57 protein-coding genes and 1 tRNA gene (2 of these 58 running past the window's edge) are annotated in these 57,671 nt (G+C 54.2%); 25 read left to right on the top strand and 33 right to left on the bottom strand.

Features of this window, described 5'->3' with window-relative positions:
• On the top strand, positions 1-1,893 hold the 3' portion of the coding sequence (locus ACOSDR_RS04300) for a penicillin acylase family protein (protein ID WP_420730470.1). It extends 387 nt beyond the left edge of the window; 1,893 of the gene's 2,280 nt are visible here — the last part of the coding sequence; the start codon falls outside the window, past its left edge; it ends in the stop codon at positions 1,891-1,893.
• Positions 1,894-1,929: 36 nt separating this feature from the next.
• Positions 1,930-3,315, top strand: coding sequence for an L-serine ammonia-lyase (locus tag ACOSDR_RS04295; protein WP_420730469.1), 1,386 nt, complete (start codon positions 1,930-1,932; stop codon positions 3,313-3,315).
• 4 nt (positions 3,316-3,319) lie between these two features.
• Here the strand turns inward: ACOSDR_RS04295 and ACOSDR_RS04290 are convergent, their stop codons facing one another.
• Positions 3,320-3,823 carry a flavin reductase family protein gene (locus ACOSDR_RS04290; protein WP_420724120.1) on the bottom strand — a complete coding sequence of 168 codons (504 nt, stop codon included), beginning with the start codon at positions 3,821-3,823 and terminating at the stop codon, positions 3,320-3,322.
• Between the two features lie 77 nt (positions 3,824-3,900).
• Here ACOSDR_RS04290 and ACOSDR_RS04285 point away from each other — a divergent pair, with 77 nt between their 5' ends.
• The 12 genes from ACOSDR_RS04285 (at position 3,901) to ACOSDR_RS04230 (ending at position 17,491) form a co-directional block, all read left to right on the top strand.
• Positions 3,901-4,710 (top strand): hypothetical protein, encoded by an 810-nt coding sequence (locus ACOSDR_RS04285; RefSeq protein WP_420730467.1) that lies wholly within the window; start codon positions 3,901-3,903, stop codon positions 4,708-4,710.
• A 103-nt stretch (positions 4,711-4,813) separates the two neighbouring features.
• A complete protein-coding gene (motA, locus tag ACOSDR_RS04280; protein WP_420724122.1) occupies positions 4,814-5,680 on the top strand; it encodes a flagellar motor stator protein MotA in 867 nt (288 codons plus the stop codon).
• A gap of 95 nt (positions 5,681-5,775) precedes the next feature.
• On the top strand, positions 5,776-6,801 hold the full coding sequence (locus ACOSDR_RS04275) for a flagellar motor protein MotB (RefSeq protein ID WP_420730466.1): 1,026 nt from the start codon (positions 5,776-5,778) through the stop codon (positions 6,799-6,801).
• A 10-nt stretch (positions 6,802-6,811) separates the two neighbouring features.
• Positions 6,812-7,684 carry a flagellar motor protein MotB gene (locus ACOSDR_RS04270; RefSeq protein ID WP_420724124.1) on the top strand — a complete coding sequence of 291 codons (873 nt, stop codon included), beginning with the start codon at positions 6,812-6,814 and terminating at the stop codon, positions 7,682-7,684.
• Between the two features lie 86 nt (positions 7,685-7,770).
• Positions 7,771-8,265 (top strand): RDD family protein, encoded by a 495-nt coding sequence (locus tag ACOSDR_RS04265; RefSeq protein ID WP_420724125.1) that lies wholly within the window; start codon positions 7,771-7,773, stop codon positions 8,263-8,265.
• Positions 8,266-8,407: 142 nt separating this feature from the next.
• Positions 8,408-9,862, top strand: a complete 1,455-nt coding sequence (locus ACOSDR_RS04260) for a circularly permuted type 2 ATP-grasp protein (RefSeq protein ID WP_420724126.1) — start codon at positions 8,408-8,410, stop codon at positions 9,860-9,862.
• Between the two features lie 18 nt (positions 9,863-9,880).
• Positions 9,881-10,858, top strand: a complete 978-nt coding sequence (locus ACOSDR_RS04255; RefSeq protein ID WP_420724127.1) for an alpha-E domain-containing protein — start codon at positions 9,881-9,883, stop codon at positions 10,856-10,858.
• A gap of 76 nt (positions 10,859-10,934) precedes the next feature.
• Entirely contained in the window at positions 10,935-11,705 is a 771-nt protein-coding gene (locus tag ACOSDR_RS04250; protein ID WP_420724128.1) for an arginyltransferase, read from the top strand.
• A 197-nt stretch (positions 11,706-11,902) separates the two neighbouring features.
• Positions 11,903-13,003, top strand: a complete 1,101-nt coding sequence (locus ACOSDR_RS04245) for a TRAP transporter substrate-binding protein (RefSeq protein ID WP_420724129.1) — start codon at positions 11,903-11,905, stop codon at positions 13,001-13,003.
• 154 nt (positions 13,004-13,157) lie between these two features.
• On the top strand, positions 13,158-14,180 hold the full coding sequence (locus tag ACOSDR_RS04240; protein ID WP_420724130.1) for a TRAP transporter small permease subunit: 1,023 nt from the start codon (positions 13,158-13,160) through the stop codon (positions 14,178-14,180).
• A 102-nt stretch (positions 14,181-14,282) separates the two neighbouring features.
• Positions 14,283-16,910, top strand: a complete 2,628-nt coding sequence (locus tag ACOSDR_RS04235; RefSeq protein ID WP_420730465.1) for a TRAP transporter large permease subunit — start codon at positions 14,283-14,285, stop codon at positions 16,908-16,910.
• Between the two features lie 188 nt (positions 16,911-17,098).
• Positions 17,099-17,491 carry a hypothetical protein gene (locus tag ACOSDR_RS04230; protein ID WP_420724132.1) on the top strand — a complete coding sequence of 131 codons (393 nt, stop codon included), beginning with the start codon at positions 17,099-17,101 and terminating at the stop codon, positions 17,489-17,491.
• Between the two features lie 101 nt (positions 17,492-17,592).
• On the opposite strand, the gene ACOSDR_RS04225 is transcribed toward ACOSDR_RS04230, so the two are convergent.
• From ACOSDR_RS04225 to rpiB, 16 genes are all read right to left on the bottom strand, one after another.
• Positions 17,593-18,207 carry a biotin transporter BioY gene (locus tag ACOSDR_RS04225; protein WP_420730464.1) on the bottom strand — a complete coding sequence of 205 codons (615 nt, stop codon included), beginning with the start codon at positions 18,205-18,207 and terminating at the stop codon, positions 17,593-17,595.
• A gap of 100 nt (positions 18,208-18,307) precedes the next feature.
• On the bottom strand, positions 18,308-18,676 hold the full coding sequence (locus tag ACOSDR_RS04220; RefSeq protein ID WP_420724134.1) for a cupin domain-containing protein: 369 nt from the start codon (positions 18,674-18,676) through the stop codon (positions 18,308-18,310).
• Positions 18,677-18,706: 30 nt separating this feature from the next.
• Positions 18,707-20,938, bottom strand: coding sequence for a DNA topoisomerase IV subunit A (parC, locus tag ACOSDR_RS04215; RefSeq protein ID WP_420724135.1), 2,232 nt, complete (start codon positions 20,936-20,938; stop codon positions 18,707-18,709).
• Positions 20,939-21,008: 70 nt separating this feature from the next.
• On the bottom strand, positions 21,009-22,253 hold the full coding sequence (locus ACOSDR_RS04210) for an MFS transporter (RefSeq protein WP_420730463.1): 1,245 nt from the start codon (positions 22,251-22,253) through the stop codon (positions 21,009-21,011).
• Between the two features lie 3 nt (positions 22,254-22,256).
• A complete protein-coding gene (gene ggt, locus ACOSDR_RS04205; protein ID WP_420730462.1) occupies positions 22,257-23,801 on the bottom strand; it encodes a gamma-glutamyltransferase in 1,545 nt (514 codons plus the stop codon).
• A 165-nt stretch (positions 23,802-23,966) separates the two neighbouring features.
• Positions 23,967-24,407, bottom strand: a complete 441-nt coding sequence (locus ACOSDR_RS04200) for a flagellar basal body-associated FliL family protein (protein ID WP_420724138.1) — start codon at positions 24,405-24,407, stop codon at positions 23,967-23,969.
• A 59-nt stretch (positions 24,408-24,466) separates the two neighbouring features.
• Entirely contained in the window at positions 24,467-25,456 is a 990-nt protein-coding gene (gene thiL / locus ACOSDR_RS04195; protein WP_420730461.1) for a thiamine-phosphate kinase, read from the bottom strand.
• Positions 25,449-25,952: a transcription antitermination factor NusB gene (nusB, locus tag ACOSDR_RS04190; RefSeq protein ID WP_420730460.1), complete on the bottom strand. Its 504-nt coding sequence runs from the start codon at positions 25,950-25,952 to the stop codon at positions 25,449-25,451. Before nusB ends, thiL begins: the two co-directional genes overlap by 8 nt.
• A 15-nt stretch (positions 25,953-25,967) precedes the next feature.
• Positions 25,968-26,402, bottom strand: coding sequence for a 6,7-dimethyl-8-ribityllumazine synthase (gene ribH, locus ACOSDR_RS04185; RefSeq protein ID WP_420724141.1), 435 nt, complete (start codon positions 26,400-26,402; stop codon positions 25,968-25,970).
• 25 nt (positions 26,403-26,427) lie between these two features.
• Positions 26,428-27,588 (bottom strand): 3,4-dihydroxy-2-butanone-4-phosphate synthase, encoded by a 1,161-nt coding sequence (gene ribB / locus ACOSDR_RS04180; protein WP_420730459.1) that lies wholly within the window; start codon positions 27,586-27,588, stop codon positions 26,428-26,430.
• Positions 27,589-27,595: 7 nt separating this feature from the next.
• Positions 27,596-28,201, bottom strand: coding sequence for a riboflavin synthase (locus ACOSDR_RS04175; RefSeq protein WP_420730458.1), 606 nt, complete (start codon positions 28,199-28,201; stop codon positions 27,596-27,598).
• A gap of 69 nt (positions 28,202-28,270) precedes the next feature.
• Entirely contained in the window at positions 28,271-28,504 is a 234-nt protein-coding gene (locus tag ACOSDR_RS04170) for a YdcH family protein (RefSeq protein WP_420730457.1), read from the bottom strand.
• 148 nt (positions 28,505-28,652) lie between these two features.
• Positions 28,653-29,744, bottom strand: coding sequence for a bifunctional diaminohydroxyphosphoribosylaminopyrimidine deaminase/5-amino-6-(5-phosphoribosylamino)uracil reductase RibD (gene ribD / locus ACOSDR_RS04165; RefSeq protein WP_420730456.1), 1,092 nt, complete (start codon positions 29,742-29,744; stop codon positions 28,653-28,655).
• Positions 29,745-29,758: 14 nt separating this feature from the next.
• Positions 29,759-30,226: a transcriptional regulator NrdR gene (nrdR, locus tag ACOSDR_RS04160; RefSeq protein WP_420724146.1), complete on the bottom strand. Its 468-nt coding sequence runs from the start codon at positions 30,224-30,226 to the stop codon at positions 29,759-29,761.
• An 83-nt stretch (positions 30,227-30,309) separates the two neighbouring features.
• Entirely contained in the window at positions 30,310-31,620 is a 1,311-nt protein-coding gene (glyA, locus tag ACOSDR_RS04155) for a serine hydroxymethyltransferase (RefSeq protein ID WP_420730455.1), read from the bottom strand.
• Between the two features lie 98 nt (positions 31,621-31,718).
• Positions 31,719-32,192 (bottom strand): ribose 5-phosphate isomerase B, encoded by a 474-nt coding sequence (rpiB, locus tag ACOSDR_RS04150; protein WP_420730454.1) that lies wholly within the window; start codon positions 32,190-32,192, stop codon positions 31,719-31,721.
• Between the two features lie 461 nt (positions 32,193-32,653).
• Between rpiB and ACOSDR_RS04145 the strand changes: the two genes are divergently transcribed.
• Positions 32,654-33,121, top strand: a complete 468-nt coding sequence (locus tag ACOSDR_RS04145) for a MucR family transcriptional regulator (protein WP_420724149.1) — start codon at positions 32,654-32,656, stop codon at positions 33,119-33,121.
• 13 nt (positions 33,122-33,134) lie between these two features.
• Here ACOSDR_RS04145 and ACOSDR_RS04140 read toward each other — a convergent pair whose 3' ends face one another.
• Complete coding sequence (locus ACOSDR_RS04140; protein ID WP_420724150.1) at positions 33,135-33,431, bottom strand: DUF6898 family protein; 297 nt, start codon at positions 33,429-33,431, stop codon at positions 33,135-33,137.
• Positions 33,432-33,588: 157 nt separating this feature from the next.
• Between ACOSDR_RS04140 and ACOSDR_RS04135 the strand changes: the two genes are divergently transcribed.
• From ACOSDR_RS04135 to ACOSDR_RS04120, 4 genes are all read left to right on the top strand, one after another.
• Complete coding sequence (locus ACOSDR_RS04135) at positions 33,589-34,779, top strand: acyl-CoA dehydrogenase (RefSeq protein ID WP_420724151.1); 1,191 nt, start codon at positions 33,589-33,591, stop codon at positions 34,777-34,779.
• Positions 34,776-35,807, top strand: coding sequence for a DMT family transporter (locus tag ACOSDR_RS04130; protein WP_420730453.1), 1,032 nt, complete (start codon positions 34,776-34,778; stop codon positions 35,805-35,807). Before ACOSDR_RS04135 ends, ACOSDR_RS04130 begins: the two co-directional genes overlap by 4 nt.
• Positions 35,808-35,913: 106 nt before the next feature.
• Positions 35,914-36,528, top strand: a complete 615-nt coding sequence (locus ACOSDR_RS04125; protein WP_420730452.1) for an MlaC/ttg2D family ABC transporter substrate-binding protein — start codon at positions 35,914-35,916, stop codon at positions 36,526-36,528.
• Between the two features lie 97 nt (positions 36,529-36,625).
• Positions 36,626-37,453 carry a tetratricopeptide repeat protein gene (locus ACOSDR_RS04120; protein WP_420724154.1) on the top strand — a complete coding sequence of 276 codons (828 nt, stop codon included), beginning with the start codon at positions 36,626-36,628 and terminating at the stop codon, positions 37,451-37,453.
• Here ACOSDR_RS04120 and ACOSDR_RS04115 read toward each other — a convergent pair.
• Positions 37,447-38,568, bottom strand: coding sequence for an NAD(P)/FAD-dependent oxidoreductase (locus ACOSDR_RS04115; protein ID WP_420730450.1), 1,122 nt, complete (start codon positions 38,566-38,568; stop codon positions 37,447-37,449). The two genes, ACOSDR_RS04120 and ACOSDR_RS04115, sit on opposite strands and share 7 nt — an antisense overlap.
• 107 nt (positions 38,569-38,675) lie before the next feature.
• On the opposite strand from ACOSDR_RS04115, the gene metC reads away from it, so the two are divergent.
• From metC to ACOSDR_RS04085, 6 genes are all read left to right on the top strand, one after another.
• A complete protein-coding gene (gene metC / locus ACOSDR_RS04110; RefSeq protein ID WP_420730449.1) occupies positions 38,676-39,875 on the top strand; it encodes a cystathionine beta-lyase in 1,200 nt (399 codons plus the stop codon).
• Positions 39,876-39,899: 24 nt separating this feature from the next.
• Positions 39,900-40,643 (top strand): molybdate ABC transporter substrate-binding protein, encoded by a 744-nt coding sequence (modA, locus tag ACOSDR_RS04105; RefSeq protein ID WP_420724157.1) that lies wholly within the window; start codon positions 39,900-39,902, stop codon positions 40,641-40,643.
• Positions 40,644-40,651: 8 nt separating this feature from the next.
• Entirely contained in the window at positions 40,652-41,356 is a 705-nt protein-coding gene (gene modB / locus ACOSDR_RS04100) for a molybdate ABC transporter permease subunit (RefSeq protein WP_420724158.1), read from the top strand.
• Positions 41,353-42,453 carry a molybdenum ABC transporter ATP-binding protein gene (gene modC, locus ACOSDR_RS04095; protein ID WP_420730448.1) on the top strand — a complete coding sequence of 367 codons (1,101 nt, stop codon included), beginning with the start codon at positions 41,353-41,355 and terminating at the stop codon, positions 42,451-42,453. Before modB ends, modC begins: the two co-directional genes overlap by 4 nt.
• A gap of 193 nt (positions 42,454-42,646) precedes the next feature.
• Positions 42,647-43,534 carry an endonuclease/exonuclease/phosphatase family protein gene (locus tag ACOSDR_RS04090; protein WP_420730447.1) on the top strand — a complete coding sequence of 296 codons (888 nt, stop codon included), beginning with the start codon at positions 42,647-42,649 and terminating at the stop codon, positions 43,532-43,534.
• 101 nt (positions 43,535-43,635) lie between these two features.
• A complete protein-coding gene (locus ACOSDR_RS04085; protein ID WP_420730446.1) occupies positions 43,636-44,394 on the top strand; it encodes a substrate-binding periplasmic protein in 759 nt (252 codons plus the stop codon).
• Positions 44,395-44,397: 3 nt separating this feature from the next.
• Here the strand turns inward: ACOSDR_RS04085 and urtE are convergent, their stop codons facing one another.
• The 14 genes from urtE to ACOSDR_RS04015 form a co-directional block, all read right to left on the bottom strand.
• A complete protein-coding gene (urtE, locus tag ACOSDR_RS04080) occupies positions 44,398-45,093 on the bottom strand; it encodes an urea ABC transporter ATP-binding subunit UrtE (RefSeq protein ID WP_420730445.1) in 696 nt (231 codons plus the stop codon).
• Positions 45,094-45,097: 4 nt separating this feature from the next.
• Positions 45,098-45,844, bottom strand: a complete 747-nt coding sequence (urtD, locus tag ACOSDR_RS04075; protein ID WP_420730444.1) for an urea ABC transporter ATP-binding protein UrtD — start codon at positions 45,842-45,844, stop codon at positions 45,098-45,100.
• Complete coding sequence (urtC, locus tag ACOSDR_RS04070) at positions 45,845-47,005, bottom strand: urea ABC transporter permease subunit UrtC (protein ID WP_420730443.1); 1,161 nt, start codon at positions 47,003-47,005, stop codon at positions 45,845-45,847.
• On the bottom strand, positions 47,002-48,555 hold the full coding sequence (urtB, locus tag ACOSDR_RS04065; RefSeq protein WP_420730442.1) for an urea ABC transporter permease subunit UrtB: 1,554 nt from the start codon (positions 48,553-48,555) through the stop codon (positions 47,002-47,004). The genes urtC and urtB overlap by 4 nt, the downstream gene beginning before the upstream one ends.
• Before the next feature lie 175 nt (positions 48,556-48,730).
• Entirely contained in the window at positions 48,731-50,017 is a 1,287-nt protein-coding gene (gene urtA, locus ACOSDR_RS04060; protein ID WP_420724166.1) for an urea ABC transporter substrate-binding protein, read from the bottom strand.
• A 322-nt stretch (positions 50,018-50,339) separates the two neighbouring features.
• Positions 50,340-50,783 (bottom strand): DUF7282 domain-containing protein, encoded by a 444-nt coding sequence (locus ACOSDR_RS04055; protein ID WP_420730441.1) that lies wholly within the window; start codon positions 50,781-50,783, stop codon positions 50,340-50,342.
• 161 nt (positions 50,784-50,944) lie between these two features.
• Positions 50,945-51,679 carry an anti-sigma factor gene (locus ACOSDR_RS04050; RefSeq protein ID WP_420730440.1) on the bottom strand — a complete coding sequence of 245 codons (735 nt, stop codon included), beginning with the start codon at positions 51,677-51,679 and terminating at the stop codon, positions 50,945-50,947.
• Positions 51,676-52,224, bottom strand: a complete 549-nt coding sequence (locus ACOSDR_RS04045; protein WP_420730439.1) for a sigma-70 family RNA polymerase sigma factor — start codon at positions 52,222-52,224, stop codon at positions 51,676-51,678. The genes ACOSDR_RS04050 and ACOSDR_RS04045 overlap by 4 nt, the downstream gene beginning before the upstream one ends.
• Positions 52,225-52,442: 218 nt before the next feature.
• A complete protein-coding gene (locus ACOSDR_RS04040; protein ID WP_420730438.1) occupies positions 52,443-53,669 on the bottom strand; it encodes a hypothetical protein in 1,227 nt (408 codons plus the stop codon).
• Between the two features lie 6 nt (positions 53,670-53,675).
• A complete protein-coding gene (locus ACOSDR_RS04035; protein ID WP_420730437.1) occupies positions 53,676-54,899 on the bottom strand; it encodes a hypothetical protein in 1,224 nt (407 codons plus the stop codon).
• A gap of 460 nt (positions 54,900-55,359) precedes the next feature.
• Positions 55,360-55,436 (bottom strand) — tRNA-Arg (locus tag ACOSDR_RS04030).
• A 131-nt stretch (positions 55,437-55,567) separates the two neighbouring features.
• Positions 55,568-55,873 (bottom strand): ETC complex I subunit, encoded by a 306-nt coding sequence (locus tag ACOSDR_RS04025; protein ID WP_420724172.1) that lies wholly within the window; start codon positions 55,871-55,873, stop codon positions 55,568-55,570.
• Positions 55,874-55,979: 106 nt separating this feature from the next.
• On the bottom strand, positions 55,980-57,494 hold the full coding sequence (locus ACOSDR_RS04020) for a malonate--CoA ligase (RefSeq protein WP_420730436.1): 1,515 nt from the start codon (positions 57,492-57,494) through the stop codon (positions 55,980-55,982).
• A 39-nt stretch (positions 57,495-57,533) separates the two neighbouring features.
• A protein-coding gene (locus tag ACOSDR_RS04015; RefSeq protein WP_420724174.1) for a TRAP transporter large permease crosses the window boundary here: on the bottom strand, positions 57,534-57,671 show its 3' end. Its footprint extends 1,179 nt past the window's final position; the window shows 138 of its 1,317 coding nt (coding positions 1,180-1,317); its start codon lies beyond the right edge, outside the window; it ends in the stop codon at positions 57,534-57,536.

The following is a 57,671-nucleotide window of genomic DNA, read 5'->3' as shown; positions in this document are numbered from 1 at the left end:
GAGGAGGAGCGCCAGGACCTGCAGGCCTATGCCGATGGGGTGAATGCCTACCTGACGCAGCACAGGCACCCCTTTCCCATCGAGTTTCAACTGACCCAGTTTCAACCGGAACCCTGGACAGTTGCCGACAGTCTGGTATGGGGACGCCTGATGTCCCTGCAATTATCCGGCGATGCATTCAAAGAAGCCCAGACCGCAGCCCTTATCGGCCTGCTGGGCAGGGAGAAAGCACAGCAACTGATGCCCCGCCATAGAAATTCCCTGGCAACCATGAATGACGAAAACAGGGATGGGTGGATTTCCCAATACGACGCCTCAAATGCCTGGGTTCTGAGCGGCGCTAGAACCGAAAGCGGCAAGCCCATTCTGGCCAACGACCCGCATTTGGGTCTTCAGATTCCGGGCCAATGGTACCTGGCCCGCGTTGAAACCCCGGATCTTACCCTGGTCGGTGCAACTGCCGCAGGCGTCCCGATCCATATTCTTGGGCATAATGGAAAAATCGCCTGGGGCATGACAACAACCCATGCCGATACGCAAGACACCATAACCCTGGACCAGCGCAGCCTCAGTTCCGCTATCACCCGCACGGAAACCATTCACGTCCGCTTCGGTGACCCAGTTCATATCATTGTTCGGGAAACAGATTTCGGGCCAGTCATCACCAGACTGGGGGAAACGCCTAAAGCCATGATCTGGACCGGATTTTCCGATCGGCAACGTGCGGCGACAGCACTCTATCAACTGAACCGGGCCAAAAATTGGCAGGATTTTCTGGACGCGCTTTCACAATTCGACGATCCGGCACAGAATATATTTTACGCAGATATCGACGGCCATATTGGAATGAAGGTGGTTGGCAGCCTGCCAATCCGCGCACCGGGTCAGGACGGAACGGTCCCTCTTTCGCTGTTTGATGATCCCTGGCATGGCGTTGTCCCCCCATCCGAATTGCCTGGCTTGTATGACCCCGATAACGGCCTGATTTTCAACGCAAACAATCGCATCATCACAGAGTCTTATCCCTATCTGATTGCCGACCGGTTTCCGGCTGAGTATCGCGCCCTGCGCCTGCAAGAACGTCTGGCTGAAACCCCGACAAATCACCGATTGGAAGACAGTATGTCTATCCAGACCGATAGTGTCTCCATTGCGGCGCAACGGCTGGTTCCTTTGTTTCTGAAAGCGGAACCAAATACCGAACAGGCAGCAGAAGCCCTGCAACTGCTGCGGGACTGGGATTTTTCGATGGATCGCAAGCGGGCAGCGCCTGCCATATACATGTCCATGCTGAATGAAGTTGTTCGTGTCCTGGCGGAGGATGATCTGGGTTCGGACGCCTTCATGGATTTTTGGCGGGCGGATGCGGATTTCACGGAACTGGCCCTCGGTCAGGTGCCACACTGGTGTGACGATATTCGAACAACCCCGGTCGAAAGCTGTAAATGGGCGTTATCGACTGCATTGGATCGTGCTGTTTTTAAGCTTTCTCAAGATCAGGGCAGCGCCGTTGCGGACTGGCATTGGGGTGATATGCATACCGCCCCTATGAAACATCAATTGCTGTCGCTGGTTCCGGGTCTCGCCTTATTGGGGAACCGCCCGATTGAAACATCCGGTGGGGACCACACGCTGAACCGGGGTCAAAGTCGCGGCGGAGATGGCGACACCCCCTTTTCCCATGTTCACGGGGCAGGATTTCGCGCGATCTATGATCTCAGCAATCTGGACAACAGCTTGTTTGCTCTGGCCGGGGGGCAATCGGGCAATCCATTCTCCGATCATTATGCAGATTTGTTGAAAGATTGGCGCGACGGTCGTTATTTCAGGATTCCCGGGCGCGCGGAAGATATCCCGCAAGAGGGCGGAGCCCTACTAAGGTTATCCCCTTAACACATTTGTATTTTATCATAAGGAGCCGACCCCACCATGTTTCTGAGCGTCTTCGACCTCTTCAAAATCGGGATCGGTCCATCTAGTTCACATACTGTCGGCCCCATGGTTGCCGCCGGCCGGTTTGTCGAGCGATTGCGCCAGCAAGGAAGTCTGGATCGTGTGATCAGTGTCCGGTGCAGCCTGCATGGATCCCTGGCCTGGACCGGAAAAGGCCATGCCTCGGACCGGGCCGTGCTATTGGGCCTGGCAGGCGCGCAACCTGACACCATCGACCCGGAAACCGTCCTGACACTGGTCCATAAAATCGATGCGGAAGAGCAATTGTCCCTTGGCGGCACGCATCCCATACAGTTTAAGCGAGACGACCATCTGGTATTTGATTTCGGTCCTCCCCTGCCCGGACATGCCAATGGCATGATTTTTGTCGCCTTCGATGCCCAGGGCGATATGCTGATCGAAGAAACTTATTATTCCATCGGGGGCGGATTTGTTTCTACTGCAGACGAATTGGCCAACCGCGCGGGCGCGGGCTCCCTGCCACAGGATGATGTTCCCTTCCCCTTTAACTCAGCCAAGGAAATGCTGGAAATGGGGGGGAAAAGCGGTCTGACCATTGCTGAGATGAAGCGACAGAATGAATGCGCCGTGCGCCCCGAAGCAGAGGTCATTGGCGGGCTGGACAATCTGTGGCGCGTCATGCGGGCCTGTATCAATCGCGGATTGGGTCAGGATGGGCGCCTTCCCGGCGGGCTGGACGTAAAGCGACGGGCCAAGGCGATCCTGCAGGAACTGGAAAAAAACCGGCAATCAAACCGGCGCTACTATCACGACATTATGGACTGGATCAGCCTGTATGCCATTGCGGTGAATGAAGAAAACGCCGCGGGGGGAACCGTTGTGACGGCCCCGACCAATGGTGCCGCAGGCATTATTCCAGCCACGATGCGATATTATGAGGCTTTCATTCCAGATGCGAACCAGGAAGGCATTCGCACCTTCCTGCTGGCAGCCTCTGCGGTCGGGGGCATTATAAAGCACAATGCGTCGATTTCCGGTGCGGAAGTCGGATGTCAGGGAGAGGTTGGATCAGCCTCCGCTATGGCCGCTGCAGGCTTGGCTGCCGCCCTGGGTGCCACGAATATGCAGATTGAAAATGCCGCTGAAATCGCCCTGGAACATCATCTGGGCATGACCTGTGACCCAATTGGCGGGCTGGTTCAGATCCCCTGTATCGAACGCAATGCGATGGGCGCGGTTAAGGCGGTGAATGCCTGTTCCCTGGCGATGAAGGGCGATGGAACGCATTTCGTGCCCCTGGATGCCGCCATCAAAACCATGAAAAAGACCGGTGAAGACATGCGTTCCGAATATAAGGAAACCAGCCAGGGCGGGCTGGCCGTCAATGTCGTTGAATGTTGATCTGTCAGACCTTTAATCCGGCATAGCACCCGGCATAATATAGCAGGGGCCGGGCGGTCTTATCTTCAGTCACCACAATGCGCCGCACCCGTCCGATCAAAATCGTGTGATCGCCGCCGGGAACCGTATTGTCGCGATCACAAATGATTGTGCACAGACAACCTTTCAGCAGCGGGGGCTCCCCCGCCTCCCCGGTCAGCAAGGGAACATCTTTGAACCGATCCTCATCCTTAACAAAGGAGAACCGATCCGATATGGTCTGTTGTTCCGCTGACAGGACATTGATCGCAAACCGGTCGGCGGCAGTAATCGCCGCATAGGAATTTGCCCCCAGATCAATCGAAAACAGCACCAGCGGCGGGTCCAACGACACTGAGGAGAACGAATTGACGGTCAGCCCCCAGCGCTTCCCAGACTCCTCCTGGACTGTGACCACCGTCACGCCGGTGGCGAACCGCCCACAGGCGAAACGAAAGGCGGCGGAAGTTATGTTTTCGGTCCCGGTCATGGCTTTGTAATTTCCTAGAATTAATTCGTCTGCGCGGGCATAACATGGCGCGCTATTGAGGGAAAGCGAGAGCCGTAATGGATTTTAAAGGGCGTCGCCCACTGATCATTGCATTTCTGTCTGAATTCGTCGCGGCAGCAGTGACTGTTGGCGCCGTTCAAATCTATTTTTCATTGTTTGGCAGTGACATGCCGCTGGTTATTAAACTCGTGATCGCGGGGACAGTTGCCGGCGGTGTTGCCTATAGCCTGCGGGCGACCTTGATATGGTGTGTTTTTCTTGCCCTGCTGCCCATCCTTCTTGTGGGGGCGTTAAATCTGCAACTTCCATTTTGGGTGCCATTGCTGGTTCTGGCTGCCCTGTTCCTTGCGATGCGCAACAGCTTTAGGGAACGGGTGCCACTGTATCTTAGCAATCAGAAGACTCTGGACCTGCTCTGTGGGTTGATTCCCAAGGATACCCCCGTCTCCATGATCGATCTCGGTTGCGGATTTGCCGCAGTCCCGGTGGCGCTGGCACGGCGCAACACCCATCCAGACAGTCAATTTATCGGGGTTGAAAATGCGCCCCTACCCTATCTTGTTGCCAAGATTCGGGCCTGGCGAACAGGCGATACCCGCATTCAAATTCAATGGCAAAGCCTATGGGCTGTTGATCTGGACCGCTATGATCTTGTCTATGCCTTTCTCAGCCCTCACCCTATGCCACGCCTGTTTGAAAAGGCCCAAAAGGAAATGCGATCTGGCGCACAATTTATCAGCAATTCCTTTTCGGTACCCAATCATCTACCAGACCAAACCATCCCGATTGGTGTTGGTCGCGCAACGGAGTTGCTGATTTGGACAATGACCGTGCAAGAACATATTCCAAGTGATAGACATGCCTAGGCGATTCCGACTAGGATTGGACGAGTTTAGAGGCGCACAATAACTTTTGGATCAATCGCTTCTAGCGGCTGGCATCAATCAGACAGAAGGTCGATCTTCTTCTATGTTCGTTCTTATTGGAATTATCTTAGTCATTGTTGCAGTTCTTGGGTCGTACATGGCGATGGGTGGAAAGCTCGGCGTCCTTAATCAGCCATTTGAATTCACGCTAATTTTTGGGTCCGGTGCAGCCGCTTTCTTGATCGCTAACCCCATACGCGTTGTCAAAAGCGCGGTCGGACGTCTGGGCGGGATTTTCAAAGGGCCGAAATACAAGAAAGCCGATTACCTGGAATTGCTGACAATGCAGTATCAGGTCTTTAAGCTGATCAAACAGAAGGGCGCTCTGGCGGTGGAGCAACATGTGGAGAACCCCCATGATTCCACGCTGTTTCAGCCCTTCACGAAATTCCATAAAGATCATCACGCTACGGAATTCTTCTGCGATTATCTGCGACTGATGACTCTAGGAACCGACAACCCGCATGAGGTTGAAGCCCTGATGGATGCCGATCTTGAAGCGCATCACGTTCACGACCACCAGGTCGCCCATGCACTGACAGCTCTGGCAGAAGGTTTTCCTGCCTTGGGGATTGTGGCCGCCGTGTTGGGGGTCATTAAGACCATGGGCTCGATCAATGAGCCGCCGGAAATCCTGGGTAAACTGATCGGTGGCGCCTTGGTCGGGACATTCCTGGGGATTTTGCTGTGTTATGGCTTCTTCGCCCCCTTTGCTTCGAATGCGAAGGCGATTATGGAAGAGGAAGCGACCTATTTTAACTGCATGAAGGCCGGGATTCTGGCGCATCTGGCCGGTTATGCACCGTCGGTTTCCACTGAATTTGCGCGAAAGAGTTTGGCGCCGCATAACCGACCGACCTTTGCTGAGGTCGAAACAGCGGTTGAGTCTCTGCCGCCTGTTTCCGGATAAGTCTGGGCGCGGTTGAGGACCATTCACCACTCCGTGTGACGGAACCGAGAATAGCCGTGAATGCGACGCGAACGGGTAAGGGATTTTAAGACGGCATGGCAGACGGGCTGCAGGGAGAAGCGGTTAAACCGCTGATTCTGAAAAAGAAGATAAAAATTGCAGCGGGAGCCCATGGCGGTGCCTGGAAGGTAGCCTATGCCGATTTCGTGACTGCGATGATGGCTTTTTTCCTTTTGCTGTGGCTTTTGAATGCAACGACAGAAGAACAAATGACCGGCCTGTCAGATTACTTCGCCCCTCCCAATGCCGGCGCGGAAGATCAGGGGATCGGGGAAGCGTTGGCCGGCATGGTCGCCTCTGCGGAAGGCGCGATGCGATCTGCGTCTTCGCCGCCCAGCACCACGATTGTCATTCCCAGCTATGGGTCTGAGGCAGCCGGTCAGGAGACCGGCGAGCAACGCGAAGCAATACAGGAAACAGAAATAAACAAGGGCAAAGCCAGTGAGGTTCAGCAGGAACAGGAAATGCTGGATGACGCGCTGAACAAGCTGAAACAATCGATCCAGGAAGACCCGCTTGTGCGGGATCTGCAGGACAGCATTCTGTTTGATGTCACAGAAGACGGCTTGCTGATTCAATTGCTGGATTATCAGAAGCGGGAGATGTTCGAACCAGGCACGGATATCCTGACCCGTCGCGCCATTCGATTGCTGGCCCTGATCAGTGGCATTACGGTCGAACTGCCAAATGATGTCGCCATTACCGGCCATACCGATTCCGGAGCACAGCCAAATGCGACCCCGGACTATACCAACTGGGAGCTATCCGGTGACCGCGCCGCTGCCAGTCGTCGGTGGATGCAGGAAAATGGCTTCCCGGCAGGCCGATTGGTTCGGGTTGAAGGTAAAGCCGATACCGAATTACTGGACCCGCGCAATCCAGAGGATGAGCGCAACCGGCGCATTTCCATTCTCCTGTTACGCGATCACCCCCCGGAAACGCCCAGCCCGGCGGTCCCTGGCGCAACTCCCCGCGATGGGAATATCCCGGACACCATGGCTGGTCCCGCCCCAGCCCTAGACAACAGCGGGGCCGCACCGCCCCCCCTGCCGAAATTCTAGGGGCGGCACCATGGCGGACCTTGAGCAACAGATCATTGTCAAGAAAGTGAAGGTGAACCAGGAAGGGGCCCATGGGGGCGCCTGGAAAGTCGCCTATGCAGATTTTGTGACCGCCATGATGGCGTTCTTTCTGTTGCTGTGGCTGTTGAATGCGTCAGAGCAGGAAGTTCTGGACGGGCTTTCAAACTATTTCACGCCAACCACCCTCACCTCTTCCTCTCCCTCAGGATCGGGCAATGTGTTTGGCGGTTCAACGCCCAATGATCCCGGCCCGTCCGACAGTAAAATTGCGCAGGCCGCCAATGCGACAGGGGGAACATCCCAGGGTGACCTGAATGCACAGGATCAAGGCAGCGGCGCTAAGGATGAAGACAGCACCGGTACTGTTGGAGAAGTAAATTCGGAAGAAGAGGAGAACCGGTTCAACGTCGCGCGCCGGAATTTGGAAACCCAAATCAATGAGTTGCCCCCCGAACTGAAGGCGCTGAAAGATACGATCAAAATAGATGTGACCGATGAAGGTCTACGCATTCAGTTGATTGATAATAACAATGAAGCGATTTTTAAACGCGGTACGGACGAATTGACGGATCATGCAAAGCTGGCACTGCAGCTTCTGGCTGATATCGCCATCAATCTTCCAAATCCGGTTTCAGTTACGGGTCACACTGGCGCTACCGAAGGCGTCGAGAATGTCTGGGAATTGTCCGTTAATCGGGCCAATGCAATTCGCCGTGGTCTAACCCGCAATGGATTACCCGGCCAAAGATTTGAAGCCGTGGTGGGGGTGGCCAACACAGAACCCCTAATTCCGGACAATCTGGACTCCCCCCAGAACAGGCGCATGACCATTGTCCTGTTGCGTCAGGCCCCGTTACGATAAAACCCGGTTTGATAGACCCCGGCTTGCAATCTGATCCAAAATTCCCATTTGAAATCAAAGCAAATGCGGAAGGAAATTGATTTTAAATGAACCAGTCGAATGAAAAGCCAATTGATGCAGGATTCACCCTGCGCCCACAGGATGATGCCCGCTTTGATGACCCGGTTTACTGGGAAGGAAGCGTCTTAAAGCGCCTGTTTGGATACATTGTCGATGTGATGGTGTTGGCCGGTCTTTCAATGGGGATATGGATCATTACCGCCTTGACGCTGGGTTTGTTGGCCCCGCTTGCCGCCGCGGCAACCACAATCCTGCCCTTCGTTTATCACACAATGTTGATTTCCATGCGCGGACAGACCATCGGTCAAAAGCTGGCGGGTATAAGGGTTGTCGACGCGCCAACAGGAAGCAATCCCAGCCTGATTCAGGCCTTTTTGCTGACCGTCCTGTTCTATATCAGCCTGTCACTGGCCTTTATTCCGCTGCTGTATATCCTGTTCGATCCTAGGGATCGTTTCCTGCACGATATCCTCAGTAACACCCGGGCCTTGAACGCTGAAACGCTAAACAAGGCAGTTTGAATTCCCAATTCATTGGTTTGCTGTTGTATTCCTTAGATTACCTCGCATACTACCTGTAACAAGAATGATATGAACAGGTTAGGTGCGGGGTCTCACTAGGGGCGCTTCCACGGTAAAAAACCGGGTTGCGAGACAAAGGTAAATGGGAGACATCATCGAAGGCTCGATGGGATTATCAGGCTACGATTCACAGGGGTTCTTTTGCGAAATCGTCAGCGCAGCAAATAAGGGTATGATCCCACAATCCGTTGTGGAGCGGCTGCAGGGTCTGGATGCGGTCGAATTAATGGCGCGGTCTGACGCCGCATCGCGTGAACTGTATAATCTGGGCATAACCTTCACGGTCTATAGCGACCGGATGATGATTGATCGCATCCTTCCCTTCGATGTGCTGCCCCGTGTCATTGGGGCCGATGAATGGGTCGATGTCGAACGCGGGGTGACACAACGTGTTGAAACCCTGAACAAATTCATCTGGGACATCTATCACGATCAGAAATGCATCAAGGACGGTATAATTCCGGCCGAACTGGTCCTGGGAAATAAGAATTACCGACCCCAAATGGAAGGTGTGTCGGTGCCCGGTGGAACCTATGTTCATGTTTGCGGCATTGATCTGGTCCGGGATGGCGATGGCGTTTTCCGTGTTCTGGAAGACAATGCGCGCACCCCCTCTGGCGTGTCCTATGTCGTTGAAAACCGCCACATGATGCAGCGTGCCTTTCCGGATCTGGTGGATGCCTTCGGGATTCGATCCGTTGATGATTATGGCCCGCGTTTGCTGAAGGCGATGCTGGATGTCGCCCCAGAACATGTCGGGGACCCCCAAGTCTGTCTGCTGTCCCCCGGCGCGTATAATTCTGCTTATTTCGAACATATCTTTCTGGCGCGCGAAATGGGCATCCCCCTGGTGGAAGGGCGCGATCTGGTGGTCGAAAATGATCGCGTCTATATGCGCACGACGGAAGGGAATGAAGAAGTCCATTGCCTGTATCGCCGCATTGACGATGATTTCCTGGACCCGCGGGCCTTCCGGGAAGACAGCCTTTTGGGTGTACCGGGCATTTTTGATGCCTATCGAAAAGGGAACGTCACCCTGGCCAATGCGATTGGAACCGGCGTTGCCGATGACAAGGCCGTCTATGCCTATATGCCGCGCCTGATTGAATATTACCTGGGGGAAGAAGCCATCCTGCCTAATGTTCCGACCCATATCTGCCGCGAACCGGACGGTTTGAAATATACCCTGGATCACCTGGAAGAACTGGTGGTCAAGCCGGTCGGGGAATCGGGGGGATATGGCATCTTGATTGGTCCCCGCGCCAGCAAGGCGGAACTGGCGGAATTTCGCGCCAAACTGCGCGATGATCCGGCCAATTTTATCAGCCAGCCAATGATCGATCTATCGGTCTGTCCCACCCTGCTGGAGGGCAGGATCGTGCCACGCCATGTCGATTTGCGGCCCTTCTGTGTGACCGGTAAATCCAGTTGGGTCCTGCCAGGTGGCCTGACACGGGTCGCCCTGCGGGAAGGGTCTTTGGTTGTGAATTCCAGTCAGGGGGGTGGATCCAAAGATACCTGGGTCCTGATGGATTGATATGAGGAAAGTCGCAAAATGACACAGCTCACTCTATTGGCACGCTTCGCCGAAGAAATTTCCTGGATGGCCCGATACATGGAACGCGCGGACAATCTGGCGCGCCTGCTGGAAGTGAATGAAGTCTTTGCCAGGGACCGTCGTGGCGAACACAATTGGGACGCCATTATCGACCTGAATGCGGATCGGGAGCTGTTTGAAAAACAGCATGGCGCGACAAGCCCGTCCAAAACCGCCTATTTCTACATGCTGGACAGGGACAACCCGAACTCGATTATCTCTTCTGTCCGTTCGGCCCGCGAAAATGCCAGGTCGTTGCGTCCGCTGATCTCAACCGAGATGTGGACCCATCTGAATGTCTTTTTCAACGAATTGCAGGCGATTAGCGCGACGCCCGATAACATTCCCAATATCGCCCGTTTTTGTGAACGTGTCCGCACCGCCTGCCAGGCCCATACCGGCATAACCGAAGGGACATTTTATCGGGATCAGGGCTGGTATTTTTATCAATTGGGGAAGTATCTGGAACGGGCCGACCAGACGACGCGATTGGTGGATGTCAAATATCACACACTCTTGCCCAGACCCGATGATGTCGGGTCGATCCTGGATCTCAGCCAATGGAATGCATTGTTGCGATCAGCGGCGGGCTATCACGCCTATCGACGGGTGCATCCACGGGGCATTGACCCGATCGGCGTTGCGGAGTTTCTGGTTCTGAATAACCGTTTTCCCCGTTCCGTCCGATACTGTATCGGCGAAGTGTCAAACCTGTTGTCCCAATTGATCTACACATTCCAACTTAACCGGGGTGATCGCGTCGCCGAGGCTGTGGATGTCATTCACAAGCGACTGGAAGACACCGACATGCAATCCATTATTGATTTTGGCATGCACGAGTTTCTGGATGCGATTCAATTGGATTTGATTGCCGTGGCGAAGGCGATGGATGTAGCATATTTTGGTCAGCTTGAAGAGGATGATGTCGCCGCATAGGCCGCTACATTGATCGCATAACTAACAGCGTGGCTGCATCCCCCTGCTGTATGGCCTGTATAAGGATTTGGATGATATGAGCCATCAACGCCCCTTGGGGCCCATTGTTTTTCATCGCTCTGGCCCGATGTCCTGCCCTTACCTGGATGGTCTGGTGGAACAACAGCTTTTCATGGAGCTGGGCGGCCCGAATGCACAGGAAACTTTTGAACATTTAAGTCTGTATGGGTTTCGCCGGTCGCATCACATTGTATATCGTCCCACCTGCAATGCCTGCCAATCGTGCATTCCTGTTCGAATCCGCGTCGCTGATTTTCAGACCAAACGCCGGTATCGCAAAATCTGGAACAGAAATGCCGACCTGACGGAGGAAGATGTCGGTCAAAAAGCCACTGAAGAACAATATAAGTTGTTCAGTCGCTACGTTAAATCCCGCCATGGCGATGGCGATATGGCAGGCATGTCGATTCGCGATTATTCAAATTTGGTGGTCGCAAGCCCTGTTGACACAGGATTATTGGAATGGCGGACGCCATCAGGATATTTGATGGCGACCTGTATAACCGACCGGTTGGGGGATGGTTATTCTGCCGTATACAGTTTTTTCGATCCCACAGAAGAGCGTCGCAGCCTTGGCGTATTTATGATTCTAAGCTTGATCGAACTTGCGATTAAAGCCGATAAACCATTCGTATATTTGGGTTTTTGGGTTCCTGGCAGCCCAAAAATGGATTACAAGGCATCCTTTGAACCCATCGAAGGATTCTATCGTGGCGCCTGGAGTGAAATTCGTGACAAAGAATCCTGGGGACCTGTGACAACCAGTCCCTGTGGCAAAACACTTTGAACCTATTGCAGGGTAATAAATTTACGGTATAAACAAGGTAAGCGATTTTGTTAACAAGATCGAATAACAAAGCCGATCACATAACGGGCAATTCTTGGATTGTACCGAGGTGGGAGGTCTAAACTTCGTGGTTGTCAGAATTTGGCGCGAGGCCGAAGAAAGCAACCCCGAGAGGGAAGCCAAGAAAAGGGAGAATTATGAAACGTCGCGATTTTCTTAAAGCTGGAACTGTTGCCGCAGGCGCGGCTGCCGTAACTGCAGCATCAAACTTTGCTAAGCCTGCCATTGCGCAGCAACGCATTGAAATGAACATCGTCTCCACCTGGCCACGGGATTTCCCGGGTCTGGGTACCGGGGCACAGCGTTTTGCACAGCGCGTTCAGGACATCACTGATGGCCGCATCCAGGTGCAATACTTTGCCGCTGGCGAGCGCGTCGGCGCGTTCGACGCCTTCGATGAAGTAGCCTCTGGGAATGCACAGGCCTATCACGGCGCAGATTACTACTGGAAGGGCAAGCATCCGGCATGGGCGTATTTCACGACCGTTCCGTTTGGTCTGACCTATACCGAAATCAACGCCTGGATCCGCTTCATGGGCGGCCAGCAACTGTGGGATGAGCTGGGCGCAGAATTCGGCCTTAAAGGCCTGATGTGCGGGAACACCGGCGGTCAGATGGGCGGTTGGTTCAACAAAGAAATCAACAGCGCCGATGACCTGCGTGGCCTGAAAATGCGTATGCCAGGCCTTGGCGGTGACGTGATCGCCAAATTGGGGGCCTCTCCGGTTTCCCTGCCTGGTGGTCAGATTTATGAAAACCTGGTTTCTGGTGCCATCGACGCGACCGAATGGGTTGGTCCGTGGAACGACTACGCCATGAAACTGTATGAAGCAGCCAAATACTACTATTACCCTGGTTTCCATGAGCCGGGCTCGATGTTGGCTGTTGGCATGAACAAGTCCTGGTGGGAAGGCCTGTCGCCAATGGATCAGATGCTGATCGAATCCGCCGCGACCGTTGAAAATGACGTGATGATGTCAGAATTCAACGCCAACAACGGTACCTATCTGACCAAGCTGGTTAAAGAGCAAGGCGTTGTCGTGAAGAAATTCAACGATGATGTGTATGACGCGTATGGTAAGGCATCTGCTGAACTGTTCGAAGAAGTGAAAGCACACAGCGATCTGGCTGCACGCGTTCATGAAAGCTTCTTTAACACCCGTGCCGAGCTGGGTTCATGGGGTAACCTGCAGGACGTTGAATACGTTGTGCAGCGCAACCGCGTTTTGGGTCTGTAAGACCTTTGAGAATGATTTGGATTGCAGGCGGGGCTTTTGTCCCGCCTGCAGGCCAAAACAAAAAGTGCTCTGGCAATTCAAGACTGGAGACATGGACGAGATGAAAAAATCCGCCGTCCAATAATGAACGAACAGGTACATTTGGGGAGTTGCTATGAGCGCAGTTTCAGACGGCGTGACACCTGAATATTCAGATGTCGGCTCGAACGGGGTGTTGCCGAAGATTGCCCGCATTGTCGGTTGGATACTGTCGTTTACAACCCTGGTTTATATCATCAACAATTATCTGAATGTCTGGTGGGGTTGGCCAGGGGCCGCCGCAATTTTGGGTGATAATGCTGATAGTCACTTATTATCGGGCATTCAGAATGTTTTCTATCTTCTTGGTTTTGCTGCCGTTATTTTGTTTGTCTTCAGAACGCCTGATCGCTCTCTGCGCAAGGATTCCGAATCCCTTCGCGGGATTGTGAACTATATTATCCGGGCTGCATTCTGGGCCGTGATTTTTATTGGCGTGGTGGATGCCATCATTTCCTTCCTGCGGGTGGAAGACATTCTGCCCGCCCTGGTGGGGGATCAAATGACCTCCGATCTGGGACGGTCCCATTTTCGAGGTCCCTATGTTCATTTTCCTTTGATCATTTTGTCCCTGATCGTCGCCGCACGCACCAAAACACTTGGATTCCAATGGCTGGCGCTGTTGGTCGTTGTCGCCGAAATGTCGATTGTGGTGACACGCTTCGTGTTCTCCTATGAACAGGCATTTCAAGGCGATTTGGTCCGGTTCTGGTATGGTGCCCTGTTCCTGTTTGCCAGCGCTTACACGCTGTTCGAAGACGGTCATGTGCGCGTTGATGTTTTGTATGCCGGCTTTTCCACGCGCACCAAGGGCATCATCAATACATTTGGATGCATCGTCCTGGGTACCTCTTTGTGCTGGGTCATATTGATATTTGGCATGTGGGACCAATCCAGCATCATCAATACATCCATATTCAATTACGAAGTCTCACAGTCAGGCTTTGGCATGTATGTGAAATTCTGGATGGCCGGTTTTCTGGCAGTGTTTGCCGTATCAATGACCGTTCAGTTTTGCAGCTATATGATGGAAAGCGTTGCGGATATTCTGGGGGAACCCGGCCATCGTGAGCCGCCGCCCACAGGGGGCCCGGCTTAAACATCCAGCATTTTCTGTCGCTGTTTCAGCGGCTTGTAAAGACATCAACTTTGGACACTGTACGCTATGGAAATCTTCTTTTTAGTTATGTTGCTCGTGCTGATGGCTGGCACACTCGCTTCCGGATTTCCCGTTGCCTTCTCCCTTCCTGGGTCTGCGATCATTACCGTCTGTGTCGCAGCCGCGGCCGGGTATTTCATTGAAGGCAATCCTGACGCTTATTTTGCCCAAGGCGGCGCGTCCAATTGGTTGAGCGCCGGGGTCACAAACTTTCGGGGCGTTTACTGGGATGTTGATCGAGATACATTAATAGCCATCCCGCTCTTCGTCTTTATGGGCATTATGCTTCAGCGATCCAAAATCGCGGAAGACCTGCTGATCACCATGGCGCAGTTATTTGGTCCGGTTCGCGGTGGCTTAGGGATTTCCGTGGTGTTTGTGGGCGCACTGTTGGCTGCGACAACGGGGATTCTGGGCGCGACCGTGGTGGCGATGGGCATGATCTCCCTGCCCGCCATGATGCGGAACAACTATCAGAACTGGTTATCGACCGGCACAATTGCCGCATCGGGTACGCTGGGTCAGATAATTCCGCCGTCTATCGTTCTGATCATTCTGGCCGACCAGTTGTCGAACGCTGTGGATCAGGCGGGCGCATTGCGTGCTGCCGCATACAAAACCGCAACCGGCGAATTTTCCATGCCCAGCGAATTCGGTGTGACTTCCACCAGTGCCGGGGACATGTTCATGGGGGCGATGGTGCCAGGCCTGGTTCTGGTCGCGGTTTACATGCTGTTCATTCTGGTTGTCGCCTTCATCAAACGCGATGTCGCCCCGCCGGTCCCTTTCACGGGAAAGTATGATCGAAAGTTTGCGGGTAATGTCATATTGGCACTTTTCCCTCCCTTGGCGCTGATCTTCGTCGTGCTGGGATCGATCATCACCGGTATCGCAACCGTTAACCAGGCCGGTGCTGTCGGCGCCGTGGGGGCCATGGTGATGGCAGGCTATCGTCTGTATGAAGGGCATCGCCGCGCCTTCTGGCCGGCCGCAATAACCTGCGCCGCCGTCCTGGTCATTATGATCCTGACGTCACTGTACACGATTAACGTCAAAGCCATCGAAACGGTCGAGGATGAGATCGTTATCGGATTTGCCGTTCTTGCGGTCATCGTTTTCCTGGCAGGGGTTCTGTGGAGCGGTGCCCGCACCATGCGCATTGACAACACCTTGCAAGGCGTCTTGATGGAGACGGCAAAGACGACATCCTTGGTCTTCATCATTCTGCTGGGTGCGGCAATGCTGACCGCAGCCTTCCGCGGTTTTGGCGGTGAAGAACTGGTGCGCGAATTCCTGACCGGCCTGCCGGGTGGGTTCTGGACGCAGTTCATCATCGTCATGGCAGTGATCTTCTTCCTGGGGTTCTTCCTGGACTTTATCGAAATTGCCGTGGTCGTGGTGCCGATTGTGACACCGATCCTGTTGGCTGACCCATCGGCGAACGTTTCTGCGGTCTGGTTGGGCGTGATGATTGGTCTGAATATGCAGACCTCCTTCTTAACGCCGCCCTTTGGATTTGCCTTGTTCTATCTGCGCGGAGTTGCCCCGCCAGCGGTCAAGACAATACAGATGTATAAGGGTGTCGTTCCCTTCATCTCTCTGCAATTGCTGGCGCTGGTAATCGTCGGCATGAATCCGGCCCTGGTGAATTATTTGCCAACCCGCGTGTCTTTGCTGTCAGAAACAGCCCCACCGCCTGCCAATCCACGTTTGCAGAACTGCATTCAGGAATATGTCTGGGGCGAATTCCAAACACGCGGCGATGATATCAAAGCCGCGATTGCCCAGGCTCAGCAGTGGGATCTGGCGACCCTGCCGCCAGCCTTGCAAAAAGACGTTGCAGAAAGCGTCACACTGGCAATGGGGTCCTTTGATGCGCTGAAAACAGCACGGGACGCGACAGATGCAAAAAATGAAGCTGCTGTCGTCTATAAGCCCCTCTTGGAGCAAGTTCGCATCATCCAGAAAGATATCGCCGATCACAAGGCAGAGCTGGATGAAGACAAACAAACCCTGGGCCGGCTGAAGCGCAATGGCGATGATCCAGAGCGAGAAGAACGCCTTGCCGCCCGAATCGAGATCCTGGAAGCTGAGATGAAGGAATTGACGGCAAGCATTCCAAGCGATTGGGCGGAAACTCGGAAGGTCTTCTCTAAATACCTGTCGGAAGAAAAGCGGGCCTATGGTGTGTATCGCCGCACGGTGGATGGGGCCTATGAGCCGATCAAAGTATTGTTGAGCACCCTCAAAGGATCAGATGATCTGGCGGCCGCCCGCCAGGATGTTGCCGATCTGGAAGACGTGATCCGGAATGCCTCTAAGGAGGAACTGGAAGCCCGCTTTAAAGAGGTCGAAAGCGAGGTCGGGGCTGTTGCCGGCGCCGGGGATATTCGCAATGCCCTGTCAGATGCGCGGCGCGCTATTGCCTCCAGCAACACTCCGGACAAGGAGGCCGCTTTAAGCTCCCTGTCTAAGGCCCTGACACTGATGGACTCCGAAATTGCCTGGCGTACAAAGGCATCCGCGGCGCTACAGTCCGACGTTGAATCTTATGAACGTAGCATTCACGACACGATTGGCGTTCGGGAACTGGACCGCCTGCCCCGCCATATCGCGCTGTATGTCACCGGATGCAGTGCGGGTCATACGGATATCTCGCTGTATTTCTAAGATTGGCCAGGCAGCGCCAACAAAGTACAGGGGCTGTGGCGGAAACGTCACGGCCCCGTTTTCTTTTATGAAGGAAGATCAAACAAGTGGATCCATATTTCGGTTGATCCTGTTGAGATCCGCAGCCCGCCCGGCTTATCGTACGGACAATCCAGTTCATCATTTCTAAGCCGAAGGAGGTCGCAACAATGAAGTGCTTGCGCATCTATGCCACCCAAGATGGGGAATCGCATTTCGGAGAGGTCGAAATACCAACAGAAAAGGCATCGGTCCACCCCGACGCCACGCCGTTCGACATATCTGCCAGTTATCCTGCATCCCGCATTCGCTTCACCCGGATCCCGGCGGGCATGCGCCAGGTCGATTGGCACACCGTGCCAGATCGAGAACTGACAGTGAGACTAAATGGTACGGTAGAGTACGAAACAAGCGATGGTGAGGTCCGGAAGGTTTCTGCGGGGGAATTCGTTCTGGTTGAAGACACCCATGGCAAAGGCCATCTATCCCGCCATTCCCAAAACGCTCAAATGGTTCTCTGGATATCTTTGCCGAATGGTTTGGATGATCCGCAATCGGCATAACGCGGACACAATGATCCTAAACACGGCACAATCCGCCAAAGAAAAAGGCCGCACACTGTCCGTGCACGGCCCTTAACAAAACAGTCGATAGAATCAGTGCGTTATCCGCGCATCTTCCCCAGGATTTTCCAGCCAAGCGGCAGAACCGCAGCGGCCAGGGCAGATTTAACGATACCGCCCAGAATAAAGGGGGCTACACCAGCAGAGAATGCAATCGGAACCGCAGCAGCGAAGTCCAGACCTTTTGCAACGGCAATAACCTGGGTCAGCCACAGAAAACCGAATCCAAAAATTAGGACCGTACCAAGGATATTCGCAGCGAAGGAGCTGGGAATGTTGCGCCAACCGCGTTCAGCCAGCCATCCGACAATAAGTGCCGAAAGCACAAAGCCGAAAAGATAGCCGCCCGTCGGGCCAGCCATATAGGCCAAGCCACCGCCCCCTGCGAAAACCGGAAGCCCCAAGGCACCTTCGGCCAAATAAGCGATGATGGTCGCTGCGCCCAGGCGCCAACCATAAGCCATCGCAATCAAGAGAACCGCAAAAGTCTGCATGGTCATTGGGACGGGAAGCATCGGCACGTTGATTTTGGCAGAAATGGCTAAAATCGCTGTTCCAGCCAAGACCAGAACCACATTGCGCATCCAACGGGCGGCACCTTCGGCCTGCCATACTGTCTGTGCCAATGTAGGCTGCGTTGCAATCGCATTAGACATTTTCAATTTCCTTCCAACATTTAAAAACAGTTCCAATACTGTCGGCAATTTGGATAGCAGAATGTACGCTGCTTGCAAATCACCTCTAAGGCACAAGGTTTCAGGCTGGCTGAGTCCCAAATTCCGCGGGGGAGACGATTTCCAGTAACTCACAATCATCGCTACAGCGCAGCAATTCATGGCAAATGCCGGGGGGCTGATGCACGCAGGCCCCCGCCTCCATTGATACTTCGCCCTGCCCCTCATACCAGAATGTTACCCAGCCCTTCAGCACATAGACCATTTGGAAGTCCAGGCTGTGCGTATGGGCGCCGGTGCCGTCTGTGCAGGCTTCCCGGGCACGGATGACCTGGGCATGAAACTGGCCATCGGTCGCCTCCCCCATACCCAGATCCCGGTATTCAAAGAAAGAGCGTAGGCCCTTATCGTCAAAAACACCGTCCTTGGCATGTTGCACAGAGAATTTCATCGCATTCCCCTAGTACCTAGTACCTAGTACCTAGCTGAACTTGTTAGAGCGTGGAAAGCCTGCCGGCGGCATCCGACCAGCCTGGGCCCGCTTCCCGATCCAGCCGCTTAAATCATGCTCTGTGCGGGTTCGATCACCGATCTGCCAGGTCAGGCCTTCGGCTTTGGCAAAGGTTTTTATATCGCTTAAACCGCCATCCCGGTATTTCTGCAGGATAACGCCTCGCCCTCTCGCCATTTCGGGCAGTTCTTCCATATCAAACACCAGCAACTTGCGATTTTTACCGATCACCGCGACGCTGTCGTGATCCGCATCAATAATGCGGCACCCCATCGCCTCTACCTTGCCAGACACATTCAATATCTGCTTCCCGTTTCGAGTCTGGGCCAGCACATCATTTTCCGGAATCATAAAACCTCGGCCATCTGTTGAGGCAACCAACAGCTTCCGATCCGCCTGATGCACCATCAGGCTGACAATCTCATGATCATTGGGCAGGTCGATCATCAGGCGCAGCGGCTCCCCATTGCCGCGTCCACCGGGCAATTTATCGGCCCCAATGGTGTAAAACCGACCATTGGTGCCAAAAATCAGTACCTTATCGGTGGTCTGGGCCGGGATAACGAAGCGCGGACCGTCATCTTCCTTGTACTTAATTTCCGCATCGGAGGCCAAATGACCCTTCAGCGCCCGTATCCAGCCCTTTGCAGAACATACGATGGTGACCGGCTCTTTCTCTATCATCGCCTCCAGCGGAACGATAACAGCCGTCGGTACAGATCCCATTTCCGTCCTACGACGGCCCAGCGGTGTTGTGGGGCCATAGGCTTTCTTCAAGTCGCGCATTTCGTCGGCGATATGCTTCCAGCGCATCTCCCCATCGGCCAATAGGGTCACAATCTCTGACAATTCCGTTTCCAGGCCATCATACTCTTTCTTGATTTCGAACTCTTCCAAACGGCGCAAGCTGCGCAAGCGCATGTTCAGGATCGATTCCGCCTGCAAATCCGACAGGGCGAATGTATCCATCATCACCTGCTTTGGATGGTCTTCTTCGCGAATGATGCGAATGACTTCATCCAGATTGAGGTAACAGATCAGATAGCCCTTCAGGATTTCCAATCGCCGCTCGATCTGGGCCTTGCGGTGTTCTGAGCGTCGGATCAACACATCATGGCGGTGATCCAGAAAGGCCTGCAAGGCCTCTCTCAGATTGACCACTTTCGGTACCCGACCGCCCTCGGTCAGAACATTCATGTTCAGGCTGAAACGGGTTTCCAGGTCCGTATAGCGAAACAGACTTTCCATCAGCATTTCAGGATCGACATTGCGCGATTTCGGCTCGATCACGATGCGCACATCTTCCGCAGATTCATCCATGATATCGCCCAAAATGGCGATCTTCCGCTCCTGGATCAGTTCCGCGATACGCTCAATCAAGCGCGATTTCTGTACCTGATAAGGAATTTCCGTGACAACGATCTGCCAGGTTCCACCCTTTAACTGCTCCACTTCCCAGCGCGCGCGAATGCGGAAAGAGCCCCGTCCTGTCCCATAGGCCTCTGCAATCGCCTCCCGGCTTTCAACCAGAGTGCCGCCCGTCGGGAAGTCTGGCCCTGGAATAAAGTCCATCAGCTTCGCGACGGAGGCATTGGGGGTCTTGATCAGATAGATCAGGGCTTCGCACAGCTCTGCGACATTATGGGGGGGAATAGAGGTCGCCATCCCAACCGCAATCCCTGCCGCACCATTGGCCAGCAGATTGGGGAAGGCGGACGGCAGAACAACGGGCTCGCGCCCTTCCCCGTCATAGGTGCCGCGAAAATCAACGGCATCGTCATCTATGCCCTGCAGCAACCGATTGGCGGTTTCGGTCAGCCGTGCCTCAGTATACCGCATGGCCGCTGGGTTATCGCCATCGACATTACCGAAATTCCCCTGACCATCGACCAGGGGATAGCGCACCGCAAATTCCTGCGCCAATCGCACCATGGCTTCATAAATCGAACTGTCGCCATGGGGGTGATATTTACCCATGACATCCCCGACGATACGCGCGCATTTCTTAAAGCCGCTTTCGGGGTTCAGCTTCAATTCGCGCATCGCAAATAACAGCCTGCGATGCACCGGCTTCAACCCGTCCCGCGCATCGGGCAAGGACCGCGACGTAATTGTCGACATGGCATAGGCCAAATAGCGTTCGCTTAACGCATCGGCCAGCGGTATCTGGCGCAAGGCCACTGCGGGCGCGTCGTCTGTCATTCTTCAAGTCTCCTCAGATATCACAGTATAGTGTATCCGCTGGAGCCCAGAACGCAAGATATCGTGTGACCTATTCCGCAGGCTGTGCGCGATTGATGCGCCCTTGCAGCAGCAGAACACAGACCAACGCCACCAGGATCGGTCCAGTGATGCTGAGTGTCACAGTTCCCCAGCCATAGGCCTGTTGCAGAGCACCAGACAGGAAGCTTGCAATCGACACAGCGCCAAAGACCAACAGATCATTCACACCCTGAACCTTTGCGCGTTCTTCCGGCGTAGCAAATTCGGTCAGCATGGTTGTGCCGCCAACAAACATAAAATTCCATCCCACGCCCACCAGAACCAGGGAGGAGAAGAATTGAATCATGTCGATACCGGTCATATTGATCACAACAGAGCCCAGATACAGCCCCGCCCCCACCAGTATAATACGGGGTGCAGAATATCTGGCGATCAGACTGCCGGTGAAGAAACTGGGCGCGAACATGGCAATAACATGGCCCTGTATCACAAAGGCCGCATCGTCGAACAGATGGCCGCAATCAATCATTGCCAAAGGAGTCGCAGTCATCATAAAGGACATGCTGGAATATCCCACCATTCCCGCCAGGACGGCGATGACAAATTTGGGATCCTGCGCCAATTGTTTGAAGCTACGCCCTGTAGAGTCACCTTTCTTGCGCCGGGGGGGCGTTGGAATGCGGATGAACTGTAAAATCCCGACCGCAAACAACGCCAATGTGGCAACGGAAACATAGGCCCCGGCAAACAGGACCGGCGCAAAGATATCTCGCGTATGTTTCGCAATCTCAGGACCAAAAATGCCAGCTACCAAGGGCCCGATCATCACATAGGACACAGCCTTAGGCTTGAATTCCGCCGATGCGGTATCGGCAACGGCAAAGCGGAACTGCTGCCAGAATGCATTGTGAAAACCAATCAAGAACCCAGCCAAGACGAACAGCCAGAAATTCTGATCAAACAGGGCATAGGTCGCCAATCCCGCTGCGCCGAATCCGATCAACTGGCCGACAGAAAAGCCGGCACGTCGACCGATACGGGCCATCAGCAAGGCGGCTGGCGGTGCCGCCATCATCGTCCCAATGAATTGCATCGACAGTGCCAGAGTGCTGAGCGCCCGCTCCGAAAACGTGCCGATCAGGGGCAATGAATACATAACCTCCGGCCGCGCCAGATAGGCACCGGCTAGAGCCGTCACGGTCATGATCAGAACCGCGCCCGTGTTACTGACCGCCAGGGATGCGCATAACAGCATCGTGTTGCGGATCGTTGGATCACCCTTTGGGAACAACATGTCTTAATACCCTATCGCACTGCCATCTTTGCGCGGATCAGACCCAGCGGTCAGAATCCCCTGTTCCCAATCAATGAAGATCGCTTGCGACCCACCAACCGGCCCACGGGGTTGAACCAGTTTATGCCCGCGGGCTGTCAATTCATCCTGAATATCCTGCGGCACGGCCCCTTCCATTTCCACCTCACCCGTGAACGGGTCGGGCATGAAGCGCGGTGCATCCATGGCTTCCTGGATATCCAGGCCAAAGTCAAAATGCCGTGTCAGGAACTGCATATGACCAAAGGCCTGATATTCGCCCCCCATAACACCAAATGGCATCACGGCGCGATCCCCCTTGGTCAGCATGGCCGGGATGATCGTATGCAAGGGACGTTTTCCGGGCGCAATCGCGTTTGGATGCCCTGGTTGCAGGCTGAAACCCATTCCTCTGTTCTGCAACAAAACGCCGGAATTGGGGGCCATCAGGCCGCTGCCAAATCCATAGAATACCGTATTGATGAAGCTACAGCAGTTGCGGTCCTTATCGACGACGGTGATGTAAACCGTGTCCTTATGGGGGGGCAGGTCGACTGCTGTTGTCGGATCCGCCGCACGTTTTGGATCAATCGCGGCGCGCACCGATGCGGCATAGTCAGCCGACAGTAATTCCTCAACCGGAACCGGGTTGAAATCAGGATCTGCGAGATAGAGATTTCGGGCTGTATAGGCCAGGCGTCCTGCCTCAATTTCCTGATGGATGCGGTCTGCCGTGATTGGGCCTTTTGCGGCGTCAACGTCACATCCCCCCATCACATTCAACAGCAACAGCGCGATCACGCCCTGGCCATTGGGCGGGCATTCCCAGACCTTATAGCCCCGGAAATCCGTTGAAATCGGCGTGACAAAATCCCCTTTAACAGAGGCGAAATCCTCCATTGTGTGAAGGCCGCCCTTGGATTGCAGATAGGTCACGATATCCTCTGCAACCTCACCGGTATAAAATGCATCGCGACCGTGATCGGCAATCAACTGCAATGTCTTGGCAAGCTTTGGCTGCGAATGGCGGCTGCCAACGGCAGGGACTTCCCCATTGACCAGAAATGTCTCAGCCATTGACGGTTCTGCGGCCAAAAGCGCCTTTTCCACTGAAAAGTCACGATGCACCCGCGATGAAATGGGATAGCCATCCCGCGCATAACCGATCGCCGGTGCCAGCACATCGGCCCAGGGCATATGGCCAAATTTCTGATGCAGTTGCCACCAGGCATCAACAGCGCCTGGTACTGTGACCGCATGAACGTCGCGCTGAATTTTTGTGATCCCCAGCTTCTGATAATAGTCGACCGTCGCCCCGCTGGGCGCCTTGCCAGAACCATTAAACGCGGTGATATCCGCACTGCCCGCTGGCGCATACAGACAAAAATTATCCCCGCCAATACCGGTTGAACCTGGTTCAACAACGCATTGCACCGCACAGGCCGCAATGGCCGCATCCATGGCGTTCCCACCGGCCTGCAGGATTTGAACCGCCGTCTGCGTGGACAATGTGTGTGAGGTCGATGCCATGCCGGTAGGCGCATGAACAGGTGAGCGGCCAGGCCGTTCCAAGTTTCTCATAGGGGTAAAGTCTCCGTCCCAGGAAGCAAATCAGGAATTTTTTATGTCCGATGACAGCCGACAATACCGATTTAGGGCATCCTTGCCACGGGAAAAATGTCCTTGATAAAGCCGTTAGCTTTTTTGCTTAAAGGCATTCTGTATCAGCACATCATTTACCACGCCACGGCCCAGAACACGCCCGCTGATTACAAGCATGCGACGTTTCAGGCTTTTCACCAGAATGCGATCTTCAACCGGGACAACGGCGAAATATCCATTCAAATCTGTCAGAAACGCATTGCGCAATCTTGGCATTAGCTTTTGTGCAAAGGCCTCATTGTCGGGCCCGATGGTTTCCAACGTGACATTCAAAATCACATAATTCACCACGACGCCGCCGCGAATAACGGGGATGCGCAGGGGGTCAAGCTCTATCAATCTTGTGTCCGGCGGTGGCGGCGGTGCGGGTTCCGCCATGTCATTCTGGGTCGGCAGAACGAAGAAATAATAATAGCCCCCGCCGCCGCCTGCCAGCAGAACCAAAACGACGACAATGATGATCAAAATCTTCATAGGGCCAACGCGTTAAAAAGCATCACACACGATACTCTAAAGACAGTCATAGCCCAGCACTAGCTGTGACGGAAGCCCACATGCGTGAAGGTTAGTTCTTCACCGTCTGCATCATGGACAACCACACGGTCGCCTGAAACGATCTCCCCGATGCAGGTCACACGACAGCCGCTGTCTGCTGCGGCGGCTTCGATATCTGGGGCCCGTCCGGTGATCAGCAATTCATAGTCATCGCCACCGGTCAGCAATTCCAGATACAGATTGGGCTGATCAGCAACCAATTCCGCCGCACTGGCAGACAGGGGCACGGATTGCGCGCGTAACACGGCACCGACGCCTGATTGTTCACAGATATGCGCCAGGTCGCCGATCAGGCCGTCTGATACATCCATCGCCGCATGGGCCCGCCCTACCAGGGCCAGACCCAAGGCGATACGCGGGTCCGGGCAGCGATAACGTCGCAGCATGGCGTCCGCTTCCGGTCCATAGGGCAATTGTCCTTGGGCGGCCAGAAGGCCCAGGAATCCATCCCCGATCCCGCCGGAGACATAAACAGCATCCCCAACCTGTGCGCCTGACCGCCGCAAGGCCTGTCCCACAGGCACAGTGCCCAAGGCAGTGACCGCAATGGAAATCGGGCCGGGGGTGGAGGTTGAATCACCCCCCATCAAATGCCAATCAAATTCCGTCTGATCCGATGCCAGGCCAGCGCAGAAAGCCTCAATCCAGGAATCATCTATGCGCTTTGGCAGGCTGAGGGACAGGAAATAGCCAAGCGGCGTCGCCCCCATGGCGGCCAGATCCGACAGGTTCACCCGCATCGCCTTGCGCGCCAACATGTCCGCTGCTTCATCCCCGATGAAGTGAACGCCTTCGACAATCGTATCCAGGGTTACGACCAGCTCACGCCCCGGCGGAACGGCAAATACCGCTGCATCATCCCCCAGGTTAAACGCGCCTGGTGCCCCTTTCGCCAGGGGTCGGAAATACTGTGCTATGCGATGAAACTCGCCGGTTGCCGGGGAAGGCTCTTTCTGTTTATCAGCCATGATCCGCATCGGGGGCGATCAAATCCACATCGTCCTGACGCAGCACCGTCGCCAGTCGATCCAGAATACCGTTCACAAAACCGGTTTCCGCCGTGTCATAGAATGCGGCAGCAATGGTCAGATATTCGCTGATCACCACAGGCGGGTCGATTTCATCGCGCCGCGCCATTTCATAGGCCCCTGCCCGCAGGATTGCGCGCAGCACGGTTTCCAGGGATGCGACCTTGCGTCCCTTTTCAATCGCCGCTTCAATCACGCGATCCAGGTCTTGCCTGCCGCCCGTAACGCCCAGCACGATTTCAGTGAAGAACGCGCCATCGGCCTGAATTGTTTCCCCATCCAGATCTGCCGTGCCGCCCCGTTCTCGAAAGCTGTCAATTGCCTTGCGCGCGTGATGGCCCGAAATTTCCATCTCGTACAAGGCCTGGACCGCCGCCAAACGGGCTGCCCGACGCTGAGCGCTTTGAGTGGGCGAAAGTGATGTATGAGGGCTCATGATAGGCTGTTCCAATCAGGTAAGGTCAAAATTGCGACGCAGGGCGATCATACGCAGGCACGCCGCCGCAGCATCCTTGCCCTTGTTCTTTTTATCCCGCGATGCCCGCGCCCAAGCTTGCGCTTCATTTTCTACCGTCACAACACCATATCCAATCGCCAGATGATGCTGCACGGACAGATCCATCAGACCGCGCGCGCTTTCGTTGCAGACATAGTCATAGTGGGTTGTCTCCCCCCGAATGACGCATCCCAAGGCCAGATAGCCATCATATCGACCTGGCTGTCCCGAATGGGCCATGGCGATGGCGGCGGGCAATTCAAACACACCAAAGACCGTCACACGGTCATAGGTCGCCCCCTGGGCTTCCAATTCCGCAATGGCACCCAGGCCCAGTTCTTCGGAAATCGCCGCATAATAGGGCGCTTCCACGATCAGTATATGTGCCACAATTGACCCTTTCTTTGCGCGCGTCTCAGCCCAGCGCCTTGCGACCAACGATTTTCAATCCATAGCCTTCCAGACCGATCACGGTCTTATCGGTATTGGACAGCAAGACCATATCATGCACGCCCAGATCGGCTAAAATCTGTGCGCCAATGCCATAATCGCGCAATTCGCCGGTGGCATCCTCTGTCGCCTTATTCTCACGCCGACGCACGCGGTCAGACAGAGAGGTCGCATGCGGTTCCCGGATCAGGACCACGACGCCACAGCCCTCTTGCCCGATCAGGTCCATGGCTTTCTGCAAATCACCGGCCTTGCCGCCTTCTGAGTCCATCAGAACATCATCCAGAATGCTCAGCGCATGCATGCGCACGAATGCGGGCGTACCAGCCTTCAAATCCCCCTTCACCAGGGCGACATGTTCGGCATAGTTCAGGCGATTGACATAAACATGCATGGTAAATTCACCGCCATGCACTGATGTCAGGGTCGTGCTTTCCGTCCGATCTACCACACGGTCATGCTGGCGACGATGGGCAATCAAATCCGCAATGGCACCAACTTTAAGTCCATGAAATTGCGCAAATTTAATCAGGTCTGGCAGGCGCGCCATTTCACCGTCATCATTCATGATCTCACAGATCACGCCAGCCGGGCTTAATCCCGCCAAACGCGCCAGGTCAACCGCAGCTTCCGTATGCCCCGCGCGCACCAAAACACCGCCATCCCGGGCCAACAGTGGAAAGATATGGCCTGGCGTCGTGATGTCTTCCGGTGTCGCATTGGGGGCGACTGCGGCGGCAATCGTGCGCGCGCGGTCCGGTGCGGAAATCCCGGTCGTGACCCCTTCCCGTGCCTCAATCGATACGGTAAAGGCGGTACCAAAGCGGCTGGCATTCTTTTGCGGCATCAGTTCCAGGCCCAGACGCTTAACCTGCTCCCCCTGAAGCGCCAGGCAAATCAGCCCACGGCCATATTTCGCCATGAAGTTAATGGCTTCCGGTGTCGCCATTTGGGCTGGAATAACCAGATCGCCCTCATTCTCGCGGTCTTCGTCATCTACCAGAATGAACATCCGGCCATTTCGGGCTTCCTCAATGATCTCATCAATAGAAGACAGGAAGCGCGTATCACTCGCTGCGCGGGCGATGTCCTGTTTTGATATCACAGAGGGGCTGTCTTTACTCATCCGGGCATTATCCTTCTTGACCAAGCAGGCGCGCAACATATCGGGCCAGCGCGTCCACCTCAAGGTTCACCCGATCCCCCGGCTTGGCGCGACCAAATCCGGTTTCTGAAAAGGTATGTGGGATGATGTTGACGCCAAAGCTGTCTTCACCAACCTCGTTGATTGTCAGGGAAACACCATCCAGGACAACAGATCCTTTCGGTGCAATATATTTCATAAGATTAGCGGGCGGGCGAAAACTAAAGCGCCAGCTATCCCCGTCCCGCTGACGGTCGACAATGTCGGCGACACCATCCACATGGCCCAGCACGAAATGGCCGCCCAGTTCATCACCCAGGCGCAATGCGCGCTCCAGGTTCAGGTGCGATCCGACGGACCAGCCATCCAATGTCGTCTTCGACAGGGTTTCACCAGAGGCCTCAACAGCAAACCAGCCTTGGCCCTGTGGGGTGCGTCCGGTTTCGATCACCGTCAGACAACAGCCGGAACAGGCGATCGATGCGCCCAAAGCAATGTCTTCAACCTGATAGCGGGTTTCAATGACGAAGCGGGTATCGCCACGGTCTTCCCGCACAGATACCCGTCCTTGATCGGTAATGATGCCGGTAAACATTTGCCTTATCCTACAGACTTCACATTCAGGCCTGTATTTACGCTTCTCAGCCGATAAGGCAAACCCAGTCTACCCTAAACGCGTGCGAATTTCGTCCAGCATCGCCAAACGCTTCTTCTTCAACTCTTCCAGATGCATATCATCCATGGGTTCGACATCCGTCTCACCCCGGTGAATTTCTCGGTTCAGATCATGATACTTTTCCGTCAGCTTGCGGAAATGCGGATCGCTTTCCCGAAGCGAATGCAGCGCCTCTGTGCTGTTTGGAAATTCTTCGGCGAGTTCATGGGGGGTATGGGACATTGGTATTCTCCAGTGCTGATGATCAATATCGAAAGATTGTAACTTGATTTGATCCGCAGCGCCTTGCGCTGGATCAAGAAGGACAGACCAGACAGTACCTCCTCACTCCTGACATGGGGTATAAGGAAACTCATTTAAAGTTTTGATTTTAATGATTTTTAATAAATGTATCGACCAGACTTGATCCGACCGCACGGGATGAAATCAATTCAAACCGTGTGGCATCAGAAAGGGCGGTGATGGCGAGGTCTGAAATTCCTGAACGCGCGTCTGCACCCAGAACAAGACCGGACCGATACCAGGCCACCCGATCAACACACTCCGCCCGCAGGAAGGATGCAGCGACCTGCCCACCCCCCTCCACCATCAGGCGCGTAATGCCACGCCCTGCCAAGGCTGACAGCACATCCGGCACGGATAAGCCGCTTTGACTTTGGGGCACGGCCAGCCGGGTCACGCCTTTCGGTACCGCTGTATCACAGCCCTGCGCGACGAATTGCAGGGTCGGGACAGTGCCGTCGCATAGTTTCGCGGTCTCTGGAAGCCGCCCCTGTCCGTCCAGCACAACCCGCACTGGCTGGACCAGAATTCCCTGCAGACGGCAGGTCAGTGCGGGATCGTCGGCCAGGGCGGTGCCAATTCCAACCAGAATGGCATCATGGGTCATGCGCAGCAGTTGCGCGTCCTGACGTGCTTCCGGCCCCGTAATCCAGCGACTTTCACCAGATGCCGTTGCGATCTTGCCATCCAGGCTGGTCGCCAGCTTTAGCGTCACCATGGGACGGTTCCGGGTGCGCGACAGAACGAACCCCTGGTTCAAAAGCAAGGCCTCGCGTTCAAGTACACCCAATGTGACTGGTATTCCGGCAGCTTCTAAGGCTGCGACGCCGCCCCCGGCAACGCGGTTGTCCGGATCGATCATCGCGATCACGACGCGTGCCACCCCGGCCTCGATCAAGGCTGTTGAGCACGGGCCGGTCTTTCCGGTATGGCTGCAGGGTTCCAGGCTGACATAGGCGGTTGCCCCCTTTGCCGCAGATCCGGCGCGGCGCAGGGCCTCCGTTTCCGCATGGGGACGACCACCGGGCTGGGTCCAGCCGCGCCCGACGACCTGACCATCCTTAACCAGCACACAGCCCACCGCGGGATTGGGTGCGACCCGCCCCAGACCGCGCTGCCCCAGAGCCAGGGCGACGCGCATCCAGCGGCGATCCTGGGCCGTTTCGGGGCTTGCGGTCATGGGTCAGTCTTCAGTTAGAGATCATCTTCAAGTTTGGAGACGTCACGTTGCACGAAATCCGTGAAATCCTTGGCCTCGCGGAAGTTCCGATAAACCGACGCGAACCGGACATAGGCGACCTGATCCAATTGCAGCAGGGCTTCCATCACCATTTCGCCAACCGTTGAAACCGGTACTTCGCTTTCACCGGAGCTTTCCAGCCGACGCACGATGGAATTGACGATCCGCTCTATCCGGTCCAATTCCACATTACGCTTGCGACAGGCGATCTGCATGGAGCGGATCAGCTTGTCGCGATCAAAGGGCTCGCGCTGACCGTTTTTCTTCACCACGGTCAATTCGCGCAATTGAACGCGCTCAAAGGTCGTGAAGCGGGCCCCGCAATTCAGGCACATTCTCCGACGGCGAATGGCTGAGTTATCCTCAGTTGGCCTGGAGTCCTTAACCTGGGTGTCATCATTACCGCAGAACGGACATTTCATTGCTCTAAAGCCCCCTCACAGATGTCCAGGACGGGCCAGTCCCGCCCTGGATGTCGCCTTATGCGCCTGGATCGCCTGGGCGATCAATAAGGCGCATCATACAATGGGAAACGCGCACACAGCGTTTTCACACGCGCATGCACAGACTCTTCAACCGCAGTATTGTCTTCCCGATTCGCAGCCAATCCGTCCAGCACTTCTACGATCAGCTGTCCCACTTCGCGGAATTCAGCCTCGCCAAAGCCCCGCGTTGTGGCAGCAGGCGTCCCCAGACGAATACCACTGGTAACCATCGGCTTTTCCGGATCGAACGGAATGCCATTCTTGTTACAGGTGATCCCGGCGCGCTCCAGGCTCTTTTCGGCAATATTGCCGGTCAGGCCCTTCGGGCGCAAATCGACCAGCATCAAATGCGTATCGGTGCCACCGGACACAATGTCCAGCCCCCCTTCAACCAGCGTTGCCGCCAACATTTTGGCATTGCGCACGATGGCCGCCGTATAGGCCTTGTATTCGGGGCGCAAAGCTTCACCAAACCCAACCGCCTTGCCTGCGATAACATGCATCAAAGGCCCGCCCTGTAAGCCAGGGAAAACAGCGGAATTGAATTTCTTCGCCAAGGCTTCGTCATTGGTCAGGATGATGCCACCACGCGTGCAGCGCAGCGTCTTGTGGGTCGTCGAGGTCGCGACATGAGCATAATCCAGCGGGTTTGGATGCTGTCCACCAGCCACCAACCCCGCGAAATGGGCCATATCGACCATGAAATACGCCCCCACGCTGTCGGCAATTTCCCGGAAGCGTTTGAAATCAATCAGGCGCGGATAGGCTGAGCCCCCCGCGATGATCAGTTTGGGCTTATGTTCCTGCGCCAGGCGCTCCACCTGATCGAAATCGATCAGATTGTCTTCTTTACGCACATCGTATTGAACCGCATTGAACCATTTGCCCGATTGGTTCGGGGCCGCACCATGGGTCAGATGCCCACCGGATGCCAGCGACAGACCCATATAGGTGTCGCCGGGCTGTAACAGCGCAAAGAACACTGCCTGATTTGCCTGGGCGCCGGAATGTGGCTGCACATTGGCAAATTTACAGTCAAACAGCTTGCAGACCCGCTCAATCGCCAGTTCTTCGACAACATCAACATATTCGCATCCACCATAATAGCGACGCCCGGCATAGCCTTCAGCGTATTTATTGGTGTTTACAGAGCCGACAGCCTGCATAACGGCGCGGCTGACAATGTTTTCAGACGCGATTAGTTCGATCCCGTCATTCTGGCGATGCAATTCATCCTCAAGGGCGGCATAAACAGCGGGATCGCTGTCTTTCAGGTCATTTTGAAAAAAACCGGTATAGCCATATAAATCCTGCTTTTCTGCTGTGCTCATTCCTTAAGGTCCTTTTGCATGTTAGGGCTGGCTTAAACTAAAAACAGACCACGCCCCAGGGTTACGCGATACCCTTGCACAGGGTAAAATCAATCGTATCACATTACGTCCGGCATTCTGACGGTCGGGGTCATTTTCTCAACCCGCCTGGCATGTCGCCCGCCCTCAAAATCAGTCTGCAGGAATACAGTAAGGGACTCCAAAGCGACTTCGATCCCCATCGTGCGTGCGCCCAAAGCGATAACATTCGCGTCATTATGCTGGCGCGACAGACGCGCATCGGTGCTGTTATGGCACAGGGCTGCGCGAATATGACTATGACGGTTCGCCGCAATTGAAATGCCGATCCCGGTGCCACAGACCAAAATGCCCCGCGATGCGCGGCCATCTGCCAAGGCCTGCGCCATCAACTCCGCGAAATCCGGATAATCCACACTGTCGCCGGAATGGGTTCCCAGATCCAACGGATTCAGACCCAATTGTTCCAGAACCGGCAACAGGGCCAGTTTCATTGGCAAACCCGCGTGATCGCAAGCCAGCGCCACCGTCTTAGTGTCATTCTTATCTGTCACACCATACCCTCGCCTCAGCGGAAGAGGCCGGGATGTAACACAATGTCGATGGCATTGCCAGAAAAACCCCCACAATTAGGGTCAGCCACCGTATCTGTGAGTTTATTCAGCGCACCATAAAGTGAACTGCACGATCGTAGATCAGCCCCGATGACGATAAAAATCTCTGGACAGAAAAACACTGCATATTGTGCAGAAATAAAATTCATCCACTACAAATTGAGAAGTAAAAAATTTAACTAACATTGCTTTTTAGATACCTAACAAGATTTACTGAATCTATATTGATTTACATGCCTTTCTTTGCTTTAGTTTCGTTTGGAACGCCCAAAAACTATACAGTAATTGCAGTTGATGACTGCATTATCGTAGAGTGTTGGGACGTCGGGGCTGCGGTTTTAGGAACGCGATACCATCACGTGCCGGTCTGTTTACGGGTTTGCACCAGGGGGAAGTAGATTATGCCAACACTGAAATCTGACACTGCAACGAAATCAGCGGACGCAGGAAGTTCTGCGACGCGGGGCGACTTGTTGCAAATGACAGCCGGCGTCGTTTCCGCCTATGTCGGCAACAATCCGGTGGAAAAAGCCGATATCAGCAATGTGATTGGTGAAGTATTCACGAAATTTGCATCCCTCAGCAATACACCGCCGCGAACCCCTTCCCGTCCGCTGCGCCCAAAGGCTTCTGTCGCGCCCAAAAATTCTATCACCCCCGATTACCTGATTTGTCTTGAAGACGGTAAGCGACTGAAGATGCTGAAGCGGCATTTGCGCACCGCCTATAATCTGACGCCGGAACAGTATCGCGCGAAATGGGGCCTGCCGCCAGAATACCCAATGGTTGCCCCGAACTATGCTGCGCAACGATCTGATTTTGCGAAAAAAATCGGCTTGGGGAAAACCACGGGGCGTGGCGGGCGTTAAGCTTGAAAGACCCTTATAGGTCCCAACCGCTGGGCGTTTCTGCGCGTCTGGCACGCAGTATGACGCGATCCTGATCTTTCTCTCGCACATTCTTGTCAAACTTGCTCTTATAGACCATGCGCTCCAGCTTGCGCAGCGCCTGGACGGACAGGATGTGCTCCCCTGCGGTAATGTCCCCAACGATCGATACTTCGATATAGGTAACAGGATCAACCGCACAAACTTTCACATAGCGGCCTTGGGGCACGAATTCTATCAGTGCACCCTGCGGCAGGACAGTACTGTTTCCAGGCATCATTTTGCGGCTCATGCGCCAATTTACTGCTGCTTTGCGAAACCGCCAAGCATTTGCTGCATGCGTTATTATTTTAAGCTTAAAATAAAACTTTACTCTTGGTATGGACGCGGCTAGCACTTGACCATAGATTATCGCCAGCACACTTCATTGAGATCAAAGGAACCCCATCATGAGCGATCGCAAAGTCCGCGCCCCATTCGATTGGCAAGACCCTTTTCTGTTGGAAGGCCAATTGACCGAAGAAGAACGGATGATCCGCGACACGGCAAAAGACTATTGCCAGGAACAATTGATGCCGCGCGTTCTAATGGCAAACCGTCATGAAAAGTTCGACCGGGAAATCTTCACCGAAATGGGTGAACTTGGTCTGCTGGGCATGACGGTAGATCCTGAATATGGTGGCGCCGGGGTCAACTACACCTCTTATGGGCTGGTTGCGCGCGAGGTTGAACGGGTCGACAGCGGGTATCGTTCCGCCATGTCGGTGCAAAGCTCCCTGGTCATGCATCCAATCAACGCTTATGGCTCGGAAGAACAGCGCCGCAAATATCTTCCCAAGCTGGCCAGTGGCGAATGGGTCGGGTGTTTCGGCCTGACCGAGCCGGATCATGGCTCCGATCCGGGCTCTATGGTGACGCGCGCAAAAAAGGTAGCGGGCGGATACAGCCTGTCTGGATCCAAGAACTGGATCACCAATTCCCCCATTGCCGACATTGCCGTGGTCTGGGCGAAAACCGAAGATGACGTGATCCGCGGTTTTATCGTTGAACGCGGCATGAAGGGCTTCGAAACGCCAAAGATTGAAGGCAAATTCAGCCTGCGTGCCTCTGTCACCGGGATGATCATGCTGGATGAATGCGTCGTACCGGAAGAAAACCTGCTGCCCAATATCAGCGGCCTTGGTGGCCCGTTCGGTTGCTTGAACAATGCCCGCTACGGCATTGCCTGGGGTGCCCTGGGTGCTGCAGAATTCTGCTGGATGCAGGCCCACAGCTATGTCATGGACCGTAAGCAGTTTGGTCGCCCCCTGGCCGCCAATCAGTTGATTCAGAAAAAGCTAGCTGACATGCAGACCGAAATCTCTCTGGGCCTTCAAGGCTGCCTGCAGGCGGGTCGTCTGAAAGACGAGGACCGCTGCCCCGTGGAACTGATTTCCCTGATCAAGCGCAACAGCTGTGGCAAGGCGCTGGACATCGCCCGTGTCGCACGCGACATGCATGGCGGCAATGGGGTTTCAGACGAATACCACGTCATTCGCCACGTCATGAACCTGGAAGCCGTGAACACCTATGAAGGCACCCATGACGTGCATGCCCTGATCCTTGGGCGCGCGCAGACCGGGATCCAGGCCTTCATGTGAGTAAGGATGCAGAAACAGCGGGACGAAAATCTGCGGGACTGACGGTAGACTCGATTACCTCGACCCTGCCACAGGGCGTCCAGGTTCCCCCCGCCCCCACCCGAAAGATACCAACACAGGCCTGGATCCTGCTGTTGGCCCTGATGTTTTGTTGGGGCGCAATGTGGCCCCTGATCAAGATCGCGACAGCGGAAGTTCCGGTGCTGTCCTTGCGCGGCCTGTCCGCCCTGATCGCGGCGATTGTTCTACTTGGGTCAGCCGTTGTGACCCGCAAAGGCCTGCTGCCCATTGCGAATGAATGGAAGAAAATAGCACTTTGTTCGATATTCCTGGTCTTCGCTTGGTTCTATTTCTCCGCGCTTGCCGTCAGCTTGCTGCCGGCAGGCCGGGCCGCCCTTCTGGCGTATACGATGCCATTCTTCTCTCTGGTCATCGGGGTAATTTTCCTGCATGAGAAAATCACGTCAAAGCGGTTGATTGGGGTGATATGTTGTCTTTCCGCTGTGCTGCTATTGGCGTGGAACGATTTACAATCCATCGCGTCGCAGGGCATCCCCGTTGGCATTCTTGCGATCCTGGCTGCGGCTTTGATCTGGAGCATTGGATCAACCCTGCAAAAGCAGTTTAACTTTCAAACACCCGTTACCGTGACGCTTGGGTGGATGTTGATCATCGGGGGCGTTCCCCTTTCTATCCTGGCTTTGCTTCTGGATCCAACCGAGTGGGTCTTCACAGCCTCGAACCAGGCGCTTCTGGCGACCCTGGCTATTGCCGTTCTCAGCCAGGCCTTCGGGTTTTGGTGTTGGTCGACGATATTGAAACTGACCGATGTCGCCTTTGCCTCCATCGCCGTCCTGTGCGTCCCGATGATGAGCCAGGCCATGAGCTTTATTCTGGTGGGTGAAGCTTTTGGATTGGTTGAGTTTTCAGGCCTGCTGCTGATCACGCTGGGCCTTGCCACTGTTTTGCCACTAAGGGGGCTTAAAACAGCGCTGAGAATTCAGCAGGGTCACACCTCAAAGAATTGAATTATATTGCACAGCACAACACTGTGTCTTGCGCCCGGAGTGTGATAATACTAAGACCTGTCCTTTAAAACGTATCTTTGATGCGCGATGACCAGGAGAGACTGAGATGATCCGCCTCAGTACCGCATTATTTGTCCTTTTCCTATTTCCCTCGGTCGCGAGCGCCCAAACGGATCCAGACGCAGCCGCCCGGTTTATCTCGAAACTGGGTGATAAGGCCGTAGACGTTTTGCAGGATCAATCAACATCTCTGGAATCCCGCGAAGAACGGCTGCGCGGCATTGTTGCAGAAAGCCTGGATATCAAAACCATTGGAGAATTTGCAGTAGGGAAGTCATGGGACCGGGCCTCTGATGAGGAAAAAGAAGAATATATGGAGCTTTTCTCCGTCTATCTTCTGCAGATTTATACCCAGCGCCTGGGGGGGTATACCGGTCAAACGCTTCAGATTGACGCCAGCAGTGCCTATAAGGATCGCGACGCCGTTGTCGAAACGACAATCGTGCAGGAAGGGTCTGACAATATTGATGTAAAGTGGCTGGTTCGCGATGGCGACAGCGACAGCAGCAAAGGTATGCGCATTCTGGACGTTATCGTTGACGGTAAAAGCCTGGCATTGGCTCAACGCAAGGAGTTCACAAATATTATCGCCCGTGAAAAGATGAGTGGTTTGCTGAACCTGCTGCGGTTGAAGGTGTCCAAATATTCAGCGCAATCTTAGCAGGATCGGTTGTGCAGCGCAGTATAGATAAGTATTTATGGGCCCTTGCCCAAGGCCCTGCTTGATCGCATAATATGAGTCTGGGGGATTGTATGAAATGACAGGGCTTTGGTGTAAGAAATTGACGCTGTGCTGTCTGGCATTGATTGCGACCATTTGGGGCGCAACACCCTCCTATTCTGCTGATTTTCAAGATGGCTGGAACGCCTATCAGCGGGGTGATTTCACCGAAGCACGGAAAGTTTGGACTACCCTGGCAGAGGCTGGCAGCGCCAAGGCAATGTTCAATCTGGGTGTCTTGTATGATGAGGGGCGCGGTGTCCCCCAGGACACCAAAACCGCCATCAAATGGTGGACCCAATCTGCCGAATCCGGAAATTCTCTGGCCATGCATAATCTGGCCCTGGCCTATATAGAAGGGCGCGGGATTAAGCAAAATTATGACCGCGCCTATGGCTGGCTGGAACGCGCGGCCTATCACGGGCTGGTCCGGTCGCAGTATTCGCTTGGAAAAATGTATGAATACGGCCTGGGCGTGGGTGAAAACCAGATCCGCGCCGCCTTGTGGATCGAACGGGCGGCCATCGCCGGGTTTGACCGCGCACAATACAATATGGGCAAGCGCTATCGCGATGGGCAAGGCGTTGAAAAAAACAAAGAAATGTCCGCTCGGTGGTTTCTGGCTGCCGCCCGTCAGGGATATTCCAAAGCCCAAAGCCGGGTTGGAACACGCTTTATGAAAGGCGATGGGCTTGAAAAGGACCTTGTTGAAGCCCTGAAATGGCTGCGCCTTGCGGCACAACAAGGCGAAAAATCCGCTGCCGAGATTGCCGATAAATTGCAGGCAGACATGACCGATGAAGAACTGGCACAAAGCGAAAGGCGCATCGCAACCTTCACGCCGGAGCGTGCCTCCGTTTATTGAGGCTGTGCTAATAATCCCTGCACATGGCGTGCGATGGCCAGCGAGGCCGTAAGCCCCGGACTTTCCATACCATACAGGCATATCAACCCTGGTACAGTATGGGTCTGAGAGCCATCGATCTGAAAATCATCTGCGGTACTTCCCGGGGGGCTGAGCTTTGGCCTGATCCCGGAATATCCAGGACTTAACACGCCATCTGGCAGCGCTGGATAATAGCGCCGTACCGCGGCATAGAATGCTTGCGCCCGATCTGGGTCCACGTCATATAGGTTGGGGTCCGCCAGCCCGTCAATCCATTCCGTATCAGGCCCGAACCGCAGGCCCCCCGCCATATCAATGGTCACATGAACCCCCAATCCCGCCTGCGCCGGTACAGGGTAGATCAAGCGCTGAAATGGAGAACGCGCTGCGGTGATAAAATAGTTCCCCTTACAGAAATACTGGCCCGGAATGGTTGAGGTCGGGATTCCATCAATCGCGCGGGCCACTGTTTGGCTGTGCAGGCCTGCTGCAATGATCACCTCGTTCGCGCACAGTTCCATCGGGTCAGCACCACCAATTGATAGAATAATCCCCTGCCCGTCCCGACGACCGCCCAGAACCGGGCTGTTGCAAACAATCATAGCACCACAGGATTCCGCATCGCCCTGATAGGCCTGCATCAAGGCATGGCTGTCGATGATACCGGTAGACGGCGATAGCAGGGCATTGGTGCAGAACAAGGCCGGTTCCAGTGCCATCGCCTGTTCCGCGGTCAGATATTTAAGATCCATCACACCATTGTTTTTTGCCTTCTGCACAATCTCACTCAATGCGCTTTCTTCCTGGGGGGTCGTGGCGACAATCAATTTGCCGCAGCGCCGATAAGGAATGCCATGGGTGTCGCAATAGTCATACAGTGCAGCTTTTCCAGCCACGCAAAAGCGCGCTTTAAGGCTGTCCTTTGGATAGTATATGCCTGCATGAATGACTTCACTATTGCGCGAACTTGTTTCGCTGCCAATGCTGTCAGCGGCCTCCAGGACGATGACCTCCCTTCTGGATTCGGCCAAGATCTTGGCACAGGCCAGACCGATCACGCCGGCCCCGATCACCACTGTTTCAATCCGTTCCATCGCACCTGAACACTCGGTAAGATTTGCAAATTCCCTAAAGACGCATAGGCTGAGCTATCTTACAGAAAACGTCCCAAATACAGATAACAGTCAAGGTGGAATGTTCCGTGGCCAATCATAAGAAATTCAGCGATGACACTCTTGCCGTTCATGCAGGACGGCATCCGCAAGACAATTTTGGCGTGGTCAATCCACCCGTCTATCATGCCTCGACAATCCTGCACCCAACCTTGGACTCCTGGGAAGGGCGCAAGGTCGGCGGCAGCCATAAATCAGGTCGCCATTCAATCACCTATGGCCGGCACGGCACACCGACGCAATTTGCCCTGCGCGATGCCCTGACCGCCCTGGAAGGGGCCGCTGACACGGAATTGCTGCCCAGTGGCATGGCTGCCTGTGGCCTGTGTTTTCTGGCCTTTGCCGAACCCGGCGCGCATTTCCTGATCCCCGACAATGTCTATGAACCGGTGCGCAAGATGGCACTTGGGCATTTGACTCAATTGGGCTGTGTCTCAGAATTCTATGATCCCGCTATTGGCAGTGGGATTGCCGATCTGATCCGTCCTGAAACAAAACTGATCTGGACAGAAGCCCCAGGCTCCCTGACCTTTGAAATGCAGGACCTGCCGGCCATTGTAAAAGCGGCGAAGGAAAAGGATGTGATTGTCGGGATCGACAATACATGGGGGGCCGGGTACTTCCTGAAGCCGCTGCAAATGGGGATCGATTTGTCCGCCCATGCGCTGACGAAATATCCCTGTGGTCATTCAGATACGATGATGGGCAGTATTTCCTGCGCAACCGATGCCTTGTTCGCAAAAATTCAGGTCGCCAGCCGGGCCTATGGAAACAGCGTGTCACCGGATGATTGCTATCTGGTTCAGCGCGGCTTGCGCACCATGCCAACGCGCCTGCACCGTCATTTCGAAAGCGGCCTTAAAATTGCCCAATGGCTGGAACAACGCCCGGAAGTGTCGCGCGTTATGCATCCCGGCCTGGAAAGCCATCCGGGGCACGCCATCTGGAAACGGGACTTCACCGGGGCCTGTGGCCTGTTCAGCATCCTTGTCGACGCCCCGGACCGGGACCGTCTGGCTGCGATGATCGAAGGCTATGACCTGTTCGGGATCGGGGCCAGCTGGGGTGGATTTGAAAGCCTGGCTGTTACCTCCTATCCCAAACGTGCGCGCACCGCGACCACCTGGGAAGAAACCGGTCAGGTTGTGCGCCTGCATATTGGTTTGGAATCACCAGACGACCTGATTGCCGATCTGGAAGCGGGATTTGAGCGTCTTGCGGGTCATTGAAGCGGATTGGAAGGGTTTGTTGACATGATCACCCGTGCGGCGGCAGGTCTGGTTGCTGTTCTTGCTGCATTGCTGATATCCCCCGTGGTTTCCGCGCAAGAACCTGTTCGGGTTTTCGCCGCAGCAAGCCTGACGGAACCTTTGACCCTGTTGTTTGCTCAGCAGAATGGAGTTGATGGTGTTTTTGCCTCCAGCGGGACATTGGCGCGACAGATCGAAGGGGGTGCCCCGGCGGATATTTTTATCAGCGCCAACCCGAAATGGTCGGATTACCTGATTGAAAAAGGCATCGCCCGCCTGGAACAGAGTGCTGACTTTCTGCGCAATCGGTTGGTTGTGGTATCCCCAAAGGACTCAGCCATCCCTTTGATTTTTGACACGGCAGCCGGTGCTGCCTTCCTGCAGGATCGACTGGCGATTGGCGACCCGGACCATGTGCCTGCTGGCCGTTATGCCAAACAGGCCTTGCAGGCAATCGGCCTGTGGTCCGATCTGGAAACCGTTGCTGTGCGTGCCGCCAATGTCCGCGCCGCCCTGGCCTTTGTTGAGCAAGGGGCCGTTGGATACGGCATCGTATATGCGTCGGATGCGTCGGCCAGCGATAAGGTCACCGTGGTGGCAACCATTCCTGAAGATCTGCACCAGCCGATCCTCTACACCATCACCCTGCTGTCTGACAGGCCGGAAGCAAAAGCCATCCTGGCACATTTGAAAGATGCTGACAGCGCAGATGTCCTGAAACGCTTCGGCTTTCAGACGCTCCCTTAAGCCTGATCATGCTGACCCCCTTTGAAACCGAAGCACTACTGCTCAGCCTGAAAGTTGGCGGCATCGCCACGCTGGGCGCACTGATCCCCGCCATACTGATCTCGTATCTTCTGGCACGGGGGCGCTTTCCCTTGAAATGGCTGCTGGATGGAATTGTCCATGCGCCGCTGGTGGTGCCGCCCGTGGTGATTGGCTATCTGTTGTTGATCGGCCTTGGTCCGCGCGGGCCGATTGGTGCGCCGCTGAAAGACTGGTTCGGGATCAGCATTGCCTTCACCTGGCAGGGTGCCGCCGTGGCAGCCGGTGTCATGGCCTTTCCCCTGATGGTGCGCGCAATCCGCCTGTCCCTGGAACAGGTCGATATGCGTCTGGAACAGGCGGCCACCACATTGGGGGCCAGTCGGTTGGATGTGTTCTTTACCATCACCCTGCCGATGATCGCGCCAGGGATCGTCGTTTCCGTGATCCTGGGATTCGCCCGCGCATTGGGTGAATTTGGCGCGACGATCACTTTTGTCGCAAATATCCCAGGCGAAACCCGCACCATGCCACTGGCCCTGTACACATTGGCGCAAACACCGGGTGCCGAAGCTCAGGCGGGGCGTCTGGCGCTGTTAAGCGTTATCGTTGCGTTAGTGGCGTTGATCGCATCTGAAGTGATCGCCCGAAAGACCCGACGCGCCATCGGTCTGCAGGGGGAGCATGCGCCGTGATCTCCATCGATGTTAAGACAAGATTGGGGGCATTTACTTTGGATGCCCAGATCGAAACGGGCGATGATAATCGCACGCTTGCCCTGTTTGGCAGATCCGGGTGTGGGAAGACATCGCTGGTCAATACCGTCGCGGGTCTGTTGCGACCGGATCATGGGCGGATCGTCATTGGGCAGGACGTGCTGTTGGACAGTCAGGCTGGAATTGAAATGCCCGCCCATGAACGACGTATTGGTTATGTCTTTCAGGAAGGCAGACTGTTTCCCCATCTCAGCGTGCACGGCAATTTGACCTATGGTCAAAAGCGCAATGGCGAAGGATCCATCCGCCTGTCCCAAGCCGTCGATTTATTGGATCTGGAGCCCCTGTTGGGGCGTAAACCCTATGCCTTATCCGGGGGTGAGAGACAGAGGGTCGCCATCGGTCGGGCCTTACTGGCCAATCCCCGTCTGTTGCTGATGGATGAGCCCCTGGCGTCACTGGATTCCCATCGCAAGGGGGAAATCCTGCCCTTCATCGCGCGGTTGCGGGACGAGGTTGGCGTGCCCATCCTGTATGTCAGCCATGCCATGGAAGAGATTGCCCAATTCGCCGACCAGGTCGCCCTGATGGAAGCCGGACGGGTCATTGCGGTGGATACGGTTGAACATCTGACAGCGCGGTTGGACCTGCACCCGCTGACCGGCCGATACGAGGCAGGGGCATTCCTGTCTGCCCGTATCACGGAAAAGAATACCGCTGATGGATTGATGCGCCTGACCCTGAATGGCGGTGCAAAGCTGATGGTACCAATGGCTGATCGCCCGTTGGGAACCGAAATGAAGCTTCGGATCAGGGCACGCGATGTCAGTATCGCATTACAGGAGCCCCAGGATATCAGCATCCTGAACCGCCTACCAGGAACCGTGATTGATATCCGACCCGATACCGACGGCCCAATGGCGGAAGTCTTGATCGATGTCGGTGTTCCAGTTTGGTCCCGCATTACGAAGTTATCGGCATCCACCCTTAGCCTGTCACCGGGCAAGCCCGTTTGGGCGCTGATAAAATCCGTCGCGATTGATCGAACGGCGCCCGGGCGAACCAAGCCAAATTGAACTGGTATGTGACCAAACGCCTTTCCAAAAATCCCGTTTAGAAGCCTGACTGAGCATCCCAATTTTTGAATAGGTGGCTTTTGTTCCAAAGGAATGGCCCCTTAAAGTAGAACATAGTAAATACAATTTATCTTTATTCCCCAATTAAGTGCTGTCATTCTAATGCACCCTTAAAAAGTGCATAGAGGTTCCAATGGCACGATTAAGCCTCACTCTGCTGGTGCTGCTGTTTGGTTTGAGCATCCCCTGCAGGGCGGAAACATCGCTGCGGATCGCGACATGGAACATCGCGCATCTGTATGATAGCTATCCCGACCGATACCGGGCCTATGCGCGAACGGATGAAGATTTCGCGCGGCTGAAAAAATATGCGGATCACCTGGATGCCGATATCATCGCCCTGCAGGAGGTTGAAAACGAGGCGGTCGCGCGGCGCGTTTTCGGGGATGGGTATGATTTTATCTTCTCGAACCGAAACAATGCACAAAGGGTTGGTTTCGCCATCCGCAAAGCCCTGGTTCCACACAGCGTAGCTACAGATTACACACCATTGGGACTGAACCGGGCAGCCCTGCGCTATGGGTTGGATTTGACCCTTAACCTGGACGGACAAAGGCTGCGCCTGTTGAACGTTCATTTGAAATCTTTTTGCCATGACAAACCGCTGACCAGCAGAACACATCATTGCGCACGCTTAAATCAGCAGGTCACCCCCTTGGAATCCTGGATTGATGCCCGCGTGCGCGCCCAGGATCCCCTGATCGTTCTGGGTGACTTCAATCGCAGATTTGATGAAGAAGGGACCGCCCCTAATGGAAAATGGATGTGGCCGATTTTAAGCGATGAAAATCCCCCAGAACAAAAATTGCTGAGGGTTACCCAAAACAGGCACTCAACCTGCTGGGCGGGCCAGTATCCAGCCTATATCGATCACATAATACTGGATGTAAGAAGTGCGAAATGGCTGAGGCCCGATAGCTTTCGACAGATCGTCTATACCGATCCGAAAACGCTGCAAAGGAAACTGTCCGATCACTGCCCCATCTCGATTGACCTGTTGATCAGAGAACCAAACTCTTAATGCCCCCAGGCAAACATTAAAATTATCAAATGGCTGCCGATTTCCACTTCACATGCCATAAATACGATATAAACTTCAACTCAGTTCTGGAGGGGGCGACTATGAAGCGTTGTATTGCCATTATGATTGTTTGTCTGATCGCAGTCTTGACCAATCCGGTCAAAGCGCATGCGATTGATGTCGTTACCGGTAACAACTACTTTCCCTACAGCGATGAGCGCCTGCCGGATGGCGGATTAGGGACCCTGTTGGTTAAGGCAATCATTGAAAAAATGGGGGTGCCCGTAACGGTCGCCTTTCTGCCTTGGGATGAGGGCTATCAGCAAACCCTGTCCGGGCGCTATGTGGCGACTTTTCCCTATATCAAAACCCCGGAGCGCGAGGCTGATTTTCTGTATTCAGACGAATTGTTTACTGTGCGCCCCTATCTTTTCACAAATTTTGAGCGCGCCATTGGCGTGACCCAAGCCAGCGATATGATTGGGAAGACCCTGTGCGTTCCCAAAGGGTGGGAAGTGGATTCCTATCTCAATGATTATGCCAAATCCGGCCAGATGCGCGTTTATAATAAGACCGGCGTTGCCGGATGTTTCAAACTGTTATCCGACGGCAAGGTCGATGCCATTTCAATTGATCGTTTTCTGGGAACGATTGCGGCCCGCAGCATCAGTAATTCTGCCTGGTTCAAGGCCCGGCGGCTTGCCATCGATGCCAGCCCGAACCACCTGATCGTGCCGAAATCCATGCCCGGTGCGGATCGCTGGATTGCCCGCTTTAATGAGGCCCGGGAAGAATTGCGCAATGATGGGACCATTGCCAAACTGACCAATTCCTATTTCGAAGCCTATAAACAGGAATGACGACTAAACCATCAGGTGTTTGCGCACTTCTGCTTCATCCATATCGCCGATGGCGCCTGCGACAACGACTTCGCCGCGGTCCATGACGGTATAAGCATCCGCCAGATCCCGGGCGAATTCGAAATATTGCTCAACCAGCAGGATCGCCATATCGCCACGATCCCGCAGATAGGCAATCGCGCGCCCGATATCCTTGATGATGGAGGGTTGAATACCCTCGGTCGGTTCATCCAGCACCAATAAGCTGGGGCGCATGGTCAGCGCCCGCCCGATAGCCAATTGCTGCTGTTGGCCCCCGGACAGGTCCCCTCCCCGACGGCCCAACATGGATTTTAGAACCGGGAACAGTTCGAACACATCATCCGGAATAGAATGATCCTTGCGGGCCAATGGTGCATAGCCGGTTTGCAGATTTTCCTTCACCGTCAACAGTGGGAATATCTCTCGCCCCTGTGGGACATAGGCGATGCCACGTTGGGCCCGCTGATGGGGTGGCATCGACCCCAATGTTTCACCCTGCCAGGAAATGGCCCCTGACGTGATGGGATGCTGCCCGACCACAGCCCGCAACAGGCTGGTCTTGCCAACGCCATTGCGACCCAGAATGCAGGTGACCTTACCGACCTGTGCAGAAACCGACACAGCTTTCAGGGCTTGGGATGCGCCATATTGCAGGCTGATATCTGTGACTTCCAGCATGTTCCTAGCGCCCCAAATAAACTTCGATAACACGGTCATCTGCGCTGACCTGATCCAATGGACCATCGGCCAGGACCGATCCTTCATGCAGCACGGTCACCTTCACATCCAAATCCCGCACGAAGGTCATATCGTGTTCCACAACGACAACCGAATGGGTCTTGTTGATTTCCCGCAGAAGATTTGCAGTTTCCACCGTTTCCGCATCGGTCATGCCGGCCACCGGCTCGTCCACCAGCAGAAGCTTTGGGTCTTGCGCCAACAACATGCCAATTTCCAGCCATTGCTTCTGACCATGGGACAGGTTGCCCGCCAGTTCATCGCGCACAGCACCCAGTCGGATGATATCGAATAGCCCTTCAATCCGCTGGGAAATCTCATTCGTCTTTTCGGCAAACAAGGCAAAAAAAACACCCCGCCCGCCTTTCAGGGACAGATACAGATTATCCTCGACCGTGTGATGTTCAAACACCGTGGGCTTCTGAAATTTGCGACCGATGCCAAGCTGTGCAATAGCGGCCTCATCCATCTGGATCAGATCGTGGCTGGAATCAAAGATCACATCGCCGGTATCAGGCCGGGTCTTGCCGGTGATCACATCCATCATGGTGGTCTTACCCGCGCCATTGGGTCCGATGATCGCACGCATTTCGCCGGGTTGCAGGATCAGCGACAGATTGTTCAGCGCCTTGAACCCGTCAAAGCTGACACTGACGCTGTCAAGATACAGGATGGAGCCATGGGCCGTCATTCACTCAGCCTCCGACGGTTGAGATGCAGGGTCTGGCGATCGCTTTGTTTCCCGGGGCGCGCGGGTTTTCTCAAAGCGTTGGTGCAGCATGCCATACAGCCCCAGAACTCCCTTTGGCAGGAACAGCGTTACCCCGACGAACAAGGCCCCCAGAGCGAAAAGCCAGACTTCAGGAATGGCCCCTGTAAAGAATGTTTTCGCCCCATTCACCAGGATCGCTCCCAGGATCGGGCCATACAGGGTTCCGCGCCCGCCAACGGCGACCCAGATCACCATTTCAATTGAGTTCGCCGGGGCGAATTCGCCGGGATTGATGATCCCAACCTGCGGCACATACAGCGCGCCTGCAATGCCAGCCAGCGCCGCCGACAGTGTCCAGACAAACAGCTTATAATGCTCCACCCGATAGCCCAGGAACCGTGTGCGGCTTTCCGCATCGCGCACCGCCACCAGAACCTTTCCCAATTTTGAGGCAACAACAGCCTTACAGATCACCAGTCCAAGACACAGCGCGCAGGCAGACGCTGCAAACAATCCCATGCGGGTCCCGTCGCTTTGGATATCGAATCCCAGAATATCCTTGAAATCGGTCAGTCCGTTATTACCGCCAAATCCCATATCATTGCGGAAGAAGGCCAGCAGCAGCGCAAAGGTCATCGCCTGGGTAATAATGGACAGGTAAACCCCCGTCACGCGCGACCGAAAGGCCAGCCAGCCAAAGACAAAAGCCAACGTGGCCGGGGCCAGCACCACCATGATCGCGGCAAACCAGAACATGTCAAAGCCATACCAGAACCACGGCAATTCCTTGTAATTCAGGAACACCATGAAATCCGGCAGGATCGGGTCGGCATAAACGCCACGGCTTCCAATCTGGCGCATCAGATACATGCCCATCGCATAGCCGCCCAGCGCAAAGAATGCGCCATGGCCCAGCGACAGCACGCCCGCAAACCCCCAGACCAGATCCACAGACAGCGCCAGCAGGGCATAACACAGATACTTGCCCATCAGGGAGACCGCATAGGTCGGCACATGCAGGAAATTGCCCGGTGGCACCATCAGATTGCCAATTGCGATTAAGATTACACATAACAGGGTCGCAATCAGAAAGGCCATTAACCGCCCATCCAAGCCCCGCAGAATAAAGCTGGAAATCATGACTCAACCGCCCGGCCCTTCAGGGCGAACATGCCCCTGGGACGCTTTTGAATGAACAGGATGATACAGACCAAAAGGATGATCTTGCCCAATACCGCACCGGCGAAGGGCTCCAGGAATTTATTGGCGATGCCCAGAGTCATGGCCCCCACCAATGTCCCCCACAGATTGCCAACGCCGCCGAACACGACAACCAGGAAGCTGTCGATGATATAGGACTGGCCCAGATTGGGGCTGACATTGTCAATCTGGCTCAACGCGACGCCTGCAATCCCGGCAATGCCCGATCCCAGTCCAAAGGTCATCGCATCGACCCAATTGGTCTTGATCCCCATGGAATTGGCCATTCTGCGGTTTTGCGTCACAGCCCGCATGCGCAGCCCGAATGATGTTTTGCGCAATACCAGCATCAGGACCGCCAGCACGACCAAAGAAAAGATCACAATCGCCAACCGATTATAGGTGATCGTCAATTGGCCCAATTGGAAAGCCCCTGCCAGGAAATCCGGGGTCCCGACTTCCCGGTTTGTGGGACCAAAGATGCTGCGCACTGTCTGTTGCAACAGCAGCGCAATGCCCCAGGTCGCCAGCAATGTTTCCAGCGGGCGTCCATACAGCCATCGGATCACGCCGCGTTCAATGACGACGCCAACCGAGCCGGCAACCAGAAAGGCCAGCGGCAGAGCGATCAGCAGCGAATAGTCAAACAGGCCCGGCATCGAGGTGCGAATGATGTCCTGCACGATGAAGGTCGTATAGGCCCCCAACATCACCATTTCCCCGTGGGCCATATTGATAACGCCCATCACGCCAAAGGTGATCGCCAGTCCAATCGCCGCCAACAGCAGCACCGACCCCAGCGACACCCCGTACCACGCATTCTGTGCCAGATCCCAGACCGCCAGGGATTTTTGAATGGCTGCGATGGCTGTGTCGATATCGGCTAATAGCGGGCCTTCTGCGCTGCCTCTGGCATTCAATAGAACCGCCAACGCCGACTGGTTTCCCCGATCCGCCATCAAGGCAACGGCCGCCTGCTTTTCCGCCATATCGCGGGGGGAATTCAGGACCGCCGCCGCGCGGGCTTCCTGCAGGGCAAGTTTCACGGCTTCGACCGTTTCTTTTGCAATCGCAGTATCCAAAAGGTCAATCGCATCAGCATCTTTGGACTTGAATATCGCCCCAGCCGCAGCAAGCCGTACCTTTGGATCATCCGACAACAAGGTCAGGGCGCCCAGCGCGGATCGTATTTCCCGACGCAACCGGTTATTGACCTTGATCTTCTCGACGGCACCACTGGGAACCGACCCCAATGCATCGCCCGATATCGGATCGAATGTCTCGACCGTCGCGCCCTCATCCAGGCCAATCACAATGGCCTTGTCTGATTTCGTGACGAACAGCAGCCCCTCCCCCAATGCTTCCAAGGCTGGGACGGCGCGGGCATCACCCGTTGCGGCAATGGCCTGGATTGCCTTGGCGCGGTCCGAATAGCTACCGTCAGCCAAAGCAGAAATCTTGTCTTGTAAGGCGGGGTCTTGCGCGGCCATCACTTGGGCTGTTCCTAGAATGAGGAACAGGGATAGGGCTGATATAGAGAAACGAATAAAGGCCTTCATGGAGAGTATCACCTCTGCTGGAGCGCCAAAATAGATCGGTCACACTCTGTTTCGGGTATCGGGGATGGCGATATGTGCCACCCCCGACACTGCGAAACCCTGCGCCTTATGCGCCGCCGCACTTGCCTTCAGCGGTATTGAAATTGCCGCAGGACATGGGCTTGCGCCAATCAGAGATCAGATCTTTCGACCCCGGCAGGAAGTCAGACCAGGCATCCCCAGGGACCAGGCCTGGCGTCCGCCAAACGGTGTCGAACTGACCATCCGACTGAATCTCACCGATCAGGACCGGCTTGGTGATGTGGTGGTTCGGCATCATCGCGGAATAGCCGCCCGTCAGGTTCGGAACGGAAACGCCAACCAGATTGTCGATAACGGTATCGGCAGAGGTGCTGCCCGCCGCTTCCACAGCCTTGATCCACATGTTGAAGCCAATGTAGTGGGCTTCCATCGGGTCATTGGTGACGCGCTTGTCATCCCCGATAAAGGCTTTCCATTTTGCAATGAAATCAGCGTTTTCCGGGGTGTCGATGGCCATGAAGTAATTCCAGGCCGCCAGGTGACCGACCAGAGGACCGGTATCCAGACCCGCCAGTTCTTCTTCCCCAACGGAGAAAGCGACGACAGGAATGTCTTCGGCCTTGATGCCCTGGTTCGCCAGTTCCTTATAGAAAGGCACATTGGCATCACCGTTGATGGTGGAGACCACAGCAGTCTTCTTACCAGCCGATCCGAAGGTTTTGATGTCAGACACGATGGTCTGCCAGTCAGAATGACCAAACGGGGTATAGTTGATCATAATGTCTTCAGGGGCCACGCCTTTATCCAGCAGATAGGTCTCCAGGATTTTGTTCGTGGTGCGGGGATAGACATAGTCCGTACCCGCTAAGACCCAACGCTCTACGCCTTCCGCATCCGCAAGATAATCCACCGCCGGAATGGCCTGCTGGTTCGGGGCCGCGCCGGTATAGAATACATTGCGCTGGCTTTCTTCGCCTTCATACTGAACCGGATAGAACAGGATGCTGTTTAGTTCTTCAAAGACCGGCAGGACCGATTTGCGCGATACAGAGGTCCAGCAGCCAAACACCACATCGACCTTGTTGACGGAAATCAACTCGCGCGCTTTTTCAGCAAACAAGGGCCAGTCAGACGCCGGATCAACCACAACGGCCTCAAGTTTTTTGCCCAAGACGCCGCCCTTTTTGTTCTGTTCGTCAATCAGCATCAGCATCGCGTCTTTCAGCGTGGTTTCGCTGATCGCCATGGTGCCGGAAAGGGAATGAAGAATGCCGACCTTGATCGTCTCTTCAGCAGCCTGGGCCACTGTGCCAACAAGCATCATGCCTGATATCGCCGCAGCCCCCATTAAGGAACGAATACGATTTTTCATGTTTAGCCTCTCTGTCTACAGTTTTTATAGTTACTCCAATAATTGTGCACTGCAACAAGCGTACCAATTTTTCGGTACTTTCTGGAGCACGACAGTACGCTAACTAATCTATTGATATAACGTATATTATTTCATAAATCTGACATCGGTCCCAATTCTGGGGTACTCTTAATCTTTAAATAATTGCATATATTTTAAACTATCTAAAATTTTTGATCAAAAAATAGACATTTTATGAAATATCCAACTCTCTGATCGCGAAAAAAAATCCCACCCCTGCCAGTGGCCGGGGTGGGAGGGCATACCGTCTGTAATCAAGCCATTATTTGGCGGTAATCACCGTCATGACCAGTTTCCCGTCAACACGGACCGGGCCGTCTTCCTTGGCACCCAGCGTATATTCAAAGCCGCCGGTTTTCATGCCGCCGTCTTCACCATGCAGCATCAACATCAGCATTTCACCGCTTTTGACCGGTTCGGTCAGAATAGCGCTGACATCGGCGTTTTCACCGATTTTCAACGGTGCATAGCCAATAACCGGGCCGGGCTTCATATCAGCACCGGTGCGGTGAACCACCATCCAGCCGTTGGCGTGTGCGACAATCTTATCAGCCGTGACGGTGCCAGTTGTCACATCCTGATCCGATGCCATCACGCCCAGTTTCATATCGCCGGAATTAGACCCGGCGGAAGCCGTGATGCTGATGACAGTGCCGGCTGCAAAAACCAGAGCAACGAGAGCCGTTACAATAAAATGGCGAACCATAGAAACCTCCTGTGTATTGTCTGTTATGCGGACAAACGCTGTGTTTGAACGCAAGACCACATTGCCAGGGGTCAGCCCCTGACAAGCCACCCTTCTGATGGCCTACCTACAGCTACGGACGGTTTTTGAGAAAGTTTCAAAACAGACGAAAAAAATGACGATCAGGGCTGAACGGGGATCAGATAGCCATGAATTGCCGGGCCTGTGGGTTTACCCGTGGGCGAGCCCCCTGGCGGTTCCACACTGATACCAAATGTGGCTTGCTGCAGTACTTCAGAAGGATAGGCCGCCAGACTTTTTTGTGTCAGCGCCCCATCCTCTGACAGCAGGCCCAGGGATTGCGGTTCTTCGGCAATTCCATCCCCGACGATCCACAGCTGATAAGAGGCCTGTTGCTGTCGTTCCGCCGCAACCGGCTGAATGGTCAAGGCGCGCGTTTTCAAATCAATCGATAACAGGAATGCGGGCTGTTGATCATCAGATTGAAAAACCGCAACGAAAGTCTCTTGCTGGGGCCCTTGAACAAGGGGGGCATTGACCAGGATATAGGCAAGCAGCGATGCCGCGATTGCCCCGGTCACAAATGTTGCACTGCGCCAACGCGATACATGCTTTTGCAGTGAAAGGACGGTGCCGCCATTCCCCTCACCCCCGGTGCCGCCCTGCCCCTCCAATTGGTCAAGGCGCGCCTGGATGCGATCAAACAGGTGCGGATCAGGTTCCGCGCTGCTGACTTCTTCCTGCAGCGGTGCCATACGCTGTGTCCAGTCATGAATGGCCGCCTCCAGCGCCGCATCCTGAAGACGGCGCGTCTCCACCGCCAGGCGCTCCTCAGCATTTAAGGTGCCCAGCACATATTCCCCGGCCAATTGGTCTATTTCTTCCCGGTTTGTCATGACCCCAGGCATTCCTTCAATTGCTTCAAACTGCGATGCAGCCACGTCTTAATCGTATTTACCGGCTGACCAAACAAATCTGCCAGATCCTGGCGAGAGGCCCCTTCCAGATAGGCCAGCCGCACCATTTTGGCCCGGTTGGGATCCAAGGCCTCCAAACAGACGGACAAAGCCTGATACGCCTGACTGCGCTCCAATTCATCCGATGCGGATCGGGAGGGATCAACAATCGTATCAATCTCAATTTCCACAGTCATCCCCTGGCCCTTTTGGCGGCGCAATACATCAATGGCGCGATTGCGGGCGATGGTTCCCATCCAGGTGATCGGCGATGCACGGTCCGGGTCATATCGCGCCGCCTGCCGCCAGATGGTCACATAGACCTCTTGCAGCACGTCCTCGCTGAGCGCCTGATCCTTCAAGATACGAAGGACAATGCCAAAAAGTTTCAAGGAGGTGGCCTGATACAGGGCAGCAAAGGCAACCCGATCCCCCTGCGCACAGGCAATCAGATGGTCCTTCAAATCGCCAGGGGTGCATTGCATACCCAAACCCACTTATCCTTACGCCCCCATCCGCATCACGATATCACAGCCAGCGCAGGACATATACCAAAACCGGGCGTTATATGGATGGTGGGTGCTCTATCCAGTTGAGTACTGAGCCGTAGGTTGGGTCATTGGGTCACCTTCGTCGTTCTTGTCTATCTTATGGGCGCTGCCACTTAACAATCAAGAAAGGTCAATACGGGTGTCCAGCTTATTCATTGCATGTGATAGCAATGACCACGCACTTCCGCTGTGCATTTCCATGCCCCACTTTTCATCTGCTTACAGTCTGCATTCGCAAAGGTTGTTCGCTCGGAAGCGTTCCCTTTCTCAATTTCGGAAAATCTTGTTGAATCGTAACGCGCTCCTTTACCATAGCACTGTTCGCTAATCTTGTTGGTAGCCTTTAGCCGTGCGTAAGCAATGGCTTTGGCGCGGACGCTAAATGTCGATAAATTTTTACCGGTTACCACCTGAGGCATTGGTTCATAGACTTTTTGGGGAGCATTTTGTTTTTGGCGAACCGATGCGGTATCGCCTCTCACATCTGCATACTGATCTTTCTGGGGTGATGATGAATTTGATGAACTGTTGGACTGGTCGTTGGACTCATCGATATTCATTAAAGCCGAGCCAGCTTCTGAACCGTTATAAGGACTGGAACCAAATCCCTTTGTAGAAGGCATGGCTTGGGACTGAGCTGTAAATTTTTCCTGACGCGCCTGCCGCTTTTTCATCCGCATTGCTTGACGCCTTGCTCTCTCAATCGCATAGGGCGACTGAAGCCGTGTGATATTACGGGGCATTTCCGTCAAGTTCTCCCACTGCTTCGCCAACTGGGTCTCGTTAGAGTCCAACTCAGCGAACACGTCCTCCATCTCTCGCTCATATGCCCTTTGTTCTTGAGCTTCCTGACGCCTTTGTTGTTCTTCTAATTCTGCTTTTCGGCGACGTTTCTCTTTTAAATGACGGCGATATGCTTCATCAGCCTCAGCTTTTTGTCGGTTTTCATCTTCAATTCTTTGCTCCTGGGCCAAAGCGATATCCTCAGGGTCCTTTAAGGTTACACCGCTAAGATCAATCTCGACTGCACTCTTCTCAGCAGTTGATGGCGCTCTCTCATGGGGGGAACTTTTCAACGATGATAATGGCACAAAGCCCGAGACATCCTCATCTGAAACGAGTTGTACCTTAGCCCAAGAGCCGTTCATACTAAGTAGAAATACACGCTTGTTGAGTTTAAGATTAGCTAAAAATTCACTGGCTGAATCCGGACGCACGCGCACGACTGTTTCCCGAGCAACATACCGAATTTCATGTTCAGACGAAGGCTGGTTTCCCAAGCTATTCAGAATATCAGATTCAATATCGGCCAGCAGGGGTGACGTCAGAAAGGTGAGGCTCAATGCGATTAACGTACTTAGCAAAGCTGTAATTTTCATTATCAATCAACCATTGGCGAGTTCGAGAAAGTATTCGTGCTCTTTAGCATGATGATATTTCGATGCGTCGAACCGAATAACATTGCCATCATGATTGAGCTTCAGGCAATTAAGGCTTTGTGCTTCACATTGTGTTACTGGAAGGTCTTTCCCAACCAACTCGGGGCCACGCACTGGGATAACCATATAAGAAGTCGCCACATCGCACCTTAATGTGTTTGCACGGCTTACAACGCAATACTGTTTACTATTGTCAGAGTAAACTTCGTCCAAAAAAGCAAAGCCAAATTGTGGGATTTGATATTTTTCTTGACCTGTTACCCTAGTATTTTGCTGGGTATATGCGAATTTGTTAAGGCCATGGTCGTTGAACAGATATGCCTGAGGGAGAATTTGATTCGTCGAAACGCCGACATGGGTCTCGGCGTAGTTTTGACCGTCAAAATATGTTATATCGGGTGAAATGGTAAAGAAATCACTGACAGAAAAGTAATCTCCGCCCCACGAAACAAAAAGTCGTCTGGGAATTCGCCAATCACGGTGCCCTGCTAGAGATAAACCTTCAAATATTTCTCTAATCTTACTTTCACTGAGACTTTGAAATTTATCGGGTTTTCCGACGCAAGCACCTTCTTTGTATTTTGAGCCAATGGGGCAGGCATATGCCTCGAATTTATACAAATTCGCTGAGTTTGAGCCAGATTTTACCAGTCTGTAGACAGATACCGTACCGTCTTTATTATCGATGTATCGTGAACTGAAGGATTTATGCTCTTCGACTCTCAACTTATAAAAATCTCGCCAAAGTGACGTCATGCGATTTTCAATGTAAAGCTCAGCTGATGAGGCATACCAATTTTCTATTGAATTGATAGCAAGTTTCCGATCAACGTTTTCGGATGCAGCTGAATAAATCTCAATAGCTCTGCTGTAGTGCTTCGCACCTTTGCCGTTCTTTTCAATATATTTCGTTATCTGCTCAAGCGCTTCAAAATCTCTTTTGGTTGATAGCGCCGCCAGGGCTTCATAATAGAGAAGTTCACCGGTTATTTCCCCAGTTTCCTTCAGCCCCTGCAGTATCTCATAAGCCTTCTGATAATTTTCGGTTTCAAGTGAGGTGATAAGTCTTTGAACCATGGCCTCACGTTGAATATCGATGGCATTGGCTGATATTGGCAGCATCAATAAAAGGAGAGAAATGAATGAAACAATTGTACTCTTAAAATACATTATCGATGGCTCCTAAATAAGTTACCCTGCCATGAAATTTTCCTAAGGTTTTCAAAGGTACAATCTGACTGCAATATTATCCTATATGATTGCGCATTCTGTCCTTGAAAACTCTATTATTTGATTTTGAGCGTATAAACGATGAATTCATATGTCAAGAACACCATTACTATTATTAAGTAATAAATAGATTGGCGTTTCAAATTTATATGACTCTCGTCTTTGTGGATTTTATTTGTGATATCAATATGTTGGTTTCCATAGCCATCCGGCCAAACCAAGGATGCGCTGGCAAATATCATCAAAGATATGATTTCAGATCTGTGACGATCCTGGGGATTTTTTCTGATGCTGATTAATAGTCATACTATAAAAACGCCCTAAGATTTTATCACTGGTGTGATGCGCGAAAACGACTTCAGGGAATCCACACGCTTAGGGGGGCAATCGAGAAGGAATATGGCGGCCCCGACAGGGTTCGAACCTGTAACCATCCGCTTAGAAGGCGGGTGCTCTATCCAGTTGAGCTACGGAGCCGTTGGGGTGATAGAATAGCGGTCATTGCCATCAAAAGACAAAGGCCACCAAACGATCCAAGGGGCGTTCGGTAGCCTTTTGAAAGGTATGCTGCAAGAGATTTTAAGCCCTCACACAGCTTGCCCGAACGATCAATGGGTCCAGGGGCGTCGTCTGTTGTTGGAGAAATTGTCGGAATAGGATTTCGGCTTTATGCGGCGATCCTTGGGCTTTTCCACCGTATAAGAATAGCCGTTCTTTTCCGCATAGGTAATCGCCTCGTCCGCCGTGTCGAATTGCAGGCGCACCTGCTTGCGGGTATCGGCTGATCCGACCCAGCCCATCAGCGCATCCGGGCGGCTGGCCGTGGTGGGTTCGAATTCCAGAATCCAATCTTTCGTCCCGGCACGACCGGATTGCATGGCGGTTTTGGTCGGTTTGTAAATGCGAACTTCCACTCTTCTCTCCCCTATCTGATACGGGAATTTCCACTGTTGGATCGGTCATACCATGCTTTGTCCAGCATGCCTAGACAGCATTCCGGGGCGATTTCAGGGCCGGACTTCAGATTTTGAACTGGTCCTTGTATGTCTCTCGCAGGACGTTTTTCTGAACCTTGCCCATGGTATTGCGGGGCAGTTCGTCATGGATGAACAGGGCCTTTGGTTGTTTGAAGCGCGCGATCTTGGGCGCAATGGATGACAGGATCGCATCGGGATCCAATGTCACCCCCTTTTGCGGCACCAGGACGCCAACAACCCCTTCCCCGAAATCCGGGTGGGGCACGCCAATGACGGCTGATTCCAGCACGCCGTCCTCTTCATCCAACAGCAGCTCTATTTCCTTGGGATAGATATTATACCCGCCGGAGATGATCAGATCCTTGGCCCGCCCGACAATGCGCACATAGCCGCGATCATCCACCTGCCCGACATCGCCGGTGATGAAATATCCATCGGCGCGGAATTCTTCCGCTGTCTTTTCCGCCATATTCCAATAGCCCTTGAAGACATTGGGGCCACGCACTTCGATCACGCCGATTTCCCCCTGGGGCAGGACCTTTCCGGTTTCCGCATCCGCGACGCGCAAATCCACACCGGGCAGCGGGAAGCCCACAGTGCCGGCCCGGCGCTCCCCATCATAGGGGTTGGAGGTATTCATATTGGTTTCGGTCATGCCATAACGTTCCAGTATGCGATGACCCGTCCGTGCCTCAAACGCGATATGGGTTTCCTCCAACAGAGGCGCGCTGCCCGAAACGAACAGGCGCATATGGGACACCAGATCCTTGGTGAAGGCGGCCTCGTCCAACAATCTGGTATAGAAAGTCGGCACCCCCATCATCGTGGTGGCGTGCGGCAGAAACGCAATCATCTGATCGGCCTTGAAACTGGGTAGGAAGATCATCGATGCCCCGGCCAGGAAGCAAATGTTGGACGCCACGAACAGCCCATGGGTGTGAAAGATCGGCAAGGCATGCAACAGCACATCCGCCCCTGTGAACTGCCAGTAATCGGTCAGGGCCCGAGCATTGGACAATAGATTGTCCTGGGTCAGCATCGCGCCTTTGGAGCGCCCGGTCGTGCCTGATGTATACAGGAAGGCTGCCAGATCATCCCTGCCCCGGGCACATGTCTGAAAATTTGCAGGTGCCTTGTCCGCCGCTTCCATCAAGCTGCCGCTGCCATCGGCATTCAGGGTCATCAGCCGGGCACCATGGGCCTTGGCAACCGGTTCCAGGGCGGGTTGGGCCTTCTGATCACACACCAGGATCTTCGGCGTCGCATCCCCGACGAAATAGTCGACCTCACTGGCGGTATAGGCGGTATTCAGGGGCAGAAAAATCACCCCTGCCTGAACACAGGCAACATAGACAGACAGGGCTTCTGGCGACTTGGCCACCTGTACGGCCAGACGATCGCCCGGCGCAACGCCCAATTGAGTGATGACATGGGCAATGCGCGCCGACCGGTCCAGGAAATCCCGAAACGTCTCAAGCCGACCATCCGCCAGGGTCAGGAAAGGCGCGTCCCTGTCACGATGGGGCAGAAACAGGGCATCATACAAATGGTTAGACATACACAACGCTCCAACTTCATCGGCGGCGGCCGACCTAACCTACACCGCCGGTCCCATAACCATCTCTGGCAAGCCGGTCGCCAGCCACGGGAAGACACACAGGATTATGATCGCAACGACCATGCACAGGACATAGGGGATAGATCCCTTCAGGATCGTCTTCAAGGGAATATCTGG

Origin of the sequence: Hwanghaeella sp. 1Z406 (assembly GCF_048892425.1) — a bacterium.
Taxonomy (GTDB): Bacteria; Pseudomonadota; Alphaproteobacteria; order UBA8366; family Aestuariispiraceae; genus Pacificispira.
The sequence above is the reverse complement of the archived record's forward strand: the minus strand, read 5'-3'. Positions and strand labels throughout refer to the sequence as shown.

Bases quoted from the DNA above. Each gene is read 5' to 3' on its own strand.
- ACOSDR_RS04295 (WP_420730469.1), top strand. From the start codon at position 1,930: ATGTTTCTGAGCGTCTTCGACCTCTTCAAAATCGGGATCGGTCCATCT.
- ACOSDR_RS04290 (WP_420724120.1), bottom strand. From the start codon at position 3,823: ATGACCGGGACCGAAAACATAACTTCCGCCGCCTTTCGTTTCGCCTGT.
- ACOSDR_RS04285 (WP_420730467.1), top strand. From the start codon at position 3,901: ATGGATTTTAAAGGGCGTCGCCCACTGATCATTGCATTTCTGTCTGAA.
- motA (WP_420724122.1), top strand. From the start codon at position 4,814: ATGTTCGTTCTTATTGGAATTATCTTAGTCATTGTTGCAGTTCTTGGG.
- ACOSDR_RS04275 (WP_420730466.1), top strand. From the start codon at position 5,776: ATGGCAGACGGGCTGCAGGGAGAAGCGGTTAAACCGCTGATTCTGAAA.
- ACOSDR_RS04270 (WP_420724124.1), top strand. From the start codon at position 6,812: ATGGCGGACCTTGAGCAACAGATCATTGTCAAGAAAGTGAAGGTGAAC.
- ACOSDR_RS04265 (WP_420724125.1), top strand. From the start codon at position 7,771: ATGAACCAGTCGAATGAAAAGCCAATTGATGCAGGATTCACCCTGCGC.
- ACOSDR_RS04260 (WP_420724126.1), top strand. From the start codon at position 8,408: ATGGGAGACATCATCGAAGGCTCGATGGGATTATCAGGCTACGATTCA.
- ACOSDR_RS04255 (WP_420724127.1), top strand. From the start codon at position 9,881: ATGACACAGCTCACTCTATTGGCACGCTTCGCCGAAGAAATTTCCTGG.
- ACOSDR_RS04250 (WP_420724128.1), top strand. From the start codon at position 10,935: ATGAGCCATCAACGCCCCTTGGGGCCCATTGTTTTTCATCGCTCTGGC.
- ACOSDR_RS04245 (WP_420724129.1), top strand. From the start codon at position 11,903: ATGAAACGTCGCGATTTTCTTAAAGCTGGAACTGTTGCCGCAGGCGCG.
- ACOSDR_RS04240 (WP_420724130.1), top strand. From the start codon at position 13,158: ATGAGCGCAGTTTCAGACGGCGTGACACCTGAATATTCAGATGTCGGC.
- ACOSDR_RS04235 (WP_420730465.1), top strand. From the start codon at position 14,283: ATGGCTGGCACACTCGCTTCCGGATTTCCCGTTGCCTTCTCCCTTCCT.
- ACOSDR_RS04230 (WP_420724132.1), top strand. From the start codon at position 17,099: ATGAAGTGCTTGCGCATCTATGCCACCCAAGATGGGGAATCGCATTTC.
- ACOSDR_RS04225 (WP_420730464.1), bottom strand. From the start codon at position 18,207: ATGTCTAATGCGATTGCAACGCAGCCTACATTGGCACAGACAGTATGG.
- ACOSDR_RS04220 (WP_420724134.1), bottom strand. From the start codon at position 18,676: ATGAAATTCTCTGTGCAACATGCCAAGGACGGTGTTTTTGACGATAAG.
- parC (WP_420724135.1), bottom strand. From the start codon at position 20,938: ATGACAGACGACGCGCCCGCAGTGGCCTTGCGCCAGATACCGCTGGCC.
- ACOSDR_RS04210 (WP_420730463.1), bottom strand. From the start codon at position 22,253: ATGTTGTTCCCAAAGGGTGATCCAACGATCCGCAACACGATGCTGTTA.
- ggt (WP_420730462.1), bottom strand. From the start codon at position 23,801: ATGGCATCGACCTCACACACATTGTCCACGCAGACGGCGGTTCAAATC.
- ACOSDR_RS04200 (WP_420724138.1), bottom strand. From the start codon at position 24,407: ATGAAGATTTTGATCATCATTGTCGTCGTTTTGGTTCTGCTGGCAGGC.
- thiL (WP_420730461.1), bottom strand. From the start codon at position 25,456: ATGGCTGATAAACAGAAAGAGCCTTCCCCGGCAACCGGCGAGTTTCAT.
- nusB (WP_420730460.1), bottom strand. From the start codon at position 25,952: ATGAGCCCTCATACATCACTTTCGCCCACTCAAAGCGCTCAGCGTCGG.
- ribB (WP_420730459.1), bottom strand. From the start codon at position 27,588: ATGAGTAAAGACAGCCCCTCTGTGATATCAAAACAGGACATCGCCCGC.
- ACOSDR_RS04175 (WP_420730458.1), bottom strand. From the start codon at position 28,201: ATGTTTACCGGCATCATTACCGATCAAGGACGGGTATCTGTGCGGGAA.
- ACOSDR_RS04170 (WP_420730457.1), bottom strand. From the start codon at position 28,504: ATGTCCCATACCCCCCATGAACTCGCCGAAGAATTTCCAAACAGCACA.
- ribD (WP_420730456.1), bottom strand. From the start codon at position 29,744: ATGACCGCAAGCCCCGAAACGGCCCAGGATCGCCGCTGGATGCGCGTC.
- nrdR (WP_420724146.1), bottom strand. From the start codon at position 30,226: ATGAAATGTCCGTTCTGCGGTAATGATGACACCCAGGTTAAGGACTCC.
- glyA (WP_420730455.1), bottom strand. From the start codon at position 31,620: ATGAGCACAGCAGAAAAGCAGGATTTATATGGCTATACCGGTTTTTTT.
- ACOSDR_RS04145 (WP_420724149.1), top strand. From the start codon at position 32,654: ATGCCAACACTGAAATCTGACACTGCAACGAAATCAGCGGACGCAGGA.
- ACOSDR_RS04140 (WP_420724150.1), bottom strand. From the start codon at position 33,431: ATGAGCCGCAAAATGATGCCTGGAAACAGTACTGTCCTGCCGCAGGGT.
- ACOSDR_RS04135 (WP_420724151.1), top strand. From the start codon at position 33,589: ATGAGCGATCGCAAAGTCCGCGCCCCATTCGATTGGCAAGACCCTTTT.
- ACOSDR_RS04125 (WP_420730452.1), top strand. From the start codon at position 35,914: ATGATCCGCCTCAGTACCGCATTATTTGTCCTTTTCCTATTTCCCTCG.
- ACOSDR_RS04120 (WP_420724154.1), top strand. From the start codon at position 36,626: ATGACAGGGCTTTGGTGTAAGAAATTGACGCTGTGCTGTCTGGCATTG.
- ACOSDR_RS04115 (WP_420730450.1), bottom strand. From the start codon at position 38,568: ATGGAACGGATTGAAACAGTGGTGATCGGGGCCGGCGTGATCGGTCTG.
- modA (WP_420724157.1), top strand. From the start codon at position 39,900: ATGATCACCCGTGCGGCGGCAGGTCTGGTTGCTGTTCTTGCTGCATTG.
- modB (WP_420724158.1), top strand. From the start codon at position 40,652: ATGCTGACCCCCTTTGAAACCGAAGCACTACTGCTCAGCCTGAAAGTT.
- ACOSDR_RS04090 (WP_420730447.1), top strand. From the start codon at position 42,647: ATGGCACGATTAAGCCTCACTCTGCTGGTGCTGCTGTTTGGTTTGAGC.
- ACOSDR_RS04085 (WP_420730446.1), top strand. From the start codon at position 43,636: ATGAAGCGTTGTATTGCCATTATGATTGTTTGTCTGATCGCAGTCTTG.
- urtE (WP_420730445.1), bottom strand. From the start codon at position 45,093: ATGCTGGAAGTCACAGATATCAGCCTGCAATATGGCGCATCCCAAGCC.
- urtD (WP_420730444.1), bottom strand. From the start codon at position 45,844: ATGACGGCCCATGGCTCCATCCTGTATCTTGACAGCGTCAGTGTCAGC.
- urtC (WP_420730443.1), bottom strand. From the start codon at position 47,005: ATGATTTCCAGCTTTATTCTGCGGGGCTTGGATGGGCGGTTAATGGCC.
- urtB (WP_420730442.1), bottom strand. From the start codon at position 48,555: ATGGCCGCGCAAGACCCCGCCTTACAAGACAAGATTTCTGCTTTGGCT.
- urtA (WP_420724166.1), bottom strand. From the start codon at position 50,017: ATGAAAAATCGTATTCGTTCCTTAATGGGGGCTGCGGCGATATCAGGC.
- ACOSDR_RS04055 (WP_420730441.1), bottom strand. From the start codon at position 50,783: ATGGTTCGCCATTTTATTGTAACGGCTCTCGTTGCTCTGGTTTTTGCA.
- ACOSDR_RS04050 (WP_420730440.1), bottom strand. From the start codon at position 51,679: ATGACAAACCGGGAAGAAATAGACCAATTGGCCGGGGAATATGTGCTG.
- ACOSDR_RS04045 (WP_420730439.1), bottom strand. From the start codon at position 52,224: ATGCAATGCACCCCTGGCGATTTGAAGGACCATCTGATTGCCTGTGCG.
- ACOSDR_RS04040 (WP_420730438.1), bottom strand. From the start codon at position 53,669: ATGAAAATTACAGCTTTGCTAAGTACGTTAATCGCATTGAGCCTCACC.
- ACOSDR_RS04035 (WP_420730437.1), bottom strand. From the start codon at position 54,899: ATGTATTTTAAGAGTACAATTGTTTCATTCATTTCTCTCCTTTTATTG.
- ACOSDR_RS04020 (WP_420730436.1), bottom strand. From the start codon at position 57,494: ATGTCTAACCATTTGTATGATGCCCTGTTTCTGCCCCATCGTGACAGG.